This window comes from Ideonella sp. (assembly GCF_041914305.1).
GTDB lineage: Bacteria > Pseudomonadota > Gammaproteobacteria > Burkholderiales > Burkholderiaceae_C > Ideonella.
Window position 1 is genome coordinate 112,578 of the sequence record NZ_JAYSDQ010000016.1, and the last position, 57,671, is coordinate 170,248.

48 protein-coding genes (2 of these 48 cut by a window edge) are annotated in these 57,671 nt (G+C 68.6%); 31 read left to right on the plus strand and 17 right to left on the minus strand.

Translation table 11 applies throughout. The features are described from left to right. From ACE3SG_RS20545 to ACE3SG_RS20645, 21 genes are all read left to right on the plus strand, one after another. A protein-coding gene (locus tag ACE3SG_RS20545; RefSeq protein WP_374568061.1) for a phage tail sheath family protein crosses the window boundary here: on the plus strand, positions 1-1,369 show its 3' portion. It extends 533 nt beyond the left edge of the window; the window shows 1,369 of its 1,902 coding nt (coding positions 534-1,902); the start codon falls outside the window, past its left edge; it ends in the stop codon at positions 1,367-1,369. A gap of 98 nt (positions 1,370-1,467) precedes the next feature. Next, the gene (locus ACE3SG_RS20550) at positions 1,468-1,926 is read left to right on the plus strand and encodes a phage tail protein (RefSeq protein ID WP_374568062.1); all 459 of its coding nucleotides are present in this window, start codon (positions 1,468-1,470) and stop codon (positions 1,924-1,926) included. A gap of 10 nt (positions 1,927-1,936) precedes the next feature. Continuing rightward, entirely contained in the window at positions 1,937-2,446 is a 510-nt protein-coding gene (locus tag ACE3SG_RS20555) for a phage tail protein (protein ID WP_374568064.1), read from the plus strand. Beyond that, positions 2,443-2,667 (plus strand): DUF5908 family protein, encoded by a 225-nt coding sequence (locus ACE3SG_RS20560; RefSeq protein WP_374568065.1) that lies wholly within the window; start codon positions 2,443-2,445, stop codon positions 2,665-2,667. Before ACE3SG_RS20555 ends, ACE3SG_RS20560 begins: the two co-directional genes overlap by 4 nt. 27 nt (positions 2,668-2,694) lie before the next feature. Next, positions 2,695-3,348 carry a peptidoglycan-binding protein gene (locus ACE3SG_RS20565; protein ID WP_374568066.1) on the plus strand — a complete coding sequence of 218 codons (654 nt, stop codon included), beginning with the start codon at positions 2,695-2,697 and terminating at the stop codon, positions 3,346-3,348. A gap of 6 nt (positions 3,349-3,354) precedes the next feature. After that, the gene (gene vgrG, locus ACE3SG_RS20570) at positions 3,355-5,142 is read left to right on the plus strand and encodes a type VI secretion system tip protein VgrG (RefSeq protein ID WP_374568067.1); all 1,788 of its coding nucleotides are present in this window, start codon (positions 3,355-3,357) and stop codon (positions 5,140-5,142) included. 34 nt (positions 5,143-5,176) lie between these two features. Then, a complete protein-coding gene (locus tag ACE3SG_RS20575; protein WP_374568068.1) occupies positions 5,177-5,476 on the plus strand; it encodes a PAAR domain-containing protein in 300 nt (99 codons plus the stop codon). Between the two features lies 1 nt (position 5,477). Further along, positions 5,478-5,885 (plus strand): GPW/gp25 family protein, encoded by a 408-nt coding sequence (locus ACE3SG_RS20580; protein ID WP_374568069.1) that lies wholly within the window; start codon positions 5,478-5,480, stop codon positions 5,883-5,885. An 18-nt stretch (positions 5,886-5,903) separates the two neighbouring features. Further along, positions 5,904-9,830: a hypothetical protein gene (locus ACE3SG_RS20585; protein ID WP_374568070.1), complete on the plus strand. Its 3,927-nt coding sequence runs from the start codon at positions 5,904-5,906 to the stop codon at positions 9,828-9,830. A gap of 37 nt (positions 9,831-9,867) precedes the next feature. Continuing rightward, positions 9,868-10,680 carry a hypothetical protein gene (locus ACE3SG_RS20590; RefSeq protein ID WP_374568071.1) on the plus strand — a complete coding sequence of 271 codons (813 nt, stop codon included), beginning with the start codon at positions 9,868-9,870 and terminating at the stop codon, positions 10,678-10,680. Continuing rightward, positions 10,677-13,157 (plus strand): hypothetical protein, encoded by a 2,481-nt coding sequence (locus ACE3SG_RS20595; RefSeq protein WP_374568072.1) that lies wholly within the window; start codon positions 10,677-10,679, stop codon positions 13,155-13,157. The genes ACE3SG_RS20590 and ACE3SG_RS20595 overlap by 4 nt, the downstream gene beginning before the upstream one ends. Positions 13,158-13,206: 49 nt before the next feature. Beyond that, a complete protein-coding gene (locus ACE3SG_RS20600; RefSeq protein ID WP_374568073.1) occupies positions 13,207-15,699 on the plus strand; it encodes a contractile injection system tape measure protein in 2,493 nt (830 codons plus the stop codon). Next, on the plus strand, positions 15,683-17,023 hold the full coding sequence (locus ACE3SG_RS20605) for an ATP-binding protein (protein WP_374568074.1): 1,341 nt from the start codon (positions 15,683-15,685) through the stop codon (positions 17,021-17,023). The genes ACE3SG_RS20600 and ACE3SG_RS20605 overlap by 17 nt, the downstream gene beginning before the upstream one ends. Beyond that, entirely contained in the window at positions 17,020-19,713 is a 2,694-nt protein-coding gene (locus tag ACE3SG_RS20610; RefSeq protein ID WP_374568075.1) for a putative Ig domain-containing protein, read from the plus strand. Before ACE3SG_RS20605 ends, ACE3SG_RS20610 begins: the two co-directional genes overlap by 4 nt. 43 nt (positions 19,714-19,756) lie before the next feature. After that, entirely contained in the window at positions 19,757-20,692 is a 936-nt protein-coding gene (locus ACE3SG_RS20615) for a hypothetical protein (RefSeq protein WP_374568076.1), read from the plus strand. 36 nt (positions 20,693-20,728) lie between these two features. Further along, positions 20,729-21,940: a hypothetical protein gene (locus ACE3SG_RS20620; RefSeq protein WP_374568077.1), complete on the plus strand. Its 1,212-nt coding sequence runs from the start codon at positions 20,729-20,731 to the stop codon at positions 21,938-21,940. 39 nt (positions 21,941-21,979) lie between these two features. Then, positions 21,980-23,362 carry a hypothetical protein gene (locus ACE3SG_RS20625; RefSeq protein ID WP_374568078.1) on the plus strand — a complete coding sequence of 461 codons (1,383 nt, stop codon included), beginning with the start codon at positions 21,980-21,982 and terminating at the stop codon, positions 23,360-23,362. Positions 23,363-23,413: 51 nt separating this feature from the next. After that, positions 23,414-24,205, plus strand: a complete 792-nt coding sequence (locus tag ACE3SG_RS20630; RefSeq protein WP_374568079.1) for a DUF4157 domain-containing protein — start codon at positions 23,414-23,416, stop codon at positions 24,203-24,205. 43 nt (positions 24,206-24,248) lie between these two features. After that, positions 24,249-25,523: a class I SAM-dependent methyltransferase gene (locus ACE3SG_RS20635; RefSeq protein WP_374568080.1), complete on the plus strand. Its 1,275-nt coding sequence runs from the start codon at positions 24,249-24,251 to the stop codon at positions 25,521-25,523. A 19-nt stretch (positions 25,524-25,542) separates the two neighbouring features. Beyond that, the gene (locus ACE3SG_RS20640) at positions 25,543-26,142 is read left to right on the plus strand and encodes a hypothetical protein (RefSeq protein ID WP_374568082.1); all 600 of its coding nucleotides are present in this window, start codon (positions 25,543-25,545) and stop codon (positions 26,140-26,142) included. A 119-nt stretch (positions 26,143-26,261) separates the two neighbouring features. After that, positions 26,262-26,711 (plus strand): hypothetical protein, encoded by a 450-nt coding sequence (locus tag ACE3SG_RS20645; RefSeq protein ID WP_374568083.1) that lies wholly within the window; start codon positions 26,262-26,264, stop codon positions 26,709-26,711. A gap of 51 nt (positions 26,712-26,762) precedes the next feature. Here the strand turns inward: ACE3SG_RS20645 and ACE3SG_RS20650 are convergent, their stop codons facing one another. Beyond that, a complete protein-coding gene (locus ACE3SG_RS20650; protein WP_374568084.1) occupies positions 26,763-26,897 on the minus strand; it encodes a hypothetical protein in 135 nt (44 codons plus the stop codon). Positions 26,898-27,161: 264 nt separating this feature from the next. Between ACE3SG_RS20650 and ACE3SG_RS20655 the strand changes: the two genes are divergently transcribed. Both ACE3SG_RS20655 and ACE3SG_RS20660 read left to right on the plus strand, forming a co-directional pair. After that, positions 27,162-28,145 carry a hypothetical protein gene (locus ACE3SG_RS20655; RefSeq protein WP_374568085.1) on the plus strand — a complete coding sequence of 328 codons (984 nt, stop codon included), beginning with the start codon at positions 27,162-27,164 and terminating at the stop codon, positions 28,143-28,145. Between the two features lie 136 nt (positions 28,146-28,281). After that, positions 28,282-28,467, plus strand: coding sequence for a hypothetical protein (locus ACE3SG_RS20660; protein ID WP_374568086.1), 186 nt, complete (start codon positions 28,282-28,284; stop codon positions 28,465-28,467). A 50-nt stretch (positions 28,468-28,517) separates the two neighbouring features. Here ACE3SG_RS20660 and ACE3SG_RS20665 read toward each other — a convergent pair whose 3' ends face one another. Next, positions 28,518-28,892 carry a response regulator gene (locus ACE3SG_RS20665; RefSeq protein WP_374568088.1) on the minus strand — a complete coding sequence of 125 codons (375 nt, stop codon included), beginning with the start codon at positions 28,890-28,892 and terminating at the stop codon, positions 28,518-28,520. Between ACE3SG_RS20665 and ACE3SG_RS20670 the strand changes: the two genes are divergently transcribed. Further along, the gene (locus ACE3SG_RS20670) at positions 28,885-29,169 is read left to right on the plus strand and encodes a hypothetical protein (protein ID WP_374568090.1); all 285 of its coding nucleotides are present in this window, start codon (positions 28,885-28,887) and stop codon (positions 29,167-29,169) included. The two genes, ACE3SG_RS20665 and ACE3SG_RS20670, sit on opposite strands and share 8 nt — an antisense overlap. After that, positions 29,157-30,242, plus strand: coding sequence for an MBL fold metallo-hydrolase (locus tag ACE3SG_RS20675; RefSeq protein ID WP_374568091.1), 1,086 nt, complete (start codon positions 29,157-29,159; stop codon positions 30,240-30,242). Before ACE3SG_RS20670 ends, ACE3SG_RS20675 begins: the two co-directional genes overlap by 13 nt. Before the next feature lie 6 nt (positions 30,243-30,248). Here the strand turns inward: ACE3SG_RS20675 and ACE3SG_RS20680 are convergent, their stop codons facing one another. Then, entirely contained in the window at positions 30,249-30,830 is a 582-nt protein-coding gene (locus ACE3SG_RS20680) for a hypothetical protein (protein WP_374568092.1), read from the minus strand. Positions 30,831-31,038: 208 nt separating this feature from the next. Next, complete coding sequence (locus ACE3SG_RS20685) at positions 31,039-31,368, minus strand: hypothetical protein (protein WP_374568093.1); 330 nt, start codon at positions 31,366-31,368, stop codon at positions 31,039-31,041. Between the two features lie 134 nt (positions 31,369-31,502). Here ACE3SG_RS20685 and ACE3SG_RS20690 point away from each other — a divergent pair, with 134 nt between their 5' ends. Beyond that, positions 31,503-32,342: a PA4780 family RIO1-like protein kinase gene (locus tag ACE3SG_RS20690; RefSeq protein ID WP_374568094.1), complete on the plus strand. Its 840-nt coding sequence runs from the start codon at positions 31,503-31,505 to the stop codon at positions 32,340-32,342. 37 nt (positions 32,343-32,379) lie between these two features. Here ACE3SG_RS20690 and ACE3SG_RS20695 read toward each other — a convergent pair whose 3' ends face one another. Together ACE3SG_RS20695 and ACE3SG_RS20700 are read right to left on the minus strand one after the other, a co-directional pair. Next, entirely contained in the window at positions 32,380-33,480 is a 1,101-nt protein-coding gene (locus ACE3SG_RS20695) for a hypothetical protein (RefSeq protein ID WP_374568095.1), read from the minus strand. 182 nt (positions 33,481-33,662) lie between these two features. Then, entirely contained in the window at positions 33,663-34,571 is a 909-nt protein-coding gene (locus ACE3SG_RS20700) for a LysR substrate-binding domain-containing protein (RefSeq protein ID WP_374568096.1), read from the minus strand. A 138-nt stretch (positions 34,572-34,709) separates the two neighbouring features. Here ACE3SG_RS20700 and ACE3SG_RS20705 point away from each other — a divergent pair, with 138 nt between their 5' ends. Further along, positions 34,710-35,708: a zinc-dependent alcohol dehydrogenase family protein gene (locus ACE3SG_RS20705; RefSeq protein ID WP_374568097.1), complete on the plus strand. Its 999-nt coding sequence runs from the start codon at positions 34,710-34,712 to the stop codon at positions 35,706-35,708. 94 nt (positions 35,709-35,802) lie between these two features. Here ACE3SG_RS20705 and ACE3SG_RS20710 read toward each other — a convergent pair whose 3' ends face one another. The 3 genes from ACE3SG_RS20710 to ACE3SG_RS20720 form a co-directional block, all read right to left on the minus strand. Beyond that, positions 35,803-37,362: a M4 family metallopeptidase gene (locus tag ACE3SG_RS20710; RefSeq protein WP_374568098.1), complete on the minus strand. Its 1,560-nt coding sequence runs from the start codon at positions 37,360-37,362 to the stop codon at positions 35,803-35,805. A 289-nt stretch (positions 37,363-37,651) separates the two neighbouring features. Continuing rightward, on the minus strand, positions 37,652-38,866 hold the full coding sequence (locus ACE3SG_RS20715) for a choice-of-anchor tandem repeat GloVer-containing protein (RefSeq protein WP_374568099.1): 1,215 nt from the start codon (positions 38,864-38,866) through the stop codon (positions 37,652-37,654). A 119-nt stretch (positions 38,867-38,985) separates the two neighbouring features. Continuing rightward, positions 38,986-40,287, minus strand: a complete 1,302-nt coding sequence (locus ACE3SG_RS20720) for an aspartate aminotransferase family protein (protein ID WP_374568100.1) — start codon at positions 40,285-40,287, stop codon at positions 38,986-38,988. 112 nt (positions 40,288-40,399) lie between these two features. On the opposite strand from ACE3SG_RS20720, the gene ACE3SG_RS20725 reads away from it, so the two are divergent. Then, the gene (locus tag ACE3SG_RS20725; protein ID WP_374568101.1) at positions 40,400-41,251 is read left to right on the plus strand and encodes a LysR family transcriptional regulator; all 852 of its coding nucleotides are present in this window, start codon (positions 40,400-40,402) and stop codon (positions 41,249-41,251) included. Position 41,252: 1 nt separating this feature from the next. On the opposite strand, the gene ACE3SG_RS20730 is transcribed toward ACE3SG_RS20725, so the two are convergent. After that, positions 41,253-42,323, minus strand: coding sequence for a hypothetical protein (locus ACE3SG_RS20730; RefSeq protein WP_374568102.1), 1,071 nt, complete (start codon positions 42,321-42,323; stop codon positions 41,253-41,255). Between the two features lie 261 nt (positions 42,324-42,584). Here ACE3SG_RS20730 and ACE3SG_RS20735 point away from each other — a divergent pair, with 261 nt between their 5' ends. After that, entirely contained in the window at positions 42,585-44,180 is a 1,596-nt protein-coding gene (locus ACE3SG_RS20735; RefSeq protein ID WP_374568103.1) for a hypothetical protein, read from the plus strand. A gap of 86 nt (positions 44,181-44,266) precedes the next feature. On the opposite strand, the gene ACE3SG_RS20740 is transcribed toward ACE3SG_RS20735, so the two are convergent. Both ACE3SG_RS20740 and ACE3SG_RS20745 read right to left on the minus strand, forming a co-directional pair. Beyond that, positions 44,267-44,725 (minus strand): hypothetical protein, encoded by a 459-nt coding sequence (locus tag ACE3SG_RS20740; protein WP_374568104.1) that lies wholly within the window; start codon positions 44,723-44,725, stop codon positions 44,267-44,269. Positions 44,726-44,852: 127 nt separating this feature from the next. Continuing rightward, positions 44,853-45,602, minus strand: coding sequence for a hypothetical protein (locus tag ACE3SG_RS20745; protein WP_374568105.1), 750 nt, complete (start codon positions 45,600-45,602; stop codon positions 44,853-44,855). 471 nt (positions 45,603-46,073) lie between these two features. Between ACE3SG_RS20745 and ACE3SG_RS20750 the strand changes: the two genes are divergently transcribed. Continuing rightward, complete coding sequence (locus ACE3SG_RS20750) at positions 46,074-48,587, plus strand: protein kinase (RefSeq protein ID WP_374568106.1); 2,514 nt, start codon at positions 46,074-46,076, stop codon at positions 48,585-48,587. Positions 48,588-48,632: 45 nt separating this feature from the next. Beyond that, positions 48,633-49,262 carry a hypothetical protein gene (locus tag ACE3SG_RS20755; protein WP_374568107.1) on the plus strand — a complete coding sequence of 210 codons (630 nt, stop codon included), beginning with the start codon at positions 48,633-48,635 and terminating at the stop codon, positions 49,260-49,262. Positions 49,263-49,523: 261 nt separating this feature from the next. Here the strand turns inward: ACE3SG_RS20755 and ACE3SG_RS20760 are convergent, their stop codons facing one another. The 5 genes from ACE3SG_RS20760 to ACE3SG_RS20780 all read right to left on the minus strand — a co-directional run. Then, positions 49,524-51,437 carry an AAA family ATPase gene (locus tag ACE3SG_RS20760; RefSeq protein WP_374568108.1) on the minus strand — a complete coding sequence of 638 codons (1,914 nt, stop codon included), beginning with the start codon at positions 51,435-51,437 and terminating at the stop codon, positions 49,524-49,526. 269 nt (positions 51,438-51,706) lie between these two features. Next, positions 51,707-52,057, minus strand: a complete 351-nt coding sequence (locus ACE3SG_RS20765; RefSeq protein ID WP_374568109.1) for a hypothetical protein — start codon at positions 52,055-52,057, stop codon at positions 51,707-51,709. Beyond that, positions 52,054-52,530, minus strand: a complete 477-nt coding sequence (locus ACE3SG_RS20770; RefSeq protein WP_374568110.1) for a hypothetical protein — start codon at positions 52,528-52,530, stop codon at positions 52,054-52,056. Before ACE3SG_RS20770 ends, ACE3SG_RS20765 begins: the two co-directional genes overlap by 4 nt. Before the next feature lie 491 nt (positions 52,531-53,021). After that, positions 53,022-56,174, minus strand: coding sequence for a TIM-barrel domain-containing protein (locus ACE3SG_RS20775; RefSeq protein ID WP_374568111.1), 3,153 nt, complete (start codon positions 56,172-56,174; stop codon positions 53,022-53,024). Between the two features lie 95 nt (positions 56,175-56,269). Beyond that, positions 56,270-57,671: the 3' portion of a M12 family metallo-peptidase gene (locus ACE3SG_RS20780; RefSeq protein WP_374568112.1), read on the minus strand. It continues 137 nt past the right edge of the window; only the last 1,402 of its 1,539 coding nucleotides appear in the window; the start codon falls outside the window, past its right edge; its stop codon occupies positions 56,270-56,272.

Here is a 57,671-nt window from a genome sequence, read left to right on the forward strand (position 1 = left end):
CCAGCAAGGGATGCTCAACCACTGCGGCTACGAGATGAAGAACCGCGTCGCCATCCTCGACGTGTGGAACGGCGACAAGCCGCGCGAGTTCCCGCAGGGCGACCCGGTGGCCGCCTTCCGCGACAGCCTGGGCATCAACTTCCTCGACTTCGCCGCGGCCTACTACCCCTGGCTCAATACCTCGGTGGTTGGCGAGAAGGAGATCGACTACACGAACATCGACGCCGGTAGCCTGGACCTGCTGCAGCAATTGCTGCGGGCCGAATTGGACCTTCCGGACACGGTGGACGCGACCACCAAGGGCCACGTGCGGGCGATGTATGAAGAGGTCGCCAAGCTGAAGACCAACTTCACGCCGGTGGTCGTGGCCGAGGCGCGCAAGCAGCGCGACGACGCCGCCGCCAAGGTGGCGCGCGCCAAGGTCGTCAGCGATGGCAAGGCGGCAAAGAAGAGCGACGCCGACATCGAGACCGACCTGAAGACCTTCGACGACGCGCAGAAGACCGCCGCCGCTGACCGCGCCAAGGCCTATGACGACACCCGCAAGGCCTACGTCGCAGACTTCGTCACCAAGGCCAAGGCCGCCGACACGGCGCTCAGCGACGACGACGCGGCCGCGCAGGCCGAGGCCGCCGCCAACGAGATCTGGGAAGCCAGCTACGACAACCCGCTGAACAGCGACGCGCTGGCCGCAGGCGTGAAGGCCCGCCGCGACCTGCTGAACAAGACGCTGGCCGGTGCCAGCGGGGTCTACAAGGCCGTGCTCACCGAGGTGCGCCGGCAGCTGAACATCATGCCGCCCAGCAGCGCGATGGCCGGCGTCTACACGATGGTCGACAACACCCGCGGCGTCTGGAAGGCGCCAGCCAACGTGAGCCTGAACGGCGTCATCTCGCCGACGGTCAGCATCTCGGCCGAGCAGCAGGAAGACCTCAACGTCAGCGCGCAGGGCAAGTCGATCAACGCGATCCGCAGTTTCATCGGCGAAGGCGTGCTGGTGTGGGGGGCGCGCACCTTGGACGGCAACAGCCTGGACTGGCGCTATATCAACGTGCGCCGCACGATGATCATGCTGGAAGAGAGCTGCCGGCTGGCGGCCAAGGCGATGGTGTTCGAGCCGAACACGGCCAACACCTGGGTCACGATCAAAAGCATGATCGCCAACTTCCTGACCAGCGTCTGGAAGCGAGGCGGCCTGATGGGGGCGGTGCCGGAAGACGCGTTCAGCGTCCACGTGGGCCTGGGCGAGACCATGACGCCCAACGACGTGCTCGAAGGCATCCTGCGCGTGACGGTGCTGGTCGCCATGGTGCGGCCGGCCGAGTTCATCGAGATCACCTTCCAGCAGCAGATGCCCAAGTCGGGTTGAGCCGGCTGGCGCTGATCTCCCCTCTTTGACTCACCGCAGAGCGCGGGCCCGCCTGGGGCCCGCCCTGCACCGGTCTCATCACGCAATGGAGCACTGACATGGCCGACGACGGTTCCAAACAATCCACCACAGTGTGGCCCCTGCCCAAGTTCTACTTTCAAGTGAAGTGGGACTCTGCCGTGTTGTCGTTCGAGGAGGTCTCGGGCCTGGACGTCGAAGCCCAGCCCATCGAGTACCGCCACGGCGACAGCCCGGTGTTCTCCGCCATCAAGATGCCGGGGCTGAAGAAGTACGGCAACGTCACGATGAAGAAGGGTGTCTTCAAGTCGGACAACAAGTTCTGGGACTGGTTCAACCAGATCAAGATGAACACGATCAAGCGGGTGCCGGTGACCATCAGCCTGCTCGACGAGGAAGGCAAGCCCACGATGGTCTGGACACTGACCAACGCCTGGCCGACCAAGATCACCGGCACCGACCTGAAGGCCGAAGGCAACGAGGTGGCGGTCGAGACGATCGAGGTCGCCCACGAGGGGCTGGTCATCGCCAACGCCTGACGCCGCCGCCATGCCCGGCCAGCCTTCGTGGATGAAGGGCCCCTCCTTCGAGGCGGACACCCCGCCGGCCGAGATGCCGGTGGCCTTCGCCTTCAAGGTCGAGTTCCTCAACCTGCCCAATTCAAGCGGCGCGCTGCAGTGCAGCTTCAAGGAGGTCTCCGGCATGCAGCAAAGCCTGGAGACCGAAGACGTGACCGAAGGCGGCGAGAACCACTTCGTGCACCAGCTGCCCACCCGCGCCAAGCCGGGCCGACTGGTGCTCAAGCGTGGCCTGGTCGAGCGCGGCTCGGCCCTGATGAACTGGTGCAGCGACGTGCTCACGGGCGGCTTGGACCAGCGCATCCAGCTGGCCGACGTGAAGGTGCAGCTGTTCGACGCCGAGAACCTGCCGCTGATGGTCTGGACCTGCAACGCCGCCTACCCGGTGCGCTGGGCGCTGGACAGCTTCGAGTCGACCAAGAACGAGGCCGCGATCGAAGAGATCGAGCTGGCCTACCGCAACTGCGTGAGTGCGACATGAGCCTCGAAGTCCGACAACTGGTGCTGCGCGCCAGCGTGCAAGACGAGCCCGGCGAAGACGAGGACGACGACGAGGAAGCCGGCGCCGCGGCCAAGAAGGCCACGTCCTGCGGTGGCGGTGAACAAGACCCGTGCGAGGACAAGGAAACGCTGAAGGAAGAGATCCTCGCGGCGTGCCGCGCCCTGGTGCGCGAAGAGCTGCGCGCCCTGAGAGAGCGCTGAGCACCGGGCGCGAAGGCAGTACTGACCATGGCCAAGCAACCTCTTTCCATCACCTCGATCGAGGCGGGCTCCAACGGCTCGACCTACAAGCTGCTGATCAACCCGGCCGAGTTCAGCCACGAATACAGCATTTGCTACAACACCAAGCGAACGCTCGGGCAGACCAGCAACCCGGTGCGCTTCAGCGCGGTCAACCCCGACAAGATCAGCTTCGGCATCGTTTTCGACGGCACCGGCACCGTGCCGCCGCAGGCCGGCACGCCGGTGGAGGTGGCAGACCAGATCGAGGCGCTCAACGCCGTCGTCTACAACTACGACAGCGAATACCACGAGCCCAATCGGGTGCAGATCCTGTGGGGCACGCTGAGCTTCGACGGGCGGCTGCAGTCGATGTCGGTCAACTACACGCTGTTCCGCTCCAGCGGCGCGCCGATCCGGGCCCGGGCCGAGCTGTCGTTCCTGGGCTCGGTGAAGACAGACGAAGCCTTGCTGGCCGCCAACCGCTCGTCGCCCGACCTCAGCCACTCGGTGCTGGTGGTCGAGGGCGACACGCTGCCGCTGCTGTGCCAGCGCGTCTATGGCGACAGCCGCTACTACCCCGAGGTGGCGGCCTTCAACGGGCTGCGCGAGTTTCGCCGCCTGCAGCCCGGCGCGCGGCTGCACTTTCCGCCGCTGAGGTAACGCGCGATGCCCGCCTCACCCGAAACCGGCAGCGACGGTGCACTGCGCGTCACGCTCAGCTGCGATGGCGCCGACCAGACCGAGCTGCCGCTCGTGTCGGTCACCGTGCGCCACGCGCTCAACACCGTCTCGTGGGCCCGCTTCGTGATCGTCGATGGCGACATGCCCAAGGGCAAGGTGCCCTTGAGCGACGGCAACCTGTTCAAGCCCGGCGCGGTCATCGTCGTCAAGGCGGGCTACGGCGACGACGAGGCCGAGCTGTTCAGCGGCATCGTGGTGCGCCACGGTTTCAAGATCAGCGGCAACAACTACAGCCGGCTCGAAGTGGAGTGCCGCCACACCGCCTGCAAGATGACGCTGGGCCGGCGCAGCGCGCACTACGTCGACCAGAGCGACAGCGCGGTGATCGAATCACTGATCGGCCGCGCAGGCCTCTCGGCCGACGTGACGAGCACCTCGGTCACCCACAAGGAACTGGTGCAGCACGACAGCACCGACTGGGACTTCATGCTCGCCCGCGCTGACGCGATGGGCCTGGTGGCGCAGTGCGCCGACGGCAAGCTCAGCGTCAAGGCGCCCGATTTCAGCACCGCCGCGGCGCTGAGCGTGACCTGGGGCGCCGACCTGATCGACTTTGCCGCCGACATCGACGCCCGCCAGCAGTGGAAGGCGGTGCAGGCCAATTCATGGAGCCCGGCCCAGCAAGGCCTGCTGCAAAGCGCGAGCGCCGCGCCGCTGGCCGGCAACACGCAGGGCAACCTCGACGGCAGCACGCTGGCCGCCGTGGCCTCGCCGGACACCCGGGCGCTGCAAAGCTGCGCCCCGCAGACCAAGGACACGCTCGACGCCTGGGCCAAGGCGGCGCAGCTCAAGGCCACGCTGGCCCGCGTGCGCGGCCACCTCAGCTTCCAGGGCAGCGCCAAGGCCCTGCCCGGCACCTTGCTGACCGTGGCGGGCGTGGGCGAGCGCTTCAGCGGCGACGTCTACCTGAGCGCGGTGCAGCACGAGATCACCGATGGCAACTGGCTGTGCCACGCCGAATTCGGCCTGCCGCCCGATTGGCACATGGAGCGCCCCGACGTGCAGGCCCCGGCCAACGCCGGCCTGGTGCCGGGCATCCGCGGGCTGCACATCGGCGTCGTGATGAAGCTCGACGAAGACCCCGAGGGCGAGCAGCGCGTGCAGGTCAAGCTGCCCTACCTGCAGGTCGAAACGCCCGGCATCTGGGCCCGGCTGGCACAGGCCCATGCCTCCAGCGGCTTCGGCCATTTCTTCGTGCCCGAGGTCGGCGACGAGGTGGTGCTGGGTTTCTTCAACGACGACCCCGGCCACCCGGTGATCCTGGGCAGCCTGTACAGCAGCAGCCGCACCCCGCCCTACGCGCTGGAGGCCGAGAACAACACCAAGGCGATCGTGACCCGCTGCAAGCACCGCATCGAGTTCAACGAGAAAGACAAGATCATCACGATCGAGACCCCGTCCAAGAACACGCTGGTGCTCGACGACAAGGACAAGAGCGTGCTGCTGAAAGACCAGAACGGCAACAGCGTGAAGCTCTCCAGCGCCGGCATCGCACTGGACAGCCCGAAGGACATCAAGCTCACCGCCCAGGGCGGCATCACGCTCACCGCCACCACCGGCATGAAGCTCGACTGCCAGGCCGACATCCAGGCCCAGGGGCTCAACATCACCGCGCAGGCCCAGGTCGGCTTCACCGGCAAGGGCTCGGCCACGGCCGAGCTGTCGGCCGCCGGGCAGACCACTGTCAAGGGTGCGCTGGTGATGATCAATTGACCGCCCCCTTGCCACCCCCACCGAGGACGCCCCCATGCCCCCCGCCGCCCGCCTGACCGACATGCACGTCTGCCCGATGCAGACACCTGGCCTGCCACCGATCCCGCACGTCGGCGGGCCGGTGATCGGCCCCGGCGTGCCCACCGTGCTGATCGGCAAGATCCCGGCCGCGGTGGTGGGCGACAACGCGGTCTGCGTCGGCCCGCCCGACGTGATCGTCAAGGGCTCGGCCACGGTGCTGATCGGCAAGAAGCCGGCCGCGCGCATCGGCGACCCCACGGGCCACGGCGGCAACATCGTGCTCGGCCTGCCGACCGTCCTCATTGGAGGCTGAGATGAGCTTCCTCGGCCGAGGCTGGAGTTTTCCGCCGCGCTTCGACGCCAGCCAACGCGTGGTGATGGTCGAGCACGACGAAGACATCGAAGAAAGCCTGCGCATCCTGTTTCGCACCCGCGTGGGCGAGCGGGTGATGCAGCACGCCTACGGCACCCGGCTGCACCAGATGGTGTTCGAAGAGGCCACCGAGCAGACCTTCACCGAGATCACCGACATGATCAAGAAGGCGGTGATGTATTTCGAGCCGCGCATCGAGCTGGAGCAGCTGGACGTGCAACGCGCCGGCGACGACCTGGCCCGCCTGGACCTGCTGGTGCGCTACCGCATCCGCACCACCAACACCCGCCACAACATGGTCTACCCGCTCTACCTGGACCAGGCGAGCCACCCGGTGCAAGCCGGCTGAACACGCCCGAGAACCCGCATGCACCCTGGCTCGCAGCAAGACCAGCGGATCAGCCCCGCGCTCGTCCCGGGTTACTTCCGGCCCGACGAGCTGAGCCTGGCGCAACGCCTGCGCCAGGCCCTGCTGCTGGCGCGCCAGCTGCGCTTCGTCGATGCCCAGGGCTCCGATGCCGGCGACTGGGGGCAGACTCTCGAAGCCGACCTGAGCCTGCTGCTGGCCGAGCTGGCGGCGCTGCCGCTGGACGCATGGGAGGCGCAGGCCGAGCAGTTCGCCTGGCTGACGCCCGCGCGCGCGCTCGCCGCCTGCGTCGAGCTGGCGCGGCGCGTGGACCGCTGGCATGTTCTGCTCGAGACCGACAAGCCGGCCGAAGAACAAGCGCTGCGCGATGTGCTGCGCCGCCCCCTGTCGCGAGCGCTGGACGAATCGCTGGGCCCGCAGCTGCAGGCGGCGCTGACCGCGTGCGGCGCACCGGCCGCAGATTGGCGAGGCTGGCACCCGATCTGGGGGCTCGATCCCGCCCCGCTCCCGGCGCCACCCGGCAGCCAGCGTGAAGACGAGGCCCCGGCGGACCAGCTGCGCCGCCTGCGGCTGTTGTGGCTTGCGCTGTGCCGGCTGCTGAGCCTGATGCAGGCGCTCGCCGCGCAGCAGCTGGGTGCCAGCCTGCGCACCGGCCTGCACGACCCCGGCACAGGCCTGCTGCTGGCCTGGACGCAGCTGCAACAGCACACCCGCGACACGCTCAACCAGTTCGACGCGCGGCTCACGCTGCACTACTACGCCGAGCGCCTGGGCTTTCGCCCGCTGCCCGCGCAGCCCGACCGGGTGCACCTGGTGCTCGAGCGCGACCCGCGCCACCTCAAGCCGGTGCAGCTGCCGCCGGGCTGGCGCTTCGTCGCCAACCTCGACAGGGGCAGCTGCAGCTTCGCCGCCGAGCACGCGCTCTACGTGAGCCCGCTGCGCGTGGGCCAATTGCTGAGCCTGCGGCACGAATACGACCTGCAGATCTCGCCCGAACGCGAGTACGGCCTGGCCACCCAGGCCCGGGCCCGCCAGCTGGTGGTGCCGACCACCGAGCAGGCCGCCGACCCACGCGCGCCGTCGGTGCCGCTGCTGGGCGGCGGCGCGGGCAGCGTCACGGCCCGGCAAGGCCTGGCGATCGCCTCGCCGCTGCTCAACCTGCGCGAAGGCCGGCGCGAGATCGAGGTGCGGCTCGCGATCACCGTGCCCGAAGGTCTGAGCGTCGCGTTGCCCGAGTCGGATGCCGACGAGATGCTCGACGCCTGGTACCTGCAGCTGGCCGCGCACGAGCAGGCCGAGGGCCTGGCCGAGCCCGAGCCCGTGGGCGCGGCACTGCCGGCCTCGCACGCCGCGCTGATCCGCACGCTACTGGCCGATTGCCCCGGCCTGCGTGAGACCCCCTGGCTCGCCTACCTGCTGCTGCGCTGCCTCGAAAGCACCGAGCCGTCGACGCTGGCGCCGCGGCTGGGCCGCCTGCTGGCCGTGTGGCTGTGCGCCACCGGGCCCGAGCTGGCCCCGGCCGCCGTCGACCGGCTGCGCCAACACGCCCGCCAGGCCTGGCCCGAGACCAGCCACGTCGATGTCGACGACCCGCTCTCGCTGCTGTTCGGCAGCGCACCGCTGGAGCGCCGCCTGGTCTTCGACCGGGTGTTCCGCGGCGCTTGGGAGGTGCTGCTGTCGGTGGCCGACGGCTGGCTCGACCTGGGCGAAGCCTTCGCCAGCCGGGCCGACGCCGGCACTGCCGCCGATGGCCAGGCCAGCGGCATCACGATCAACCTGGCGCTGTCGGCCGATCTGCCGGCCATCGTGGCGGCCCACGAGGCGGTGCACGGCCCCGGCTGGCCCGCGCTGCCGGTGCTGCAGCTGCGGGTGCACAACCGCAGCCGCCTGTTCGTCAGCGGCCTGCTGCAGCAGCTGCGGCTCGAAGCCGCTGAACTGACGGTGCAGGTGCAGGGTGCGCGCTGCCTGCAGGTGCACAACCAGTTGGGCCGGCTCGACCCGAGCAAGCCCTTCATGCCGCTGGGCCCCTTGCCCGACAGCGGCTCCTACCTCGTCTTCACCCATGCCGAGCTGGCCAGCAAGCCGCTGGAGCGACTGAAGCTCAACCTGCACTGGAGCGGCCTGCCGCCACGCGGCCTGGCCGACCACTACGCCGACTACCCCGGCCACCACTGGGCCGAAGACGATTTCGTCGTGCAGCTGTCGCTGCTGTCCGATGGCCGCTGGGAAGAAGCCAACGGCCCCGCGCTGCCGCTGTTCGGCCGCCGCGGCGAGGCCGCGCAGCAGATCGACGTGAGCGGCGCCGAGCTGCTGCGCCTGCACCACCCGGTGTCGCTGCCGCCGGCGCCGGGCGGCATCGCGCAGGCGCCCGAGTTCGGCCTGGGCAGCCGCCAGGGGTTCTTCCGCCTGCAGCTGGCCGGCCCGCCCGATGCCTTCGGCCACGCGCTCTACCCCCGCCTGATGGCCGAGACGCTGACCCACAACAGCCGGCTCAAGCCCGCCAAGGGCCGGCCGCTGCCGCAGGCGCCCTACACGCCGCTGCTCGAATCGATGACGGTCGACTACCTCTCGCGCCAGCGCCTGACACCGCGGCTCGACGCCGCGCAGGCCCGCCAGGGCGAGCTGCTGCACATCACGCCCTTCGGCCTGCAGCCGCTGCGGCGCCTGCCGCAGACCTGCCCGGTCTACGTGGTGCAGCGCTGGCACGGCGCGGGCCAGCTCTACATCGGCCTGGACGGCCCGGCCGCCGAGGGCGCCTTGAGCCTGCTGTTCCGCCTGCGCAGCGAGGCCGCGCAAGAAGCGCTCGGCCGCCCCACCCCGCGCCTGCAGTGGCATGCCTGGCGCGGCGACGACTGGCGCGCGCTGGAGCCGCACCGCGTGTTGCTCGACACCACCGAAGGCCTGCTGCGCTCGGGCCTGGTGGTGCTCGACCTGCCCCTCGGCCTGACCCGCGGCTGCACCACCTTGCCGGGCGACTGTTTCTGGCTGCGCCTGTCCGGCCACGGCAATCTCGACCTGCTGGCCGGCCTGATCGGCGTGTGGACCAACGGCCTGAGCGCGCGCCGGCTCGGCGAATGCCCCGACGAAGCCCTGCCACCCGGGCGCATCCGCGCCGCGCTGGAGGCCACGCCGGGCCTGGCGGCCGTGCGCCAACCCTGGCCCTCGTTCGACCTGCAGCCGCAAGAGACCACGCCCGCCTGGGCCACCCGCGTGGCCGAGCGCCTGCGCCACCGCGCCCGGGCCCTCAGCCCGTGGGACTGCGAGCGCCTGGTGCTGCAGGCGTTTCCCGAGGTCTTCAAGCTCAAGTGCATCCCGCGCAGCGACACCGGCCCCGACGAGCCGGTGCTGGTCGTCGTGGTGCCCGCGCTGCCGGCCGGCTACGAGATCGACGGCACCGAGGCGCCGCGGCTGGACGCCTCGACGCTGCAGCGCATCGCCCAGTACCTCACCGACCGCATGCCGCCGCACCAGCCGCTGCTGGTGCGCAACGCCAGCTACGAGCGCATCCAGGTGCGCTGCACGCTGCGGCTGGCGCGCGGCGAGCCCGCGGGCGAGCGGCTGCGCGAGCTCAACCAGAGCCTGCGCGACTACCTCTCGCCGTGGCGCCCCGGCGGCATCACCACCCAGTTCGACTGGCAACTGCGCGCCGACGACGTCGAGGCATTCCTGCGGGCCCAGCCGGGGGTCGATGCGATCGGCCAGGCCTCGCTGCTGCACATCGTGATCAGCGACCAGGCGGTGTACCGCCTGTCGGACACCGCCCGCGGCGACCGCGTGGTGCGCCCGGCCCAGGCCTGGAGCCTGGCGCTGCCCACGCGCGGCCACCTGCTCGAGCTGGTCGACCCGCCTTCGCCGATGGCCCAGCCCAGCGGCCTGAGCAAGCTGACCGTCGGCAGCAGCTTCATCGTCGGGCAGGAGGCGGCATGAGCACCGCCCGCTCACCCATCGATTGCGGGGTGCAGCCATGACCTGGCGCAACCGCGAAACACTGAAGAACTATTTCGGCGACGGCCAGTTGCCGACGCAGGCGCATTTCGGCGACCTCATCGACTCGATGCTCAACATGGTCGACGAGGGCTTTCGCAAGACGGTGGCCAACGGCCATGAGCTGTATGCCCCGGTCGGGCACCACAACCTGCTGAGCTTCTACCGCGACCAGGCCCCGCAGCAGGCGCTGTGGCGGGTCAGCCTGGGCCCGCAGCAAGACCAGCTGCAGTTCCAGCCACAGAACAGCACCCAGCCGCTGCTGAGCCTGGACAAGGAACAGCGCGTGGGCATCGGCACCACCACGCCGCAGACCATGCTCGACGTGCGCGGCACCGTCAGCAGCCAGGGCCGGCGCGGCCTGCTGCCGCCGCCCAAGCCGGTGCTGGCCAACGGCGAGTGGCAAGACCTGACCGGCGACCTCGAAGGTTGCCAGGCCTTCGAGGTCGTCGCCGGCGCGGGCCAGCCGGGCACCGGCCATTTCGGCCTGGTGCACGCCACCGCCTTGTCGGCCTACAACCCGGGCGGTGGCCTGTGGCGCTGGTGGCATGCGCGGCGCGGCATCCGCCAGACGCAAAGCTGGTGGGGCCGGCGCTGCGACAAGCTGCACCTGCGCTGGGAAGGCAGCCACGGCCGCAAGGCCGTCTACCGGCTGCAGATCCGCACCGGCTGCAATTTCGGCGAGGGCGTGCGCATCCAGGCCCACGTCTGCCAGCTCTGGTTCGACCCGCACATGGCCCTGGGCCAACCGCCCAAGCCGGCCGGCGCGCAGGCACCGAAGGCATCGACATGAAGCCGATCGCCAGCATCGCCCGCCACCGCGCGCAAGACCCCGACCCGCTGGGCTTCGACGCGCTGCGGCTGCAGGCGGTCACCGCCGCGCAGCTGGCCAGCGGCGAGCTGTGGACCGACTACAACCTGCACGACCCCGGTGTCAGCCTGCTCGAAGCGCTGTGCTTCGCGCTGACCGAAGACCTGTTCGCCGCCCGCCAGCCGGTGGCTCAGCTGCTCGGCCTGGAACCACAGTCCAGCGCCGCCGCCTGGGCCCGCTTCGGGCTGCACACGCCGCAGGCACTGCTGCCCTGCCACCCGCTCACCAGCGACGACTGGCAAAGCTGGCTGCTGCAGCAACTGCCGCATGCTCGCCAGCTGCACATGCAGGCCCAGCGCGACGCGCGTGGCCGCGCCACCGGCCTGTGGCGCATGACGCTGCAAGGTCGGTCCGACGCGGCCGACGACCGGCAGGCGATGCGCCGCGCGGCGCTGCAGGCCTACTGGCCGCAGCGCAACCTCGGCGAAGACCTGGACGGCCCGCCCCAGGTGCTGCGGCCGCGCTGGGTCGAGCTCGAGATCTCGCTGCTGCTCGAAGGCCACCGCGACGTGTGCGAGCTGCTGGCCGAGCTGCTGCAGCGCTGCGACGACTGCATCTCGGCCCGCCTGCCCGAAGGCCTGCCCCCGCACGCCGGCGCGAGCCCCGATGTCGAAGGGCCGCTGGGCCGCGCCCTCACGCCGGCCGAGGCGCTGTGGCTGGCGCAGGATCCCGACTACCTGTTCGTCAGTGACCTGGCCCGTTACCTGCAGGACATGCCGGGCCTGGCGGCGATCGACACGCTGCGCCTGCACCTGGCGCCCGACGAGCCCGCCGACCCGCTGGACGACGTGCCCACCCCACCCGGCTCGGTGCGCCGCCGCGGGCGCGACTGGGCGCTGCGCCTGCGCTGGCCCGACCACGAAGACCAGCTGCGCCGCTGGCGGCTGGCGCGCGAAGGCGGCCCGGTGCAGGTGCCCGTGCAGGCGCTGCTGCAAACGCTGTCCGACCGGCGCCGGCTGCCGCTGCGGCTGCCCTCGTCGTCCACCATGCTGCAGCCGGCCGCGGCGCCGGCCGAGCCACTGCCCGCGCTGCCGGCGCTGCGCCGCGACCACCTGGCCGCCAGTGCCGCGCTGCCGCCGCTGTACCGGCAGGCCCTGCGCGACCACGCCCGCCATCAACCCGGGCTCGCCGCGCAGTGGCATGGCTACCTGGGCCTGCTGGAACAAGGGCTGAACCAGGTGCAGGTGCAGCGCGAGCAGTTGCCGCACCTGTACGCGCTCGACCAGGACAGCACGCGCAGCTGCTGGACCAGCCTGCCCGGCAACCGCCAGCTGCCCGGCATCGAGGCGCTGTACCACGCACCGCGCGAGCGGCTCGAAGAAGCCCCGTGGATCGACGAAGACCAGCTCTCGCGCCGCCACCGCGCGCTCGACTACCAACTGGCGCTGCACGGCGAGTCGCTCGACCATGCCGGCCTGCAGTCGCTGCCCTGCTACTACACGCCGCAGGCCTGGCCGGTGCACCTGCTGCGCCTGAAGCGCCAGTTCGCCCGCCGGCTGATACGCCTGGGCCGCCAGCGCGGCACCGGCGCCGATCTCAGCCAGCCGCTGCTGGGCCAGGCCGACAACACACCGCCGCTGCAAGAGCGCCTGGGCCTGATGCTGGGCCTGGCCCAAACCCACAGCCGCTGGCTGAGCGGCAGCTGGCAGGCGCAGAACCTGCCCACGCCTGCCGAGTGGCCGGCCCCCCAGGGCGACGCCGAAAGCGCGCGCTTCGTACTGCGAGCCCCGGCCGACGCGCAACCGATGCTCAACCCCGCCGCCCGGCGCCGCAGCACCGACTGGGCCCGGCTGCGCCGCGACATGCCGGTGCTGCGCGACGCCATGCCCGCCCCTTTGCTGCGCGCCGCGGTGCGGCCCGACCTGTTCCAGTGGTCGACCACGGCCGGCGGCCAGCTGTGGCTGGGCCCCGACGACCAGGGGCGCCACTGGCTGCTGGCCCACGGCGCCGCCGCCGCGCAGGCGCAGGACCTGGCGCGGGCGCTGCACGAAGCCGCCTGCCAATTGCAGGCCGCCGGCGAAGGGCTGCACCTGGTCGAGCACCTGCTGCTGCGCCCGTTGGCGGCCGAGGCATCCCACAACGACAGTGCGAGCACCGCGCAGATCAGCCTGGTGGCCAGCGGCTGGACCGCCCGCGGCGCCGACCCGCGCTTTCGCAGCCTCGCCGCGCAGGCCCTGGCGCGCGAAGCCCCGGCCCACCTGCGCTGCCGCCTGCTGTGGCTGGACGCCGGCCAGATGCAGGCCTTCGAGGTCGCCTGGAACGCCTGGCTCACGGCCCGGCAAGCCCACTGCGCCGCCTGGCTTGCCGGCCAAGATCCTGCGCAAGAGAACGCCTCGGCAACCGCCCTCGATCAGCGATCAGCCCGCCTGCGCGCGCTGCTGCAAGAGGTGAGCTCATGAGCCGCCAGGCCAGGCCGAATGCCGCAGCCCGCGGGGCGGAGGCTGCGCCATGACGCACCTCGTCGAAACCCTGCGCTGGGAGCTGCAGTACCGCTCGCCGCGCGCCGCCGTGCGCGGCAACCCGATGCAAGAGCGCCTGGCGCGTTTTCTGAAGACCGAGGGGCTGCGCCGCATCGAAGCCCGCTTCGACCGGCACGACCACGCCGGCCAGGTCTGGCGGATCGACCGGCTGGAGCTGGACCTCGGCCACCTGTCGCGCCACCAGGGCGAGCACCAGTGGGCCGCGCGGCTCGACGAGGCGCTGGACCTGGCGCTGCTGCGCGCCGACCAGCGCACGACCGCGCCGCGCCGGCCCTCGGCGCAGGGGCATGCAATCGACCAGTTCGTGTTCTACCTGCTCCATGGCCACCTGCCCTGGGGCCTGTCGCTGCCCGGCCGGCATGCGGTGGCCAACTGGCTGGCGCAACTGGCCCGCGCCCACGGCCCGCGGCTGTGGGCCACCTTGCAGAACCACCCCGAGCGCGAGCGCATGCTGGCGCGGCTGGCACGCATCAGCCCGCATCACGGCCTGCAGGCCCTGCTGGCCCAGCGCGACGCGCCGCTCGCACAGGCGTTGCAGGGCTTGGACGACAGCTGCCTGGCCCCGCTGCAGGCCCGCGGCCGGCTCAGCGCCTACCAGCGCGAGCAGCTGCAGCAGGCGCTGCACACCGCCGCCTTGCGCGCGCTGTGGGGCGCCCGCGGCAGCGCGCTGGGCACCGGCCGGCGGCTGCAGCTGCTGCAGGCGCTGCGCCAGGCCCTGGCCCAGCACATCGGCCCGGGCTGGGTGGCGCTGCTGGCCGGCGCGCCAACACCATCGACGACACCATCGACCACATCAACGCCGGCCAGCGCGCTGCTGCGCGAGCTGACCGCCAGCCCCTCGCTGCAAGCCCAGGCCGCGCCGGGCGCCGAAACGCTGAGCGCCGACCAGCCCACCCGCACCTGGGAGGCCGGGCTGCAACAGCTGCGCGAAGCGCTCTCGCGCCCGCGCCGGCACAGCGCCAGCCACAGCGCCCGCGTGGCCACGCTGCTCAGCCGCCTGGCCGCCGCGCACCCCTCGGCCTTGCGCAGCCGCCTGCTGCAATGGGCCGGCGAGCGCCGGCAGCGCCGGCAATGGTCGCAATGCCTGGCGCCCGACAACCTCGGCACCCTGCTGGCGGCCATGGGCCCCACCGGCCGGGCCGGCACCGGCGGCGCGGGCCCCGGCACCGCGCAATGGAACGATTCGCTGCGCCAGACCGCGCTGCGCCTGCAGCGCGAAGCCCCGGCCGACCGGCGGCCCGGCCTGGGCCGGCTGCAAGCCCTGCTGATGGAAGCCTGCCTGCAGCGCCTGACCGAGGGCCAACGCCTGCCCGACAGCCACAGCGCCTGGCAGGCCCTGTGGCAGCGGGCCTGGGCCCAGTGGCTGGGCGACGACGAAGACGCAGCCCAGGCGCAGCTCGCGCGGCCCGCGCGCCACGGCCCGGACCGTGAGCCCGCCGACCCGCCCCCGCCCCGCGAGCGTGCACGCCCACCCGAACCCCATCGTGACAGGGACCCTGACTTCGATCACGATCGCCCGCCGCCGGTGCGCCAAGCGACGCCGACGTCGGGCCTCGACCAGGCCTTGCGCGGCCTGGAGCGCCAGTGCCGCGAAGGCCGCTGGGCCTGGCCTCAGCGTCTGCGCCTGGCGCGGCTGCTCGAAACCGACAGCGCCTGCGAGCGCTGGCTGAAGCTGTTCGACGAATCGCGCCGCTGGCAGATGCTGCGGGCCCAGTTCGGCCCCGCCGCGCAAGCGCTGCAGCAACGCGCCGGCCGGCTGCAGCAATGGCTGGGCAGCATGCTGCGCGAGCCGGTGGCGCTGGTGCAGGAACACTGGCGCCGCCTGTGCCGCTACCTGTTCGTGCGTGGCCTGTCGCCCGACCAGGCCTCGCTGCGCAGCCACTACCAGGCGCAAGAACCGGTCGCATCGGTCAAGCCTGCGGCGCCCACCGCCCCGGCCCACGAGCCGATCTGGGTCGGCGATGCCGGGCAGGTGCTGCTGGCCGCCTATGCCGAGCGGCTGTTCAAGCAGCAGGGGCTGCTGCAGCAAGGCCAGTTCATCGACACCACAGCCCAGGCCCACGCGGTGCAATGCCTGCAGACGCTGTGCCACGGCGCCGGCCCGGTGGACGAGGCGCAGACCGTGTTGTCGCGGCTGCTGTGCGGCGTGCCGCCGGCCGAGCTGCTGCCCGAGGTGCCGCCCTTGCCGCCCGACACCGTGAGCCTGCTGGAGCAACTGCTGCAGGCCGTGATCGCCCACTGGAAAGCGCTGGGCCACACCTCGGTGGCCGGCCTGCGCGAGACCTTTCTGCAACGCGAAGGCCGCCTGCAGCGCGACAAGACGCCGGCCGGCGAGCCGATGCGCTGGCACCTGCGCGTGCAGACGCGCGGTTTCGACGTGCTGCTGGACCGCCTGCCCTGGAGCTTCCAGACGATTCGCCTGCCCTGGATGCAAGGAGTGCTTCATGTGGAATGGCGCTGACAGCCCGCACACGCACGCCCTGGACCTGGAGCTGGATTGGCTGGCGAAGGTCTTGAACGTGCGCCTGGAGCAGCACTTCCAGCAACTGCCCACCGGCCTGGAGGCCGCGCCGCCGCCACCCGACTTGCCGGCCGCGAGCGAGCTCGCGCACTGGGTCGGCGAGATGGCGCTCGGCGTGCCCGAGCGGCTGCTGCTCGCGCTGGCGCTGGTGCCCCACCTGCGCCCCTCGGCGCTCGACCTGCTGTTCATGCGCAACCAGAACCTCGACCGCGGCTTCACCGAATTCGGCGGCATCAAGTCGCAGGCCCATGGCGGCTTCCTGCCCACCGGCGAGACGGCGGCGTTCCTGGTCGCGGGCGAGAGCCTGGCCTGGCGCATCGGCCTGCTCGACTGCTTCGACCCCCAACACCCGCTGGCGCTGCGCGGGCTGCGGCTCGAAACCCCGCCGGCCAGCGAGCCCCGGCTGGCCGGCGCGCTGCTGCTGAGCAACGAGGCGCTGCAACGCCTGAGCACCGGCCACGCCGACAAGCCCGACTACAGCGCCCAGTTCCCGGCCAAGCTGATCCGCACCGAGCTGGGCTGGGACGACCTGGTGCTCGCGCCCGAGGTGATGGACGAGGTGCAGCAGATCTGCGCCTGGACCCAGCTCGGCCCGCAGCTGATGCACGACTGGGGCCTGTCGCGCAGCCTGAAGCCCGGCTACCGCGCGCTCTTCCACGGGCCGCCGGGCACCGGCAAGACGCTCACCGCCACCCTGATCGGCCAGGCCGCGAAGGCCGATGTCTACCGCATCGACCTGTCGATGGTGGTGTCCAAGTACATCGGCGAAACCGAGAAGAACCTGGCCCGCGTGTTCGACCAGGCCGAGACGCGGCGCTGGATCCTGTTCTTCGACGAGGCCGATGCGCTGTTCGGCAAACGCGGCGCGGCCACCACCGCCAACGATCACCACGCGAACCAGGAGATCGCCTACCTGCTGCAACGGGTGGAAGACTTTCCCGGCGTCGTCATCCTGGCCAGCAACCTGCGCAGCAACCTCGACGACGCGTTCTCGCGCCGCTTCCAGTCGATGGTCTACTTTCCGATGCCCGACGCCGAGCAGCGCACGCGCCTGTGGCGCAGCATGCTGCCGCCCGAGCACATGGCCGCCGAGGTCGAGATCGCGCTGCTCGCCCAGCGCTACGAGGTCTCGGGCGGCGCCATCGCCAACGTCATCCGCCATGCCGCGCTCACGGTGCTGCGCGACGGCCGCAGCCTGGTCGGTCTGGCCGAGCTGCGCGCCGGGCTGGCCAAAGAGCTGCGCAAAGAAGGGAGGACGCTGTGACGGCCCGCCTGTCCCGCCATGCTCCCCGGCGCTGGGCGTGGGGCCTGCTGGCCGCCGGCCTGGCGGTTGGCTGGGGCTTCTTGCTCGGGGCCGGCGAAGGCTGGGCGGCTGCGGCCTCGGCGCCTGCGCCCGCCGCGTCGGCCGCGGCCTCATCGTCGGCACCCGCCTCTGCGCCTGCGGCGACCGCACCCGCACCATCCGCCGCCGCATCGACGGTGGCCGCGGTGGCTTCGGCGCCCGCAGCCACGGCCGCCGCGCCGGCTTCGGCCGCCGCCAGCGCAACCACCGCGCAGACCTCGCCGGTCAAGCCCGCCGCCAGTTCACCCGCCGTGTGGTTGCCGTCGGGCGGGCTGTGCATCCCCGACATCAAAGACCCCGACCGCTGCGGCCCGCTGACACTGGAGCGCGACCCAGTCACGCTGCCTAACGCGAGTGTCGGACGGCCCTATGCGCGCCCCATCCGCGCCGAAGGTGGCCTGCCGCCCTACCGCTTCGACCTGCTGCAAGGCAACCTGCCCGGCGGCCTGGCGCTGACCGTTCAAGGCCAGTTGCTGGGCACGCCCGAGCAGGCCGGCGGCAGCCGCTTCCGCGTGCGGGTGGTCGACGCCGCCGGCGACGTGGCCAGCCAGACCTACAGCCTGCGCGTCACCGACCCCGCCAAGGCCACGGCCAAGCCCGCCGCCAAGCCCGCCTCGGCGGCATCGGCCGCACAACTCAGCCAGCTCGACCTGAGCCACGCCGGCCCGCCGGCCCACGCGGCGCCGACGGCCCACGTCTACCAGCTGGAGACGGCGCAGCTCGACGCCCTGAAGACCGCGATCAAGTCGGCCGAGCCCCCCATCGAGACGCTGCCCCCCGACCCCGCCGCCCCGCCCGAAGCGGCGCCCGAGCCCGCCGCGGCCGCGTCGGCCCCAACCCCGCCGCCGCCGGCCACGCTGGTCTGGAGCGATGCCCAGCAGACCCAGCTCGAAGCCCTGCTGAAACCGGTGTTCCTGGTCGAGTACCCGACACAGTCGCAGTTCGAAGCCGCGGTCGACGCGCAGGTCTGCGCGCAGGCCTGGCAATTGATCGTGCACGAGGCGCAGCGCCTGAAGCAACAGCCGCCGAGCCAGGCCGAGTTCGCGGCCGTGTGCCCGAGCCCTGAAGAGCCCAGCTCGGCCAAAGACACCGCCAAGGCCCTCGCACCACCCGCCCCACCCGCATCGGCAGCGTCCGGTGCCGCGGCGGCCGGCATGGCCCAGCCGGTGTCGTGGCGCAAGCTGCCCGCCTGGCTGATGCCGCCCGGCCTGCGCGCCTGGCTGGTCGAGGCGGCCGGCCGCGACCGCGCTCTGGAGCCGACCCAGGTCTTGCCGTGGAAAGCCACCGCATCGTGCAACTGCGCCACCCCGCGCCCGCAGCAACCGCTGTACGCCGTCTACCCCGCCTGGCTGGCCGGCGGCAAGCAGCCGCAGACGATCGACTTCAGCCTGGTCAACCGCATCAGCTACTTCGCGCTGCCGCTGGGTGATGATCAGGCGGTCGACAAGGTGGCGAACTGGAACGAGGACCAGACCAAATTCATCCGCACCGCGCTGGCCCACGAAACGCGCGTCGACTTCGGCATCTACAGCGCCGACTGGCGGTTTCTCGCGACCGAGCCCACCACCGCGCGCGACGCGCTGATCGAGCACTTCACCTCCGAGGTGCCGCGCCGCGCGCACGAGCTGGTGGACACGCCGCTGCCCGGCCTGGCCTCGAGGGCCAAGGCCTGGCTGCCGGGCTTCGGCCAGGTCCAGCGCATGGGCAACGGCTTCACCGTGTTCTTCGATCGCCTGCCCGACGCGAAGAGCGAGCCCGAGCTGGCGGCCCGCTTCGCCGACTTCTACCCCCGCTTCGTCAAGGGCCTGGCCCAGGCACTGGCCGAAAGCCCCGAGCGCCACTACGCGATCAACCTCGTGATGACCGACCAGCAGATCGCTGACAAGACCGGCCCGTTCGACGTGGGCCGGCTGTTCGAGCTGCTCAAGGCGGTCGAGGTCCCCGACATGGCCGAGGGCCGCATCGTCGAGACCAATGGCGACTACAAGCGCAACAGCAACGCCGAGCTGCGCTTTCTGGTGCTGCTGACCGAGCCCACGACGCAGAGCAAGAAAAGGCTGCGCGCCACCATCGAGGCCAGCCCCGGCCTGTTCGGCGGCGACCGCCGCATCTTCCTGCGCAGCGTGGTGCCGCTGCTGATGCTGCCGCAGGCGTCGCCCGAGCAGTACCGCGACGACCTGGTCTACGTGCAGGACAACTTCGGCGGCATCGGCTTCTGGCCCGCGCCCCTGATGGGCCAGCAGTTCGACACCGAGCAGCAAAAAGCGCTGCGCAACACCTTCGACCCGCCCACGGGCTCGGGCGTCAGCGAGGCGCTGTGCAGCGTGGTCTGCCCGAATCGCTGGCTCTTCCGGCTCGCGTTCGAGCTGTTCCTGCTGCTCGGCGCGGTGTGCTGGCTGCTGCTGCAGTGGAACTGCGAATGGCGAGCCCTCTACGGCCGCTATGCGCTGCTCGGCGCCCTGCCGCCCTTGTTCGTCGGCGCAGCGCTGCTGCAGTGCGACCCGGCGCTCGAGTCGCTGCGAAAAGGCAATGCGCAGCTGGTGGCCCTGATCGTGATCCCGCTGATCGCCGCGCTGTGGGCGCTGTTCAAACGCAAAGAGGACAAGCCATGAGGCGATGCACAGGCCCCGGACATGGCTGCGGGATCCGGCCGCCATGCTGAAGCAGCACCACAGCGAAACGGACGAGCGTGTCGTGCGCGGGCCCGCGGCCGACAACGCCAGCGCGGCCGTCGCCAACGGCGTCAGGCTGCAGGCCCAGGCGCGACACATGGCCGCGCTGCAATCGCCCGCCGACACCGCCGCCGGGCCGATCCAGCTGAAGCTCACGCGGGCGTTGTCGCCGAACCCCCAAGAGCCGGCGGCACCCGGCGAGGTCGCGCAGCTGAGCAGTGCAAAGGTCGTCATGCACGGCCTGGGCGGCGGGGGCGGACAGGAAGACGACGAGGATCCGCGCAAGCCCGACCGGTCGAAAGACAAGCACGAGAAGGAAGAAGACGAGGCCCCCCCGGAAGAGGAAGAGGCCGCCGAAGAGTACGAGCCCGAGCAGGACATCACCACCGGCAAGCTGACCACGTCCGCGACCCACATCAAGGGCAACAAGAAGGGGCGAACGAAGTCGCGAAAAGGCCGGCCAGGAAGGTTGCGGACGCAGAGTTCGGCGGCGGTGATCAAGCGTGCGCAATCCGCCATCGAAGGCGGATCGGCCACGCATCTGGGCACCACCGGCAACGACGAGGTCTACGAGGTGCCGCGGCAAGACCCCCGATCCACCAAGGCACCCCGGCGTTTTCATGTGCACCGCGGGGGCGGGGACGGCTCGACCCGTGGCGTGTTCGAGGTGGCCAACCCTGAGCGCGACGCCGACAGCCAGGGTGAATTCAGCGAGAGCGAGGTCGAGAGCCGCGCCTCGAGGTCGCGCTCCCGGTCACCCTCGCCGCGCCGCTCCCGCAGCCGCTCGCGGACCCCTCCGCGCTCGCGCCGGCACCACCGGTCCCGCAGCCGCTCGCCGTCGCCGCGCCGACACCATCGTTCTCGCAAGCGCTCGCGCTCACGCTCCCGGTCACGCCGTCGCTCGCGGTCACGCTCCTGAGGCCTTTCTGCCGCCCCAACGCAAAGAGGACAAGTCGTGAGGCAACGCCCCGTTCCGGACCAGGCCCGCAGCAGCGAGCCCCAATCGGCCAGCCTGTCGGCCAGCACGTCGGCGGTCGCGTCGGCATTCAGCGTCAGCCCGCGCCAGCTGCAGCAGGGGCGGCAACTGGCGCAGCTGCGGGCCCCGGGTGCCCCCGGCCCCGCCGCGGGCGTGGTGCAGCGCAAGGGCCGCGTGGCGCTCGACAAGATCGAGTCGCCCGAAAAGCGCAAGGCGCTGGAAGAAGAGATCGCCAAGGCGCGCGAGGCGCGCATCGCTGCCAAGCAGCAAGCGCGCCAGACCTGGCTCGGGCACCCCGACGGCGCCAAGGACGACGAGTACAACGCCGCGATGGAAAAAGCCCGCGGCGACTACGGCAAGACCCTGTGGTCCATCAAGACCCGCGAGAATCTGACGGCCGAGCAGTTCCCCACCGGGCGCGACTACTACGGCACCGAGAGCGGAGGCGTGTTCAAGCGCCCCGACAACGGCAAAGAGTATGTCGAAGATGCCAACGGCACCTTCATGCCGAGGCACGTGCGGCGCGAGCTGAACAAGTTCGATCTGCCGAAGATCGAGGGCGGCTTGGGGCTGACGCCCACCGGCCACGACGTTCACGGAAAGAAGGTGCGCGACGGGCGCAGCTATGGCGACAACGCCAAGAAGGGGCAACCGCTGAACGTGGCGGACCGTGAGTTCCTGCAGCAGAGCCTGGGCGGGGGCGCCAACCAGTTTGCCTTCAGCCACACGGCCACCCACTATCCCATCCTCAGCAACGATCACCTGAACTTCGGGGTGCCCGGCAAGAACGACACGCTGGCCGACCCGCACGGCCGCATCGTGAGCGACATGTCGAAGGTCGCCAAGGACGATCGGCGTGCACAGTGGAAGCTGGCGCCCGAGGCGGAAGGTGGCCACAAGATCCGCCGTACCGCCGGCAGCTTCCCCGACGCATGGATGGGCAAGCGCGCCGACAAGGTGATCACGAGCGGCTACCGCAACATGGAAGTCGTGACGAGCACGGTGCCGCAAGCTTCGGTGGCGGAAACCCAGATGGGCTGGGAAGCGGCCGACACTTCCGGCAAAGGCCTTTCGCCGGCCGGTGAATGGTTCAGGGACGTCCGCCGAAAGAAAGAGAAGAAGAAAGAGACCGAAGTGGCCCCGGAGGTGAAGAAAGAAGAGAAGCCGGGCACCGACGACCTGGGCGCGTGACAACGCCTGGCCTGCCCGCCCCAACACACGCACATGGTCATGAAGGCCTTGCCACTGCAGCGGCACCACGCCGCCGACCCGACGGTGTCACCCGCGCCGGCGTCGGCGGGCCAGCTGGCGGCGCCCGAGGGCAGCCCGCGCCAGCGGGGGCAGCGCGAACGCATCGCGCAGCTGATGGCCGGCCCGGCCACCGCGGCGCCGATCGAGAAAGCCAATGGCGCGCCGGTGCAACTGAACCGCACCGCCGAGAAGCGGCGCGAGCGCCAGAAGGCCAACCAGTCTCGCCGCGCCGAGCGGCGCGAGCGCATCCAGGCCGAGCGCGAGTCGGCCGCCGCCGCGCGCACGCCGCGCAAGCGCAGGCCACGCAAGCTCGAAGCTCAGCTGCCCGAGATCTCCCGCTCCAAGCGCGAGCTCTACGAGCGCCTTGCCGAAAAAGACGAAACCAGCTGGGGCGTGCGCGGCCGAGGCCTGGTGCTCGCCAAGGAAGGCACCAAGGGCCCGTTCGACGAAGACTTCGGCGAAGACGGCGCGCTGATGTGGCGCTCGGACACCCGCGCGCCCAGATCGGTGCTGAAGACCGGCTTCACCACCAAGGCCGAGCGCGACCTGGGCCCGGCCGACACGACCGACGACGGCCAGCCCACCGGCAACGAGATCGTCTACCGCACCGGCCCCGAAGACATCGTGCCCGCGACCGGCGTGTGCGTGGCGCGCGATGTCCGCGGCGCCTGCTTCTTCCCCTTCAAGGGCGCCGAGCACGACAGCGAAGCGCAAGAAGAGGCCGCCTACCTGTACGGCGTGCGTGTTCGCCAGGCCACCAACACCTACAAGGCGCAGCAGGTGGCCGAGCGCCACGCCACCGGCCGGCAAGATTGGAAAGACCCGTCGCGCTTCGCCTACGACCCCAACGACGAGCACACTGACGACGCCTCGGCCGTCTGGCCCTTCGCCGAATACGTCACCCACCGCATCGCGCCCGAAGACATCGTGGCGGCCTACCGCTTCAAGCGTGACCGGTTGGTCGCGCCGGACAAGCCCGGCGTCGAGCCCAAGGCCGGCATCGGCTTCAGCATCGCGCCGCGCAACCTCGTCAAGCCGAGCGGTGACGAGGCCCGGGTCGACCCGCTGCGCGAAACCGCCGACCTCACCGCCGCGGCCTACAGCGAGCGCTACCCCCGCCACCCCGACCACTACATCAGCTACCAGGGCACGGTACGCAAGACGAGCAAGGGCCACCCGACCACCGATGCAGAGGCCAGCACCGGCGCGCGCCAGATCGACGCCCTGCCCTCGGCGCGGCCACGGCCCGACCTGAAAAAGGCCGCGCGGCGCCGCAAGCTCGCCGAGAAGAAAGAACGCAAGCAGCGCGGCCAGGCCAAACCAAAACCCAGGCCCGGCACCAAGCAACCCACCGGACCGTGATCGAGCAGCCCGCCTTGCGCTTTGCCACGAGCCACACGAGGAGTGCGATCCATGCCCCCCACGCGCCAGTTCATCCGCCCGACCACGGCCGCGCAGCGCCGCGAGTTGCAGCCCGCCGCCGACCGCACCGGCCAGCGAAAGCCGGCACCCAACGCGGTGGCCGACGACAGCCCGCGCCAGACCGCGCAGCGGCAGCAGCTGACCCAGCTGAGCACCGGCGTCGAGCAGGCGCCGCCCCGCAACGCGCTGCCCGAGCCCTTGCGGCAGGGCATGCATGCGCTGTCCGGCGTCGACCTGGGCCAGGTCCAGGTGCACTACAACTCGGCCAAGCCCGCTCAGTTGCAGGCCATGGCCTATGCGCAGGGCAACGACATCCACCTCGCCCCGGGGCAGGAGCAGCACCTGGCCCACGAGGCCTGGCACCTGGTGCAGCAACGCCAGGGCCGCGTGAAACCCACGGCAGAAGCCGGTGGCGTGGCGATCAACGACAGCCCGGGCCTGGAGCGCGAGGCCGACCAGATGGGCGCACGTGCCACGCAGATGAAGACGGCCCAGCGCAAGCCCCTGCACGCCAAGGGCTGCGGCTGCGCCAGTTGCACCGGCGGCGGCACCAGCCTGCAGCTCAAGCAAGCCGGCGCGGCCGGCCAGCGCGTGCACCAACTGGCCAGGTGCCTGCACGGCCACGAGAACTGCGGCAACCCGAACCACTACCTCGGCGGCGCCCCCACCGGCCGCTACAAGAACACCACCGGCCACCACGACCCGACGATCGACAAGAGCCGCAAGAAGGCCGTGAAGAAGGGCTACACCGGCAAGCGTGGCAAGAAGCCGAAGACGCCATGAGCGGGGCCGCCGCACCACGCGACACGATCAGGGAGAGTCCTCGATGAAGACGCACGACACCCGCGCCAACGCTCGCGCCGACACGGCGCAGCACCAACCGGCATCCGCGCAGGCCGACCACGGCGAGCGCACGCACCCGCCCGCAGGCCTGGGCAATGGGCTGGCGCAGTCCGCGGTCGACCAGTCACCCCGCATCGTTGCGCAGCGCCGCGCGATCGAGGCCACCCTGGGCAACGGGCAGCCTGGCCAGGCACCGGCCGCCGCAACCGGCGTGCATGTGGCCAGCCTGGGAGACCGAGGGCTCGTGGCGCAGCTGAACGGCAAGAGGCGACGGGCCAAGCAGAAGAACAAGGAGAAAGCGCAAGAGGCGCGGCGAGAGGCCGCGATAGACCGGCTGAACCGAGGCAGCCCGCAGACCTACAGCCACCTCGACCCAGAGGTGGCTGCCAACCTCAACGCGCTCGACCGCATGCAGCCGCGAAAGACCGCGGCCCGCCGGAACATCGACTCGCGAGAGACCAGGCTCAGCGAGGCGAATCTTCCCTCGGCCGTCGAGGTGGGCGCCGGCGAGGGTCGCTTCTCGAGCGCCTTTTCGGGGAAATTCGGCGAAGACTACGAGGCCACCGACATTGCGTCAGAGAAAGGCCCGCACGGCTTTCTCGGCGTCGCGCGAAAGGCCGGCCTGCGGACCAAGTTCGGCGTCAACGCCAACGAGCTGGGCGAGCACTACCCCCAAGGTTCGCTGGACCATGTGGTGGGTGCCAATCCGTTCGGGGTCAAGGGCCTTGGCGGGGCCAGCTATGGCCTGAAGGTTCAGAACCCCGGCGGCACGGGCAAGAAGAAATACCTGCCCGACGATCGGTTCCTGAAGACCGCCAAGCCCTTGCTGAAGCCGGGTGGCTCGGTCGAGCTCTATGGCCGCAGCAACGTGATCAGAGACGCGAAGCTGGCCAAGCATCCGACCAAGGGGCTCAAGGGCGACGCGGCCCGGCAAGCCGAACAGACACGCGCCGCGATCAGCCACAAGTACCCGGGCGAAAACGCCAACCCCTATCTCGCGATCGACCCCGACGAGTTGCACACCCTGGCCAAGGAGACCGGCTACAAGGCCACGGTCAAGCGCGCGAAGCAGCCGCCCAACATCGGCAAGGGTGGCAACCCCGACACCAAGTCCGGCGACAAGGAGCGCGCCGACGAGGGCCTGAAGCCCTTCACCACCCGGTTCACATTCACCCCTGAAGAAGAGGGCTACGAGTCGGACGAGGACGACCCGCGGGTCACGTACCTGTCGGACGACGAGTCCGACTGGGAAGAGTGAGCACACGGAGCCCAACGCCATGAAGACCCCCCACATCGAGGCCAGCAAGGAACCCGGCATGGCCCCAAGCGCTGCCGCGGCGCCCGAGCATCACCGCGCGATCAGCGCGCAGCTTTTCGACAACAGCCCACGGCAGGCCACCCAGCGCCAGGCGATGGACCGGCTGCATGCGCCTGCCGGCGTCGCCCCGGTGCAGCTGAAGAACGGCAAGAAAGGTGATGGCAAGAAAGGTGGCGACAAGCCCAAGGTGTCGGATAAAGAGATGCGCAAGCGGCGCGAGCAAAGCCGAGCCGACCGCTCGGCCAACAACGCCGCCAGGTACTCGAAAGACGCCGTCAAGCACCAGGAGAAGCACCTCACCGTCAAGGAGGTGAAGGCGATCAACAAGAACATCAAAGGCCACGGCTCGGTGCACGGCGGCAACAAGCAGAACGCCGCCACGACCAAGTCGCAGGCCGAGGCCAAGGAAGCCACCGCGAAGAAGATCGCCGAGAAGAAGCAGCAAGAGAAGGCGCGCAAGGAAAAAGACGTGGACAAGTGGAAGAAAGACTTCAACCAGGACAAGGACGACGAAGGCGGTGCCGGCAGCGCCTTCGGCGTGCTGGTGAGCGCCACCTGAGCCCGACCCGCCGGTAGCGTCGTTCATGCCTGCCGGCACCCACCTTGGTCACTTTCACGGGCGCCCGGGCCGGCCTATGTTGTCGCAGCTCTTGCCGATCTTCACCCAGGGAGAAAACGATGCCTTACAACGCCGCGATCCGGATGGCCGGTGCAGGACCCCATGTCATTCCGATGGGCTCGCCACTGCGACACGTCATCGTCCACTACGACCCGCCCGTGGGGGGGCCGGGCATCGCGCGCGGCGTCACGCTCGATTGCGCGTCCGAGGCGGACCTGGCCAGGGTCTGGAACGCCGGCGTGGACCAGTGGGCCAAGCACATGACGCTGTTCAACACCGAGAAGGACGGCGTTCCCACCGGGTTCCACATGGTCATGCACACCGACATGACGCAGGTGCTGATGTGCAATTGGCAGAGCACGCTGACCGACCATCACCAGCACTGGGTCGACGCAGGAACGGAGTCGATCAACCCCGACCGCCTGGGAGGCCTGTTGGCCATACTGGTCAAGGCGAGGTTCTTGCACAGGCTCACCCAGCCGCATCTGTTCAACAACGTGCGCACGTGAGCGTGGCTGGGGCCGCGCGCGGGATCCACACACGGTGATTCCGGCGCTCCGTCACGACACCTGCGAGGCGTCGTGCAGCCAGCAGCTTGCTTCGGCGGCCCACTGCTGCACATCGGCGCCGTCTGGTTGGTGATCACTGAGACCGCCCTCGTTGTCGCGGGCGATGCTGACCAGGGCGCGGAACACGCTGGTGATGCCGGTGAATGCGTTGCAGCAAGGGCACCGGATTCACCGCTGCGCACGACGCCGCTTTGGCTGCACCGAGTTGTCGCTGGCAGGCGACACGAGATGACGCAGATCAAATCTCAGCGGCCACGCTGGCATGGAGCGGCCACCGAGCGGTGGCGGTCTTGCGGCTGATCAAGTCGAGCCCAGCGGGCAGGTGCGACCTTGCAAGCGTCAGGTTTGGTTCGAGACACACACGTACCGCCTGGCCTCAAGGAGCAGCACATGACCAGCAGACGAGCATTCCTGACTGCCACCGCAGCCGCACTGGCAACCCCCGCCATCTTGGCCAGCACGAACGGGGAAAGGGTGTCTGGCCTCGCGGAACACTTCGTGCCAGGCGGCACCCGCGGCATCCAGCGCGGCCAGTTCACGTTCACGCCAACAGGCAGGAACGAAGGCTACGGCACGATCGCCATTCCGGACACGCTGAACCCCTTCATGATTCCGTTGACGCAAGTCGTCTTCGATGAGTCCGACGGTGCCAAGTACCTGTTGCAGGGCGACGGCCTCGTGACCGTGATGAAGGACGATCTTTACGAACTGACCGCGAACATGGATTGGCCCGCGCAGTCCCGAGGCTCCGGACAAGACGGCTATGACACCAACTTGCGCAAGCTCATGATCAAGCGCGTGCCCGTGGGCGTGGCGCCGCCGGTCTACACCCCGGGGCACGTCACCAGAGTCCCCAGCAATTCGAAGCTCTACGACGGCCTGGCGATGCACGACATGCCGGGTTCAAGCGTTCCCAACGCAGTTCGCGCCGTGTTTCAGTGGGCGCCCGGCACGATCGCCCCAGGGGCGATGGCCTATGTCGACGTGGTGCTCCCCGTTGGAAGCTTCACGCCGACGATCGGCGATCTCGTCCGGGTCAGCCACGCCAGCCTGACGGACGCCATGCTAGGTGCCGCCAATGTGGGACTGCTCATCTCTGCCCGCATGGTCGCCTCTCGCGTCGCTCGTGTGACGATCGAGAACCGATACGGCACCGGGCCGGTGAACATCCCGGACGGCAGGATGAACCTGTTGGCGGAATCAGCCGTCACGAGCGCCGGCAACAACGAAGATGGATGGTCGTATCTGGGATCGGGGCCCGTCTATTTGCTGGCTGGCGAAAAGCTGATGATCGTGGTTCGCAGCCTCACGGCAGGCGATTTCTTGCAGATCGACAACACTGCCTTCCTGCGTATTTCCAACATCGTGCCTTGAGCGGCGGCGGGGTCACGAGCGCGGCGAGCGTGGGGTCAGGTATGCCGGCCGGCGCAGGAGGCGTCCGCTCGTTTACCATCGATCGAACCGGCCCGTGGCCGAATGAAGAGAGGCCCGAGTGCAGACACTGGACGAGATGCTGAGTCGCAGCCTGCTGACAACGGGCCAGCATGCCGAGATCAGCGCCTGGATTGCGCAGGCGAAGACACCCGAGGCGATCATGCAGATGCCCGAAGCGCTTTGGCGCAGCCTGGCCTTGGCCAGTGCGTTGATGAACATCGACGCGGACCTCACCCAGCCACCGCTGCTTTCTGCCGGTTGACCTGTCTCGTCGCCTACGCCCCGGTGGCCCCGGCGCGCAGGCAGTCGCGATCACGACTTCTTTCCCGCCTTGACCGCGAGGGCGCGTCCCAGGGCGCCCTCGAGCGCCTCGCGATTCACGGGCTTGACCAGGTACTCGAACGCGCCAAGGCTCATGGCCTTGAGCACGTCGATGTTGAGCTTGTCTCCCGTCAGGAGCAGCACGCGGAAAGCCTTGGCGGCGATGTCTTCGCTGAGTCGCCGGACCACTTCGATGCCGGACATGTCCGGCAGGTGCATGTCGAGCAGTATCGCGTCGGGGTGCTCGCTGCGGGCAAGGCTGACACCTTCACCGCCCGTCTGTGCGCGGATGAGGCGCACGTCGGGTTGGCCTGACAGAAGGGCCTGGACCACCGCAAAGCTGACGGGATCGTCTTCGATGTACAAGACCGAGCCATGCAATGTTGTCGAGGCGGGCTTCTCGGTGGAGGGCAATGTCGTCATCACGGGCTCCGCGAAGTCGAGGGACTGCAAGAACAGATTCTTGCTCGAACAGGCGCTCGACTCGACAACGAGTGTTGATCAGCGGGCAACGCCGCGTCGACAAGAGGGTTTCAACCTGCCCTGGGCCGTGAACCCCAAGGAAGGCCGCCTGCAGGATCAGCCCGCAGCGCATTCCTTGGCATCATCGCTCTTTCAGCCCACCGCCGGATGCTCACAGTGAGCCGCCCCAAGAACCGCTACTACGACCCGTCCAAGCCGCACCATCGCCCTGACGGGTTCCAGAACAACCACCACGAGTTCCAGCCCAAGAGCCTGGCCGAGGTGTTGCGCTGGCGCATGAACGCGTCCAGGCAAGGGCTGCCGCCGCCGCCGCGCGACCCGATCGCACGGACGCAGCCGGACCTCGGCTTCGTGCACGCCAATGCGCAGGCCGGCGCGGGCATGCGGCCAGCCGTCACCTGGATCGGCCACGCAACCGTGTTGGCGCAGCTGGGTGGGCTCAACGTGTTGACCGACCCCATCTTTTCCGAGCGGGCTTCGCCGGTGTCGTTTGCCGGGCCGAAGCGGCACCATCCACCGGGCATCGCACTGACAGACCTGCCGCGCATCGACCTGGTGATCGCCTCGCACAACCACTACGACCATCTCGACGAGGCGTCCTTGCGGCACCTGAACGCGCAGGCCGGCGGCCCGCCGCTTTTCGTCGTCCCGCTGGGCCTGGCCGACTGGCTGCGAGGCAAAGGGATTTCGCACGCCATGGAACTCGACTGGTGGGGTTCGCACACCATCGACGCCCCGATCGGCGCGGTCGAGGTAATGCTGCTGCCGTCGCGCCACTGGTCGTCGCGCAGCCTCGCCGACCGCATGCAGACCCTTTGGGGCGGCTTCGCCGTGATGGCCCCCGACTGCCACCTCTTCTACGCCGGCGACACCGGCTACTCGCGCGACTTCACCGACATCCGCGAGCGGCTGAGCCACCGACAGGCCGGCCACGGCTTCGACATCGCGCTGCTGCCGATCGGCGCCTACGAGCCCCGCTGGTTCATGGCCGATCAGCATGTGAACGTGCATGAGGCGGTGAAGATCCACCAAGACATCGGCGCCCAACGCTCGCTCGGCGTGCACTGGGGCACCTTCGAGCTGACCGACGAAGCGCTCGACGAGCCGCCGCGCCAGTTGACGCTGGAGCGCAGCGCAGCGGGCCTGGCCGAAGAAGATTTCTTCGTGCTGGCCGTTGGTGAAACGCGCCGAATCAGCCCGCGCCCCGTCGACCGGAGGCCCAGCGATACCTAGCGATGCCTAGGGGGCAACGTTGAGGTAGGTCGTGCCGCGCAGGCGCTTTTCTCGTTCGCCTTTGCAAGTGACGTTCAATTGCACAGGAAGAATCATCTTGCAGGGCTTGCCGCTGCACGATGCGGCATCGAACTCGAGGATGCTCACCGCATCGCCAATCATCTTGGACACCTTGGCATCCGAACCTTGTTTCGCACTGGCGGCGACCACCGTTCCCGTCGAGTCGACCTCGACGAAGACAGTTGCAGAGCCCGTGAAGGTTTCCCCGTGAAAGGCCGCCGCCCGTCCGACATGGTTGATGATTTCACCGATGCCATCCTTCGGGTAGGGCGGCCTGTCGCCGTCGGGGACCGACTCGTACCACTGAAGCAGCCAAGCCCGCTCATCCCGAGAAAGCCAGCGATAGCTGCCACGAAAGGGTAGCTTCGGCCACTGGACGTTGCACTCCCCCGTCAGTCGGTAGTCCTCGTCGATCACGAAGCCTGGGTAATCGTAGCGCCGCGTCTGCAAGCCCTCGTCAGCAGCCAGAGCACAAGTGCCGATGAAGTGCTGGGCAACCAGCAGGACCAGGAGTGAGCGAAGAGTCATGTCAATGCTTGAGGAACGGGGCCTGCGCAGGCGGTGGATCCACAGAGGGGCCGGGGCAATATTTTGCGCGCCCCTGCGAACCGAGCAGTCCGATCTGATGCGGCACACCGCACGAGTTCGGGCTCGGGTTGCCACCGCGGAGATCGATCTCCACGAAAGCCCTCCCCAGCACATCACGGCCTCCCGGCCGCAGCATGGCGCCTGGCCGTCAGGCCGCGAACGCGCGCTGGCGCCAGTCCGACAGCACCTGGGTCCACGATTCGCTCAGGCCGCCCTCTTCTTGCAGGTCGGCCTTGGCGGGGGCGTCGTCGTCGGTCCAGGCCCAGGTCCAGCGGGCGCGGCCGTCGGGTTGCACGGTGGCTTCGAAGAAGCCGGCCAGCAGGGTGGCTGATTGCGCGTCGCCCACCTCCGCCCGGAAGCTGTCGGCGTCGTAGGTGACGATGTTGCAGCCGCTTTCGAGGCAATAGCTGGCCAAGCTGAACCAGCGGGCCGCCAGGGGTTGTTGATGGTGAACTGCGAGCAAATCGGTTTCTGTCATCGCCCGATTGTCCGCTACGGGCCGAATGTCCTTGTGCACGCGAGTGTGGTAGGCGCTTCTCGGGCCGGCCCGAGAAGTGCCGCCGATGCCGATCAGGGCGAGCCCAGGGGCCCGGCGTCACGCAGAATGCGCCGATGAAATCCCCCAAACGCCTGCAGGCGCTGGTTGACGAAGGCCTGGTCGATACCGTGCTGCGGCAGCTCAAGAGCGGCAAGGAAGCCGATGTCTACGTGGTGATGTGCGGCGGCGAGGTGCGCGCCGCCAAGATCTACAAGGAGGCGACGAACCGCAGTTTTCGCCAGGCGGTGGACTACACCGAGAACCGCAAGGTCAAGAACAGCCGCCAGGCCCGCGCGATGGCCAAGGGCACGCGCTATGGCCGCGAGCAGCGCGAAGCGGCGTGGCAAAGCGCCGAGGTGGACGCGCTGTACCGCCTGGCCGCCGCCGGCGTGCGCGTGCCGCGCCCCTACAACTTTCTCGAAGGCGTGCTGATCATGGAGCTGGTGTCCGACGCCGACGGTCAGGCGGCCCCGCGGCTGAGCGAGCTGCCCTTCACCGCCGACGAGGCCCGCGCGCACCACGCCACGCTGATCGGCGAGGTGGTGCGCATGCTCTGCGCCGGGGTCGTGCACGGCGACCTGTCGGAGTTCAACATCCTGCTGGCGGCCGACGGGCCGGTGGTCATCGACCTGCCGCAGGCGGTGGACGCGGCCGGCAACAACCACGCGCTGCGCATGCTGCTGCGCGATGTCGACAACCTGCGCAGCTTCTTTGGCAGGTTCGCGCCCGAGCTGCTGGCCACGCACTACGGGCCCGAGATCTGGAGCCTGTATGCCGGTGGGCTGCTCGAGCCGACCACGCCGCTGACCGGCCGCTACGAGCACCAGCCCGGCGCGGTGGACCTCGAAGGCGTGCTGCGCGAGATCGAAGACGCGCGGCTGGAAGAAGAAGCCTTCCGCCTGCGCATGGCATGACCGAACGCGTGGCTGAGCCGGCCCACCGGCACCACGCTCAAGGCGTGGCGGCGAGCGGCGCCGCCACCGGCGTCAACAACACCGGCCAGGTTTCGCCGAGCGCGGTGTAGCCGTCGACGACGATCTGCCCGTGGGCGTTGAGCCTGGCGCTGTAGGCCGCCAGGCTTGCCAGCTGGCTCGTCAGCGGGTCGCTCGGGTCCAGCAGCGTCTTCAGGTCGCGCATGCCGGTGGCGGCATCCCAGTAGAACGGCGACTCAAAGGTATTGCCGCCACTGCCCACCCAGCTCATCACCCCCACCACCTGCCCGGCATCGTTCATGTCCTGCGCGTAGCTTTGGTCGGAGCGCAGCGGCCGCTCGTCGATGTTGACCACGCCCGTTTCCGGCGCCCAGACGAACGCCTGGTAGCCCTTCTTGGGTGTTCGCATGCCGCCGGCAGCGTGACCGAGTTCGTTCACGGCATAGGGGCTGCCCACCTGGCGCGGCGTCAGGATGTGCGTCACGCCCCCGTCGGGCTCGAAGCGCACGCCATAGCCATCGCCGGTGTCGAGGTTCTCGATCGTGCCGACGATCTGCCCGGCGTTGTTGATCGCGGTCGCCAGCGTGCGCCGGTGGGCCGAAGGTTTGAGAAAAACCATGCCGTCTGCTTCGGACCAGCGAAAGGCTTTCCAGACGAACAAGCCATCGTCCACCGCCCGGATGCCCGCCACCTGGTTCGAGTCGTTCAGGGCCCGCGCATCCACAAACGTGCCCACCTTGCCGCCGAAGTACCGAAAGCCGTTGACAGCGTCCCACATGAAGCCAGGGTTGCGGGTTTCGTGGTTCTCGTAGCGGCTGCCGATCACGACACCGGCGTTGTTGATCGCCGTCGGCCAGAAGACCGCACCCGGAAATTGCGGATCACCGTAGCTCTGGGCGCCCGTGGCCTGCGACCACACGAAGAACCCGCGCGTGTTGCAGGCCCCGATCGCCTGGCCCGCATCGTTGAGCCCCAGCACCTGGCAGTAGCCCTGGCCGGGTGGCGGCGTGATGCGCGTGATGCGGTACATCGGCGCGGCCTGCGCCCCGATCGAGCCAAGCATCAATGCCGTGGCGCCGAGCAGGCGCCATGCGCACAGCAAGCGATGAGATCTGACCATGGTGAGTCTCCCGTGGGGTTGAGATGGGCCACGCCGCCGGCGCGGCCCGCGTGGCGGCCCCCGCGATGGCGGCAGAGCCCAGTCAAGACGGGAGCGCTCTTGAATACAGACGCAAAGCGGCCGTCAACTCAGACATTTGCCGCGCCCGGATCATGCGCCGCGCTCGGGCCGCGCGGGGGGCGCTACGGCCCCGCCTCGCCCAGCCGCTCGATCAGAAACTCCACCGCCACCCTCACCTTCGGGATCCGGTAGCGGGTTTGCAGATACAGCAGGTAGATGCCCGATTCGCCACCGCGACCGACCGACACCGGTTGATCGAGCGTGACCTGCACCAGCTCACCGCTGCGCAGGTAGCCCTTCAAGCCCCACTCGGACAGCAGCACCAGGCCGCGGTGCCGGCAGGCCATGGCGATCAGGCTGGTGCCGTCGTTGCTGATGAAGGCCGGCGCAACGGGCAGCTCGCGCCAGCCGTCGTCGTCCAGCCCCTGCCACTTGATCACCGCATTGGGCCCGCGGTACATCAATGCGCGGTGGCCCGCCAGATCATCGAGCGTGCGCGGCGTGCCCATCTGCGCCAGGTACTGCGGCGAGGCGGCGAGGATGAATCGGTTGGGGTCGAGCTTGCGCGCCACCACGCGGTCTTGCGGCTGGCGGCCACCGCGAATGGCGATGTCGATCTGGTCGCGCCCCAGCTCGACCAAGGCGTCGCTCAGGTGCACGTCCAGCACGATGTCGGGGTAACGCTCGCAAAAGTCTTGCAGCGCGGGCATCAGCAGCAGCTGGCCATAGCTCGGCATCGCGCTGATGCGCAAGGTGCCACTGGGCGTGCTGCTGTGCTGCCCCACCAGTTCTTCGGCGTCGTTCAGCTGGGCGATGCCGGCGCGCACCTGCTCGAGGTACAGCGCGCCAACCTCGGTCAACCTCACCGTGCGGGTCGTGCGGTGCAGCAGCTCGACACCGAGTTCGGCCTCCAGATCGGTGATGCGGCGCGAGATCGACGACGCCGGCACGCCAAAGGCCTTGGCCGCCCGCGAGAAGCTGAGGGTATCTGCGACCTTGACCAGGTAGTGCAGTGCGCGCAGCTTGTCCATCGTTCGCCTCCGTCACGCCCACTTTTGCCAATTGGGCAAAAGATTTTGCCGAATGCACAGTATTCCATCGCGAACGACTCTTCCCTAGCATTCCGTCCATCGCAAGCCACACGCCGCCCCGGCGACAAGGAAACCGACATGACCACGATGCTCAAAGCCCAATACACCGAACGCGGCCCGGTGCCGCAAGCCGTGATCGCGGCGGTGCCTTTCGATCGCCCGGCGCTGGCCCAGGGCCAGGCCCTGGTGGCCGTGCTGGCCGCGCCGATCAACCCCAGCGACGTGCTGATGCTCACCGGCCAATACGGCATGCTGCCGCCGCTGCCCGCCGTGGGCGGCAGCGAGGGCGTGGGCCGCGTGGTCGAGCTGGGGCCAGATACGCAAGGCCCGGCCATCGGCCAGACCGTGCTGCTGCCGGCCGGCGCCGGCACCTGGGCCACGCACGTGGTGGTGCCCGCCGCGCGCCTGATCCCGCTGCCCAACGAGGCCGACCCGAAGCAGCTGGCCATGCTGACGGTGAACCCGCCCACCGCGTCGCTGCTGCTGAGCGACTTTGCCGATCTGCAGCCGGGCGACTGGGTGATCCAGAACGGCGCCAACTCGGGGGTCGGCAGCTATGTGGTGCAACTGGCCAAGCTGCGTGGCCTGAAGACCGTGAACATCGTGCGCCGCGAATCGGCCGTGGCCGGTGTGCAGGCGCAAGGCGGCGACGTGGTGCTGGTCGATGGCGACGACCTGGCCGAGCGCGTGAAGGCCGCCACCCACGGCGCCAACATCAAGCTGGGCATCGACGCGGTCGGCGGCAAGGCCACGATGCGCCTGGCGGCCACGCTGGCCGAGAGCGCCACGATCGTCAACTACGGTGCGCTCGGCGGCGAGGCGTGCACCGTGTCGCCGCGCGAGCTGGTGTTTCGCGACGTGACGCTCAAGGGCTTCTGGCTGGCGCGCTGGTTTCGCACCACGCCGCAGCCGCAGCAATACGCGCTGCTGACCGAGCTGGCCGGGCTGATCGCCGCGGGCAAGCTCAGCACGCCGATCCAGGCCACCTACGACGTCGCGCAGATCAAGGACGCCATCGCCGCGGCCGCCGCAGGCGAGCGCCAGGGCAAGATCCTGATCACGCCGGCCCACGGCTGAGCGACTGCGCCACGCGGCACGAGGAGGGCTCGGGTCACCGAGCCCTCACGTCACTCACGGCGTTCAGGCGCTCAAGGCCGGCGCCCGCGGCCGATCACGGGCGGTTCACCGCCGTCCAGGCCGAGGCCACGGCCTTCGACTCGGCCGAGCCGGCGCCATAGAGGTCGTCCGACGCCTTGATGGTGCTGGTGCGCGCCTTGGCAAAGGTCTCGCTCGAGGTCATGTAGACCGTCAGCGCCCGGTACCAGATCTTCTCGGCCTTGGCACGGCCGATGCCCTTGACCGTGCCGCTGCCGGTCGCCTTCTTGGTGTTGCCCGACGTGCAGGTCTTGGACGGCGAGCCGTTGGTCGTGCCCTCGGCCAGCAGGTAGAAGAAGTGGTTGGCAACGCCCGAAGACCCGTGCACGTCGAGGTTGCCGACGCCGCTGTAGTAACAGTCCGCCGAATAGCCGTCGCTGTTCGGGCTGATCATGTTGCGGGTGTAGGGCTTGTCGAAGTTTTCGCCCAGCAGATAGTCGGGTTTGTCGGTCGCATTGTTGGCGTAGAACTCGACCATCGTGCCGAAGATGTCGGACGTGCCTTCGTTCAGGCCACCCGATTCACCGCGGTAGACCAGCTTGGCGGTGCGCGACGTGACGCCGTGGGTCATCTCGTGGCCCGAGACATCCAGCGCCACGAGCGGGCTCATGCGGCTGCCGTCGCCAAACGTCATGCAGAAGCACCGGTCGTCCCAGAACGCGTTGTCGTAGTTCTTGCTGAAGTGAACACGCGAGCGGGCGCCATTGCCATCGTCGGCAATCCCCTTTCGGCCATGCACTTTGAGGAAGTAATCCCAGGTCATGTTCTGGCCGTAGGCGGCATCGGCGGCCACGGTTTCGTTGCTCGACTCCGAGCCATTGCCCCACACGTTGTCGGCGCCCGAGAACAGCGTTTCGGTCGAGGTGCCGTTCTTCATGTCCATGACCTTGTGCTGGCCGCGGGTCAGGTCTTGCAGCGTGTACTTGCCGTTCTTCTTGTTGTCGTGCAGCGGCACGGTGCCCGAATACAGCGTCTTGCCCGAGCCGATGTTGTCGGCCGTCATGACATCGTCCCACTGGTCCAGCAACTGGGCCGAGGTCGCGTCGACGATCATGTGCGCGAAGCTGGGGGTGCCATCGGCCTGCACGCCGGACACGGCCACATCCCACGCCAGGCGCGGCTGGCCCTCGCCCATGGCATACACCACCAGTTGCTGCTTCTCGACCCGCCCATCGGCATGCGGATAGGCCTGGAGCGCCAGCGCCCCCACGGCAGACGACGCCAGCTTCGGCAGCACGTCGACCGACAGCGCGCCCTGCAGCGTGCGCGAAAACTCCTTCAATCCGCCCGCGGCCGAGGTGTGCACCACCACGTCACCGCCCAGCACCGGCAGGCCCTTGAAGAAGCGATCGAAGCGGACGTGCTCGGTGCCGTCGGCGTCGACGATCAGGTCGCGCGCCACGTAGCGGTCGGCCAACGAACCGTCGGCCATCCGGTCGACCTGAAGGCCGAGATTCTTCAACGCCCGCACGACGGCGGGGTGATCGGCCGAGGGCTGGGCGGCCATGGCCGCGGGGGCGGCGACCATCGCCATGGCCGCGGCGGCGGCCGCGCAAATCACTGAACGCTTGAACATGTTTGTCTTCTCCTCAGAGGGGTTATGGCGGCCCGAGGGCCGGTGCCAACGGCACGGGCGCGACTGTGGGCCTTGGCCCGCTTTCAACCCATTCCGAGAACATGGGGGCTCCGCTCAAGTAAACGTTTACCCGGGCGGTCATTGACCTTTCCTTTCAATTCCCCTGGGGTGCACCACCGTGCGAATGTGAAGCGGCTGTATGCGAGCCATCTCCAAATGCGAACGGTGTTGCCAAACGGTGTTGCCAATTGGGTGGTGGCCAGCCGCCTCACCACGGCGGCCCGCGCGGCTACTTCAACCGCAAGCGGTAGATCGTGCCGCGCCCGAATTCGCCGCCTTGCCGGGTCGTGCCGTAGAAGACGCCGTCTTCGGCCTCCACCAAACCTGCAGTCGGCCACGCGCCCTCGGTCGTGTCTGGTTCGCCGAAGGAAAACAGCTGCGTGAACGCCCCGTCGGGCGTCAAGCGAAAGACCGAACCCTTGCCGTATCGGCCCCCATAGAGGGTGACACCGTAGAAGTTGCCATCCCGCGCCAGGAGCAGGTTAGGAACGGGGTTGCTCTCCTGGTCGTGGAAAGCGTGCAGCACCGTCATTCGGCCATCGAAGCCCATGCGAAAGAAGGTTCCCAGCCCGTGGGCGCCGCCGCCGTAGGTGGCCCCGTACAGGTAGCCGTCCGGCGCTTCGATCAGGCCCGTCGCGGGGCCCCACCCGCGATGGTCGTCGGTGCGAAACGAGTGGAACACCTCGAACGTGTCGTCAGGGGCCACACGGTAGATGGCCCCTGCGTCGTGCGCACCGCCCTTCTGCGTCACACCGTAGATGTTGCCGTCGCTGGCCTGAAGCAAAGACATCATGTCCGGCACGTACACATTGCCGCGCGTGCGGCTGAACTGGTGCACCACCTTGAAGGCCGCGCCGTCGGTAGACACCTTGAACAGGCCGCCTTCCCACTTGCCCGAGGCACAGCAGGTCGTGCCATACAGGCTGCCGTCACTCGCTTGCAGCAGCGGCGCATAGGGGTAGGCCCCCTCGGGCGCCGAATAGTCGAACGAGTGCAACACGGTGACCGCGCCCTGCGGCGTCATCCGGTACACCGTGCCGCTGTCGTGGAACTCACCGCCGCCGCCGCTGGCGCCGTAGTACTGGCCATCGGCGCCCTGGATCAAGCCCCAGGGCCGGCGCGCGCTGCGCTTCTTGTTGAACAGGTGCAAGACCGTGAGCTGGCCGTTGGGCAGCATCCGAAACCCCGTGCCGCCGCCGTCAGCGTCACCGCCGAAGCCAGTGACGCCGTGGATCTTGCCGTCGCCGCCGAAGACCAGCGCCGACGTCGGCTCCGCGCCTTCGGGGCCTTCGAAGCTGTGGACGAACTTGACGCTGGCGAGCGCAGCCTCCGGGTCAGGCTCGGCGGCTGCGGCGGCTGCGGCGCCGGGCAGGCACAACGCCGCGCACAGGGCGAGCGGCGCCAACCGGTGCCGCCAGTGGATGGGCAAGTGGGTATGGTTCACAGTGGCCTCCTGAAGCAGGCGTGTCGCCGATACCCGGCGGGTTCAGCAACGATCGCCTACCTGTACAGACGTGCTGCGACGACCAATCCCGACATTCCGCGTGACGGGACACCCCTCGGTCACACGACCTTTCCGATCGCCTGCTTCAGCAGGTCCAGCCCCAGGTCGATCTCGGCGTCGCTCACCGTCAATGGCGGCGCGATGCGGAAGACGCCGCCCATGCCGGGCAGGTTCACGATGTTCATGCTCAGGCCGAGCTTCATGCACTCGCGGGTGATCGCCGCGCCGAGCTCGGGGGCGGCCTGCTTGCCGGCCCGGCTCTGGACGATCTCGATGCCCAGCAGCAGCCCGCGGCCACGCACGTCGCCGATGCAGTCCACGCTGTCTTGCAGCGCGCGCAGGCCGCGCTCGAGCCGCTGGCCGGCCACGCGGGCGCGCTCGACCAGGCGGTCGCGTTGCACCACCTCCAGCACCTTCAGGCCCACAGCGGCCGGCAGCGGGTCGGACACGTGCGTCGTGTAGAAGAGAAAGCTGCGCGCGTGGCACGCTTCTTCGATCGCCTCCGAGGTCAGCACCGCCGCCAGCGGCAGGCCGGCGCCGAGTGTTTTAGACAAGGTCAGGATGTCTGGCACCACGCCGTCGCGCTCGCAGGCGAGCATCGTGCCGGTGCGGCCCACGCCCGTCTGCGCCTCGTCCAGGATCAGCAGCATGCCGCGTTCGCTGCACTTGGCCTTCAGCGCGGCCAGGTAGCCCAGCGGCAGGTCGATCAGGCCGCCCGAGCTCAGGATCGGCTCGGCGATGAAGGCGGCGAGGTTGCCGCTGGATTGCCGGTCGATCAGGTCGAAGGCGTAGTCGAGCTCGGCCTGCCAGTCGAACTGGCCGTTGCGCTCGAAGCGCGGCCGGTAGGGGTAAGGCGCGGGGATGGCGAACGAGCCCACTGCCGCCGGCCCATAGCCCTTGCGGCCCGCGCTGTAGGTGGCCGAGGCCGCACCGCCCGTCATGCCGTGCCACGACTGCGCGAAGCTCACGACCTCGAACTTGCCGGTGTACAGCTTGGCCATCTTGATGGCCGCCTCGTTGGACTCGGCGCCGGTGCTCAACAGCATCACGCGGTCCAGCCCCGGCGGTGTCACCTCGGCCAGTTGCGTGGCGAGGTCGACCACCGGGCGGCTCAGCATGCCGCTGAACAAGTGATCCAGGTTTCGAGCGTGCTCGGCCACGACGGCCGCCACCTCAGGGTGCCCGTGGCCCAGCAGCGAGCTCATCTGCCCCGACGTGAAATCGAGGATCGCGCGGCCGTCCGCGTCGTACACGAAACTGCCTTGGGCCCGCTCGATGATCATCGGCTCGAACGTGCCGCCGTAGCGGATCAGGTGGCGGCGGGCGTGGGTCCAGAAAGCGGGGTCGGCATTGCGGGACATCGGGGCGCTCCGGGGTCGTGCATTGGATCGGCGCAGATTAAGGGCCCGGCCCACACAAGGAAAGCTAATATTTCTGAACCCAGCTATCAGCCGCGCTTGACACCCAGACCGAATGACCCGCCACCTCGACATCGACCTGCTGCGCACCTTCGTGGCGATCGCCGAGACGCGCACGCTGGGCCGCGCCGCCGGCAAGGTCGGCCGCACGCAGGCCGCCGTGAGCATGCAGGTGAAGAAGCTCGAAGAGATGCTGAACCAGCCGCTGCTCAACCGAACGGGCCGCGGCGTGGCGCTCACGCTGCACGGCGAGCGGCTGCTCGGCCACGCGCGAACGATCCTGCGCCACCACGACGCGGCCGTGGCCGATGTCTCGGGCGCCGGCCTCAGCGGCACGCTGCGCTTCGGCTGCCCCGACGACTACGCCGCGGCCTTCTTGCCGCAGATCCTGCGCAGCTTCGCCGGCCTGCACCCGCAGGTCTTCGTCGAGGTGTATTGCGCGCCCACGCCGCGGCTGCTGGAGCAGCTGGCCAGGCATGCGCTCGACCTGGCGCTGATCTCCACCACCGACACCGGCGCCACGATCTTGCGCCGCGAGCCACTGGTGTGGGTGGGCAACCGGCATGACGATGCCGCCTCGCGCGAGCCGCTGCAGCTCGCGCTGTCAGACCCCGACACGCTGGACCACCGCTGGGCCTGCGAAAGGCTGGAGGCGACGGGCCGGCCCTACCGCGTGGCCTATGCGAGCGGTGCCATGTCGGGCCTGCTGGCCGTCGTCCGATCGGGCCAGGCGATCGCGGTGCTCACGCAATCTGCCGTGCCCGACGACCTGCAGGTGCTGCCGACCAGCCGGCAACTGCCCAAGCTGCCGACCGTCGGGCTGACCGTCAAGTTCGACCTGCCACGCCCGCCGGCGCTGGTGGTGGAGTTCGCCGAGCAGTTGCGCCGGGTCGTGCCGGCGCTGTAGATCAACGAACCGGCGTCAGCAGCAGGAGCTTGGGCCCCTCGGCGTTGCGGCCCATCGCCTCGACGGCGATCTGCCCCGACGCGTTGATGCCCAGGGCCCGGCGCATCTCGTAGCGAGTCGCGTTCGGGTCGGCAGGGTCGATCTGCGACTCCAGCATGTAGATGCCGTTGACGGCGTCCGCGGCGAAGGCGTGCTGGGCACTGAGCGGCGTGGGTTCGGCAAAGCAATCGCCAACCATGGTGCCTTGCGGACCGACCTTGCGGGGCCGGTACCAGACGCAATCCGCATGCTCGCCCAGCGACTGCACGCCCTTGTCTGCGCTCCACAGGTGGATCGTGTTCGGCCCGTTCTCCGGGCCATTGAACGTGAGGTCGAAGGGGCTGGTCATCAGCGCCACGTCGCCCTTGTCATTGATGGCAGCGGCTGAGACCCGTTTGTCCGGCAACGCGGGAATCTCGGTGACGCCCTTGCCACGCGCCCACAACACCGGCCTGCCCGCGCCGCGGACGCCCACGGCCTGCTGGAGATTGTTCAAGTCGTTCAGCAAGAAGTCGTCATCACCGCGGCCAATGTCGGTCAGCGCGCCATCGCGTTCGCGCAGCGCATACGACCGTTTGTCGCCTCTGACGATCAGGTCGCCGGCGGTGTTGCCGAAGAACGAGTACACGCCTCGCAGCTTCTTGGCTGGCGCGGCGCCCTTGCGCCAGACCTCGGTGCGCAGGAACTTGCCGGGAAAGATGATGCCTGGCCACTGCACCCAGTAGGAAATGGCACCGAGTTCGTCGATGGAGATCGCGTACTGCTCGTGGCGCGGGTCGTCCACCGGGGCGAAGTCGACCGGCCTTCCTTCATGCCAGCGGAACGCACGCCGCTCGCCTGTGTCGCCATACAAGGTGCCGACGATCACGCCCCGATCGTTGATGCCCTTGGCCACCGGGATGCCTCCTTCCGTCGGCGCCTCCGCGATCCGGTACAGGGGCGGTGCGGCGAAAGCGCCAGCCGCGGCACACAGGCCAATGAAAGACACCCCTTTGCGGGCCCACGTGGCCAAGCCACGGCGGAGGACGGACATGCTGATCCCTTTGCTTCGTTGTTGCGCCTGCGGCCGCGCGCGCCAAGATCGGCACGGCGCCCCGAAGGCAGCGGCGAGTGTACGGGGCACCCGACACGAGAGGCGCGTCGATCGAGGGCATCCGCATCGAGGCCGCCCACCGGCCGCATCGCGAAAACTCGTAGTTGCCTCGCAGGGGCTCGACTTCTGAAGATGCGTGGCGGTCGAATCCCCCACCACCAGCTCGCAAGCCAAAAGCACCGCGAAGCGCGAGGAGACTCCATGCTGTCTGCTGTCGATGGTTCAAGCGCGGCCTACCCGGCCCCAATGCCTTGGCATCCGCCCGAGCCTGTGAGCCCGCCGCAGGCCCGCCCCACGCTGCCGGCTGCGGGCAGTACCACGGTCGCCCGGCCGGCCAGTGCCCCCACGACGAGCGGCACGGCGGGCCCGTCCTTCGCCGACGGCCTGAAGGGCACGCAGCCGCGCAAGGACGACCTCATCTTTGCCGAGATGGCGAACGACGTCTACTGGCTGCCCAGTGGCTCGCCCCCCTCGACCGGCCTGCAGTCGGAAGCCGATCTGCAGACCCAGGGCTGGACCCGCATGCAGCCGAACGGCCATGCCTTGCGCGGCCCCGACGGCAAGGACCTGGCGATCGACCCCGCGTCGCTCGAAGACCAGCACAGCGGTCTGCGTGCCGCCATCTACACCGACGGCAAGGGCCACTACGTCGCGGCCTTCGCCGGCACCGTCACGGACAATTGGGGGGACATCCGCGCCGATGCGGGCCAGGGCATCGGCATGCGCACGCAGCAGTACGACCAGGCGATCGCGCTGGCGAAGAAGCTGAACCAGGTCGCCGGCCCCGGCAACGTGGCCTTCACCGGCCACTCGCTCGGCGGCGGCCTGGCCGCCACCGCATCGGCGGCCACCGGCGCGCCGGCGATCACCTTCAACGCCGCGGGCGTGAGCAACGAAACGCTGCGGCAGGTGGGCTTCGCCAACCCCAACGACGCGCGGGCGAACTTCCAGACCAATGGCCAGATCCGCAGCTATTCAGTCGACGGTGACCCGCTGACCACGGTGGACGAAGCAGGCGCGCCGGCCCAGCTGGGCGCGCAATGGCACTCGGCCTGGAAGGACCCGCAGGCCGACATCCGCAACCCGAAGAACATCCCGTGGATCCACGGCCAGCCGGGCGACGGTCAGTCCTATGTCGAGGTCATGCGCAACGGCGACATGAAGCCCGGCGTAGTGAAGAACCCCTATGCCGACACCGGCGTGGACGGGCTGTTTTCGCCGATGGGGCCGGCGGGCGAGCTGGTGCCGGTGCGAGGTGCCGTGCTCGACCAACTGGGCAACGCCGGCACCACGGCCCGAGATTCCCTGGGCGACCTCATCCAGATCGGCGGCGACACCGCGTCGGACATCCGCGCCGACGCGCGGCGTGGCGACCCCCTGGCCTTCTTGCGCGTTGGCGGCGAGCTGCAAGACGGCGGCCTCGACGCCACCGGCGCGCTGCTCGACAACGCCCACGATTTCGCCGGCCGCACGGTCACCGTGGTCACCGACCACACCGGCGAAGGCATTCGCGACATGGGGCAGGCGCTGCACCTGCCGCAGGGCGTGACGAACGCCGGTGCCCGCTCGGTCGAATACGCCGGCGACGCCACACGCATCGGCCTCGACCACGCCGGCGATCGCGTGGAGGTGATGTGGGACGCCGCCGGCTCGGCCGCCGACTGGACGACCAACCGCGTGGCCGACGCAGGCGACGCCGCGGTCGACTGGGGCCACGAGCAGTGGGACAAGGCCGGCGACACCGCGAAGAAACTGCTGCCGATCGGCCTGAAGGGGCTGGACCCGCGGTGGTGGTGAGGGGTGTGGCCAAGGCAACGCCGAACGAGCCCCGCGCGGGCTGCGCGCCCCTGCTGTGTGCGGCCGGCTGCGGCGCCCTGCCCCGATCAAGGCCCCGGCGACGGTCGCCCCTCGACCCGAAACCATCGGCGCCACCGCCACGGCCGCGAAACGCCCCGGGGCTCGGCCACGAAGGGCATCTGCCATCGCGGCTGGTCGAACACGCGAACCACCCAATCGGCATCGCCGATGAATCGAAACGCGGCCGCGTTGGGCTCTCGAAACGTCAGGCTCGAGAACGAGCCGGTCGAGTACATCGCGCCGATCCTCGCCGAGTCGAGCAGCCGGCCGTCGCGGTCGACCAGGTGGATCGACAACTGGTCTTCGGCCGGCACGTCGTCGGTCAAGAAGAGCAAGTAGCGCCCGTTGCACTCGACCGCCGCCTCCAGCACCGCGCCATCTACCCGCTGGCCGGTGGCCACCGCGTTCACGCAGACTTCGCTGAGCGGTGGCTGATCGTCATTCACCACCACCGGCCGCACCGAGATCTCGCTTGCCAAGCGCATGACACTCTTTCTGAAGGCCGCGAGCGCGTCGCCCGAGAAGGCACACGCCGACAGGCGGATGCGGCAGCGAGTATCGCCGAGCAGTTGGCAGTCATCGAGCGGCGCGGCAGCCGCTCGACCGGGTGATTCAGCTCACGTGGACCCAGTCGCCCTGGTCGGTGCCTACGGTCGGGCGCGGCGCCGCGCCGGTCGAGAAAAAGCGCGCGACACAAGGCCCGCCGTTGTGGCCGAACTTGGCGTCGAAGCTCTGGCGGTCCACCTCTTGCGACAGGTCGTAGACCCGGCTGTTCTGGCCGTCGATGACGTGGATCGAGCCGTCGTCGGCATGCACGCAGTTCATTGCGTGGCTGTAGGCCGGGGTGTCTCTCTGCGGCACGCTGATGATGCCGCGGCTGCCCGGGGCGATCTCGGCGGCGAGCATGTCGGTGAGCTTGTCGTCGGGCCTCAGGCCTCGATCGACACTGCCCTGCTGCGGCAGCGTGCCGGCAGAGGTCTTGTCGGCCACCCAGAAACCACTCGGGTTGCCCGACGCGAGCGCCTCGAGGTTCTGGTCGGCCGCCTTGCTGCAGTAGACGCAGTTCTGCTTCAGCGCCATCGGCCCCGCGCCGATCAGCGCCTTGCCGAAATTCAACGCGCTGCCGTAGGCGAGGTTCGGGTTGACGTTGTCGGCGATGAACCGCAGCGACGCGTCGTGCCCGCCCTGGGCCGCCTCTTGAAACGCCGCCGCCTTGCCTGGCTCGTCCTTGATGCCGAGAAGAAAGTTCGCAGACTGCCGAAGGTTTGCCGGGCCGCTGGCACCGGGGCCCGGCACGCGCGAGGCCATCGACGGCAGGCTGACGCGGCCCGCCGGCGGGCTTGTCGAACGAGAGACCCGCATCGGCAGGCCCGTCGCATCCAACGCGGCCCTGCCAGCATCGGCAGGGGCGCGCGGCTGGCTTTCGGCGGGCGCCGTCTGGCTCGGGCTCGTCGTTTGATGAACGTGGCCGCTTCCAGTCGAGATCGGCGTGACGGGTGGCATAGGGGCTCCAGTCTGGGGGGCGAGCAAGGGTGCCGGGCAGGCACAGGCACCGGCTCTTCGCCCCTCGGATTGTTGTGATGAACCGCCCAGCACCCGCCTCGACGCGCGAAGGCGTCTGCGCGGGCCCGAAATGCGCGCCCCGCAGCAGCGTGTTGCCGCACGCAGAACGCAGTGCGCGCCATGTCGCAGCGGGCTCGCTGAACCCGGGGCGGGCTAACATCTTTTCTCCCCTGCACCGTCAACTCTGCAAGGCCTCATGGCACCCCACTCCACCGCGACAAGCACCATCACCACCCACGGTCGAGCCACGATCGCCGCCGAGCATCTCGCATGACCCAAACGCTGGATCCGCAAGCCTGGCAGCGATTGAAAGGCCTGCTGGCCGATGGGCTGTCGCTCGCGGTCGAAGAGCGGCCGGGGTTCATCGACCGCGTGTGCGAGGGCGACGACGGCCTGCGCCGAGAGCTCGAATCCCTGCTCGCCGCCAGCGACCTGAGCGACACCCCGCTGGACTCGCACCCGAGCGAGCAACTGATGGACGACCTCGGCCAGCAGCCCGCGCCCGCATGGGTTGGGCGCCGGCTGGGGGCCTACCGCCTGGTGGCACTGATCGCGCGCGGCGGCATGGGCGAGGTCTACCGGGGCGAGCGGGCCGATGGCCAGTACGAGCAGCAAGTGGCCGTGAAGCTGGTGCGCGAAAGCCTGGACGGCGAGTTCTTGCGCCAGCGCTTCGATGCCGAGCGCCGCATCCTCGCCGCGCTGGACCACCCCAACCTCGCCAAGATGCTGGACGCCGGCGTGGCCGACGACGGCACGCCCTACTTCGTGATGGAGTTTGTCGATGGCCAGCCCATCGATGTGTACTGCGGCTCGCGCGAGCTCGGCATCGAAGGCCGGCTGCGCCTGTTCCGCACCGTGTGCCAGGTGGTGGACTACGCGCACCGCCAAGGCGTGGTGCACCGCGACCTGAAGCCCAGCAACATCCTCGTCACGGCCCAGGGCGTGGTAAAGCTGGTCGATTTCGGCATCGCCAAACGCATCGGGCCGACCCACGATGACACGGTCACGGCCACGGCGCAGCGGGCATTGACGCCCGAATACGCCAGCCCCGAGCAGGTGCGCGGCGAAGCCGCCACGCCAGCCAGCGACATCTACGCGCTGGGCGTGGTGCTGTACCGGCTGCTCACGCGCGTCAGCCCCTACGGCGACACCACCGGCAGCAGCTACGAACTCGCCCGCGCCATCTGCGACACCGAGCCGGTGCCGCCCAGCCGCGCGCTCGATGCCGCAGGCCAGACACTGCCGCGCCCGCTGCGGCGCCAACTGCAGGGCGACCTCGATGCGGTGGTGATGATGGCGCTGCGCAAGCAGGCCGATCGGCGCTACCCGTCGGCCGAAGCGCTGGGGGACGACATCTTCCGCCACCTCGACGGCCTGCCGGTGCAGGCGCGCCGCGGCGCGCTCAGCTACCGTGTCGGCCGGCTGCTGCTGCGCCACAAGGCCGTGGCGGGCGCGGTGCTGTTCGCCAACATCGCCCTCATCGCGGGCACCGGCGTGGCGAGCTACCAGGCGGTGCAGGCTCGGCAGCAGCGCGAGCGCGCCGAGCACCATGCGCAAAGCGTGCGCCGGCTGGCCAACAGCTTCATGTTCGAAGTGCACGATGCCATCGTCAAGCTGGCCGGTGCCACACCCGCGCGCCAGCTGCTGGTGCAGACCGCCCTGAAGTACCTCGAAGAGCTGAGCGCCGAATCGAGCGGCGACCCCGCCTTGCGGGTGGAACTGGCCACCGCCTACCGCAAGATCGGCGACATCCAGGGCCAGGCCTTCACGTCCAACCTGGGCGACCCCGACGGTGCCTTGAAAAGCTACGCCCGCGGGGTGGCGCTGCTCGAAGGCATGACAGACGAGCCGGCGCTGCGGCAGTTGGTGAGCCTGTACAAAAGCCAGGCCAGCCTGCTGGCGATGCGCGTTGAATCGGCCGCCGCGCTGGCCGCCGCCACCAACGCCGTCGCCATTGCGCAAAAACTCTCGGCCGCACACCCGGACGACGAAGCCGACCTGATGCTGCTCGCCACGACGCTCGGCCAGCGTGCACAAGCCATGCAAGGCGCCGACACGATGGACGGCTTCATGGTCGAGTCAGAGAAGGCCGCCGAGCTGCTGCGCCGCGTGCTCGCGCGCAACCCGAACCAGCGGCAGGCGCAGCTCTACCTCAGCAGCCACTACTCGCAGCTCGGCGACCGCTACCTCGAACGCGACACCACGCAAGAGACCGCCAAGCTCGCCCACGACGCCTTCAGCCAGGGTGTCGCGCTGCTCGAAAGCGCGCTGGCCGCCAAGCCCGAAGACGCGCTGCTCGCCGCCCGGGTGGCCGCGATGAGCGACGACGTGGGCCGCGCCCTCATCCGCCTGAACCAGCCCGCCGAGGCCCGCGCGCAGCACCTGAAAGCACTCGCCATCTGGGACAGGCTCAGCGAAGCCGACCCCACCAACGTTCGCTACCGGTTCGAGCGCGCCCACTGCCTGGGGCAACTCGGCGCCGCCCTGCTGGCCACCGGCGACGCAGCCCAAGCGCGCGATCGCCTGCAGACAGCCGTGACGGTCTTCGACAGCCAACCCGCCGGCGCCAAGCAAGACGCCTACCCCCTCTACACCCACGGCGCCAACCTCTACCACCTCGGCCAGGCCCTGGAAGCCCTGGGCGCCAAGCCCGAGGCCAGGCGGCGCTACGAACAAAGCTTTGAGGTGCTGGGGGACGTTGAAAAACGCTTCGGCACCGGGGCCGGCAATATCAGCACGCAGGAGGTGCGCACGGCGATCGAGCGCGTTGCGTCGGCGCGCTGAGGGCGTGGTAATGCTCACCCAGCGCGGTAAGCCCTCAAGGCCACGATGAGCGCACTCAAGGTCACTTGGCATCTCTTCACCAGCGCCCCCATCTGGCTCGCGGTATCCATCTGCGCTGCGGAAGCAGCCGACCAGCCCCGCGAGCCAGCATCAGCGGACACGCTGCGCATCCTCTCGAACATCGACCGTCAAGCGCCCGACCGCAGCGCAGCCGACAAACGTGCGGCCGACCGTCTCAATCGCGATGGCGAGCGCGCCTACCGAAAGCGAGACTACCGGGCGGCGCGCACGGCCTTTTCGAACTCGTACCCCAACTTCCCCACCGCGTTCGCCTACATCATGACGGGCGACTCGCATTGGCGCGCGGCGCTTCAGATTGCGAAGGCGCGCGTCGGGTCGTCGGCCACAGCGTCGAATGAATCACGCGCCTGCGCAATGTCGAACGAGCACTTTTCTCACGACCTCTTGATGGACCTCGATCAACATCATGATGTGGGCCTCGCGCTTGCGGCCAAGGTCAACGGAGGAACGCTCCCGAAAGAGCCGCTCATTCAGCGTGCGCATGCGGAAGCTGTGTGCCTTCGAAGTCTCGGCACGCGGTATGAGAGTCAACCGGCCACGGCCTGCGTTGACATGGACTCGCTTGCGGCGTGCCTGGGGGTGCCGCTGCTTTAGTAGCGTGCCGCGGATGGCCGCTACGCAGGCTGCCCGTGGTCGCCCGCAGCGGTACCCACGATGCCTTGCGACATCGGCCGGGCTTGGCGCGCTAAGCTGAGCGGCCGCCGGGCAAGCCGTTCGCGCCATGCCGGTGACCGCTTCGCTTCGCCTCGAACTTGCGGTCTAGACCAGAAGCGGACGGCCAGTTCACTTGAAAGGATGAGGCAAAGTCGCCATTCGATGTACTAGAGGCGGCGGCCACACTACTCGTCCTCTGATTCAATGAGGAGTTGCTGGCTCACTTTCAGACTGTCCGGCGGAAGTCTCGGTCGCTAGTTGCGTTGCCGAATCACTTGGAGGGGATACCAGTTGCCTGGCCTGTTTACCTTCACCTGCCGAGGTAGCAGGCCAAATCTGAGCGCTAATCTTCTGAAGGTCCGGGATGATGACGTATGGAGACGGGTCAATGACGTTGGCCGTCTTGCCTAGCTCTTGGTGGATCAACTGCTTCAGCAGGTTCAAGACGGGCTTGCCTCGTCTCCACTTGGAAGGGCTTGCCTCGTAGTCCCTTCTGGCTGTTTCAGCAATTTCAAAAACATCGGGTGCCTTGCCACCCTTGCGTTCACGCTGTGCGACTTCGAATCGAAGGTTGGTTAGTGTCTTGAGGCTCTTGCCCATCGACTGTTCAGTAGCTTCATCAATCAGTTCTTGAGCACGTGCCACCGAAAGTCCAGCGTTCAAGTGAGCGAGATGTTCAGCGTTGATGAAGTAGCCCTCAGCATCCGAATGCGCTGTCAGGAAAGGGAATGCCCCGATCGCTCTGATCTCACTCTCGAACTTCTGTGCTGCTTCCTCCGGCATGTAGTCCCGGTCTCGATGCAGAACGAACTGGACCTGGGAGGCCTTGTCAGCGAGAAAGCCGCGGAGAACCTTGGCAGAATCAATCTTGGTGCACCCTGAGTAGGCGCGTATATCAGTCTCCGGCAGCTTGAATCCGTTGACGCTCAGCAGCGAGTGGAGAGCCTTGATCGACTCGGCGGCACTGTCCTCTGTCGCAAAGAGGCATCTGACGGACCCGCCGGCGAAGTAATCCACGGAGTCGAGCGCTCCAATTTCCATAAGCAATGACGCCGTCGTCACGCTGTTGAAGTCCACTTTGCTTCCGTTACTCACCCACAGGACTGTCGAGCGCTCGCGCATCGCATCGAGCACGTGACGGGAGTGCGTACTGATGAGAGGCCTAAAGCCGTGCTCGGTGGCCAGGTCAAGTATCAGATTGCATAGAGCTCGCTGGTTATTCGGATGCAGGTGCGAATCCGGTTCGTCCAGGATCAGAACACTCGGCCGAAAGAGGGTGATGTATGCGAGGATTTGGCTGGCCTGCAGTATGGATGTACCTGCGGCGTCAATTGGCAATCGGGGCTTGCCAGGTCTCGTGAAGAAGACTTCTATGTGCTCATCGCGATCCCGATCGAACTTAATTTCGAAGTCGATACCGTCAAATAGCTTCTTCATGCCATCTTGGAATCGCTGCCAAGGGCCTTTCCAACTCTGCATTTCCTCGGGCTTGAGCTTGCCCTTTGTAAGCTGTTCGGCCCGGTCTTTTGCCTCTGTGTTTTCGGCATCCTTGAGCATCAGCAGAACGTTGCGCAGGACGAGGTTGGCATCGCCGCGTGCAACGATTCGCCGGACAACCCCAGGTGACTGGTAGCGCTCCTCTTTGGCAATCCCAGCCAGTCCCGGCGCGTAGATCGTGAACGGGTTGGTGAGGTCCATGAGACGCTCCCCCAACCTTCTTCCCTCAACCACCACAGCGATGTTTCGATTTCGACCGCGGCGGACCGAGACAACACAGCTAGTGCCGTCCACACAAGCGACGCTGATTTCTATCTGAGACTCCGGCGGCTCCTGTAGTTGCCCGCCGTGTGCCAACGACAGAACGTCGGCAACGGGCGAGTAGAGAAGCTGCGTCGGGTTGAATGAGACCTGAAATTTGTCCTTTGCCCAGTTGACCCCGTCGCCGACAAGCTTGGCGGTCTGGGCAACTGAGACAGCAAAGTGCAGGGCTTGCAGAGCGCTACTCTTGCCGGCGTTGTTGGCACCGATAAGGACGGTTGTGTCCTTCAGATCCAGTTCGAACTCTGCGAGTTGCTTGAAACGCTTGACGCTGATGCTCTCGATCTGCGCGGACATTTGTTCTCCCATGCGCTATCGCGGCGCGTCTAGGAACATTCTATTTCTAGAGTTGTGTCGGCCACTGGATCGCCAGGTTGGACGCTTGTCGCAATGAGCAATTTCGACGCGGCGGTGGCGCCTCAAATGTCTGCACGAAAGACTGCAAAGCATCCTCTCCTGAAGAGCAGAGGATGGCCGGGGGCGCCATCCGTATCTCGGAGTTCACCCCCAAAAGCGGTGAGCATGAGCAACCGACTCGATTGGTAACGGGCGCCCAAGACATGTCGCTACCGTGAGCCGGGGCCGGGGGACTCGACGGGAACTAGCTCGAACTTCTTCGAAGATTCGAGCGATTCAAGAGCCAGCCCTTCCAGATCCTTCTTGCCCTTGATCTTCGAAAAGTCGATAGCCGATTTGTCTGGTCGCGACGCGATCACCTTGAGGCCGACTGCGACGCCAGGGTCAAGCTGCTTGATTTTCGAGAAATCTGTACCCTTCAAGGATGTCAACTGCCCGACGCACTTGCCATAGCATGGTGGATTCGGTGTGAACGGATATATCGTGCAGTCGCATTGGTCCGCAGCGAAACCCTGACCAAGCGTAGCTGTAGCGATCAACAGGATAAGAACTCGATTCACGACTCACCTCCTTTTGCCGTCTCCTTGCCGAACACCCAGAAAAGAAGGAAGACGAGAAGCCAACAGCCGAAGAAGGCCAACGACCACAAGAGCCAACTCCACTGATTTGCATATGTGTCATTGATCTGGGAGGCAATGACTGCAGAGCTTTCTGGCTTTACCAGCAACGATGCCAAGTACTCGCCGGCCAAGCGGTTGCCCATGTACAACGATGCAGCCAGGCACATCCAACCCGGGACAAAAAGTAAATAGGGAAGTCTGGACGGCAGCGTGATTGGGCGTCGATAGGACGTGCTGACAATGGCCCCCACCGTTCCGCCGGCAACGGCTAGCGCCCATGCCGAAAGATGGCTAGAACTCTCCGCGATTTCCTTCAGAACGCTGACTGTCTCTGTCATGCGCAGGGCACCTCCTCCGGAATCTTGTTGACTTCGGGGAGCGGTGTCATCCACCACATTTACGATGTCAGGCAAGACTTTTGTATGTGGCCAATGAACCGCGTCCGTCCTCGGTGCGCTGTGCCTCTGACAATGGCTCATCCACCGCGACGGTTACTCGCCGCCGAGCTCGCCGGGGCGTGCACGGCAATGGCGCGTGCGGCCTGACCAGGGAAACGCCACCACGATGGCCCTCGCGGCGGGCGGTACCCGCTGGGGGCGATTTTGGGAGCGCCGAAGCGCGCAGCGTTCGTGGCAGCGAGCGCCAGCGAGCCTCGTGAACAAACTCGCGGCCGCTGTTCGAGCGCAGAGAGCGAAGCGAACGCAGCGAGTTCGGCCGCGGCCACGAAGGCGAGCACTGCAGGGAACCCTCGGCCGCAGGCCGAGGGCGCGGACTCATGAGCCCCCAGCGGGTACCGCCCGCCGCGACGCGCCGCGGCCCGCCCCGCCCCCCAAGCCCGGAACGTCCGCAACGGGCCGGCAATCCGTTCTGCCAGTTGACGACCGCGATAGCCGTCAACGGCAGATCAGCGATAAGCCACCGTGGTCTTCTTCACCACCGAGCGCTGGGCCACCTGCACGGTCAGGCGCCGGCTGCCGGCGTCGTAGTGCCAATTGCCCGGCGGCACAGCCACGTCGTCGAGGGTCACCGCGGTGGGGGCGCTGGCGTTCATGAACACGACGCTCCAGGCGCGTTGCATGACCTGGCCTGTGAAGCGGCCTTGGGCCGGGTGGATGCTCAGGGTGTGGCTGCCGCCGCTTTCGTCGTACACCATCGCCGTGGTGGCGCTCTGCGCGAGGTCGGGGTTCTTGCCGTCGTCTTCGAACAGCGTGAACTTGCCCTTGGCACCGGTTGCCAGTGTCACGGTCAGTGCAGTCATCGGGTTTTGCACGTCGTTGGGCGCGTTGTCACTGCGGGTCACCAGCAGCCCACCCTGCCTGATGAACACCGGCATCGAGCTCAGGTCAGTGGTGATGGTGGGCGTGCTGTTGCCGTTGTAGGTGGTGCCAGAAAAGTAGTCGGTCCACTGGCCGGGCGGCAGCCACACCGAGGTGCTGGCAGAGCTGCCGGGCGCCGCGACCGGCGCCACCAGGATGTCGGGCCCGTAGAAGTATTGCGACCATGCGGTGGCGTAGGCGGCCTCTTCGTTCGGATACTCCAGGTACATCGCCCGCACCAGGGGCACGCCCGTCTTGTTGGCCTTCCATGCCAACGAGTAGGTGGTGGGCACCAGTTGCTCGCGCAAGCGCAAGAACTTGGTAGCCGATGCCTTGCCCGCCGCGCCGTATTGCCAAGGCAGCCGGTCGCTGTGGTTGCTGTGCAGGCGCAAGATGGGCTGGAAGGCGCCGAATTGCACCCAGCGGGCGTACATGTCGTCGGACATGCGTGTGGTGCCAGGCTCGGCGCCCGGCGCCTGGTCACCCGGGTTGTTGTGCCCGCCAATGTCGTGGCTGACCGAGGCGATGCCGGTGGCGGCCGACTCGGCGGCGGTGTAGCCGCCCGCGGTGGCCAGCATGTCCCAGGTCGAATAGGTGTCGCCGGTGAAATGCAGCGTGCTGCGCTTGTCTGCCCACGGGCCGGTGGGTTCGTTGGGCAGGTTGTTGGCCGGGCCCGAGCCGTAGGCGCGCGAAAAGGCGAAACCACGGCCGACCTTCTTGCTCACGCGGGCCGCGTATTTCTGGTTGATGTAGGCGTCGGATGTCACCTCACGGCGCGAGTTGGTCGAGCCGTCGCAGCACCAGTCCAGCCACCAGATGTCCACGCCCTGGTCTTCCATCTGCTGGTGCAGACCGAAGTAGGCGGCCAGTTGATCGGCGTCGCCCCAGTCGAAGCCATAACAGCCGAAAGGGTTGGACCCGGCCGTGCCGCCGCAATAGGTGCGAGCCAGCTTGTTCTTGGCGGTGGCTTGCGCCTGCGCGAACTGCGGGTCGTTGCCGACCACGGACGGGTGGATGTTGAACGGCGCGAACAAGCCCTGACCGTGCACCCAATCGAGAAAGCCCTTCGGGTTGGGGAACTTGGCCGTGTCGATCTCCCAGCCGGACCAGGTGTCCACCGCCTTGAAATCGGTGTCGACCACCAGCACATCCAGCGGCACGCCTTCGGAGCGAAAGCGCGGCACGATGTTGTTCTGAAAGTCTGCCGCGGTGCGGTCGTAATACTCCGAGAACCACACCCCATAGGCCCAGCGGGGCAGCAGCATCGAGGGGCCGGTCAGCGTGGCCAGGTCGCCCAGCGCCTTCTTGTAGTTGCGGCCGTAGGCGAACACGTAGCCGTCTTGATAGCTCTCGGCGCCATGGGTCGGGCGCGGCTGCAGCACGTCGGTCTTGCTGTCGTACAGGCCAGACAGCGTGTCGTCCAGCCGGTACCAGCCATCGCGGTGCAGCAGGCCCGGCGTCAGCGGCGCCCCGCCGCCGTGGATCTGGTCGAGGCTGCGGCGGTAGCCGCCGAGCGGGATGTGCGCCGTCAACGCGGGCGCGCCGGTGGCCGTGATGGCGAGGGTGTCGGCATTCACATGGCAGCTGGCGATGTCTGGGCAGCTCAGCGTCAGGTCGTTGTCGCCGGCCTTCAGCGCCACGTCGACCGTGGCCGTCTTCCAGGTGTCCCAGTTGCCCGTTGGTGGCAGGCTGAGCGTGGTGTTGGCGCCGTTGGCGCTGACGCGCATCGTGCGGGTCTGGTTCAACCCATCGCCGCCGGTGCTGTTGGCGTAGCGCAGCTGCAGGGTGTAGGTGCCATCGGCCGGCACGCTGGCGATGCGGGTGGCCAGGCTGGCGCCCTGGTTGATCTCGGCCACGAAGCCACGGCCGGCGTAGCCCGCATGGTCTGTCATCGTGGTGGCAGAACCGGCGAGCCGGGTGGTCTCGGCTTCGCACACGGTGCCATAGGCGCAGTCCAGCGCCTGGCGAGACGATGGCGGTGGGTAGCCGGCGCCGAGGTTCACCACGGCCAGGCTGTCGATGTTGACGTTGCCCGAGTCACCCGCGGCGCGAAAGAGCCGCACGGTGTTGTGGCCGGCCTTCAACGGCAGCGCGCCGCTGGCCACGGCCCAGGTGTCCCAGTTGGCGGTGGTGGGCAGGGCCAGCGCCGGCGCGGCCACGCCGTCCACGGCCAGGCTCAGGCTGCGCTGGGTGTGCTGGCCGTCGCCGCCCACGCCGTTGGCGTAACGCGCCTGAAACGAATAGGTGCCGGCCTGGGGCACGTTGACGTCGATGGCCAGGGCATCGTTCACGTTGGTGAAGCCGGCCACGAAACCGTCGCCGGTGTAGCCGGTGTGGTCGGTGGCCAGCGAGGGCCCGGTCGAAGCCTGTTGCTCGGCCTCGCACAGGTTGCCCAGCTCGCACTCGATGCGCTGCCAGGGCACCACCGCCAGCGGCTCGTCGCCCGCCAAGTGCACCACCAGGTTGCGCGCATTGAAGGCGCCCGAGCCTTCTTTGTATTTCAGCACCATCGCCGAGGTGGTGATGGTCAGCCAGCCGTTCGCGCTCTCAGCCGTGAACTTCGGCTTGGTGAACTTGTTGCGGCCCACCACATTGAAGGTGCCGGCGTTCTGAAACTGCTTGTCCCCTGCAAACTCGGTGCGAATCAGGCGCGGCGACAACACCTCGAAACGGGCCGCGCCCGACACCACCGCCCAATCCTTGGGGCTCGATTCAGCCGCCTGCGCAGAAGCTTCAGACACGAATGCGCAGCCCAGGATCAAAACGGCCAACGCGATGGGAGTGCACCGGGCACGTGACGAACGAATGAACATATCTCTCTCCCCTGCCGCCCACATCAGCGGGCGATCTTGAACGATGAAGTCTTGTCGTTGAAATCCAGCGGCACCATCGAGGTGTCACCGGTCAGCACCACCGCACGCCCGCCGTAGTTGGCGTGCTCATACAGCGTCACGCGAGCCCCGGCAGGCACGCGCACCGACGAGATCAGGTCGTTCCAGTCCTGGCCGACCCACGCGCTGTCGCCCGTTGCGCAGAAGCCCCTGCCGGCGTAGTTGGCGTGCTCGTAGAAGCATGCCGGTGCGAGGCTGCCGATGCGGTAGTTGGCGACGATGTCTTTCGTGCCGTTGATCGCCCGCGCCGCGTCGGCCCAGCCCTCTTGGCCGCAGGCCTGGCCCGAGCAGCCGCCGATGCGCGGGTTCGAATACTTGTAGTAGTGCGTGCCGGCGTAAGACATCACGTCGCCGTAGTTCGTGCCCGGCACGATGTAGCCCCAGGCATAGGGGAACACCGGGTCGCCGCCGCCCTGCGCATGGTCGTGGTTCATGCCGAAGTTGTGCCCCACCTCGTGCGGCATCACCATCGTCGGGCAGTTGTCGTCGGTCACGCCATAGGCCCAGTCGGCATGGCCGGTGGGGCCTTGGGTGACGCTGAGGTAGGCGATGCCGCAAGAGCCCACGCCCACGGTCGGCTTGTGCAGCAGGTGCACCACGTCGGCCTTGGCCGCGTCGCGCGCGGGGCGCACGCCCGAGAAGGCACCCTGGCCGTTGGTGATCATCGTCAGCAGCGTGCCCTGGTTGACGTTGTCGTCCTGGTTCACATACAGCGTCTTGACCAGGCGCGCGGTCACCTCGACCGCGCTGTCGCGCAGGATCTGGTTGAAGATCGCCATCTGGCTGTCGATGCGCGCGCGGGCGCCGGCGTCGCCGCCGTAGCGGCTGACCATGTTGGGCGTGTAGACAACCATCATGTCGACCGTCGACTGCGCCAGCGGCTGGGCGATGCCCTCGGGTGCGGCCGCTTCATCGCGCTTGCGCTCGACCGCCGCGCTCAAGCCTTCGGGCAGGCGCGGCTCGGCCAGCGGCGCGTAGCCGATGCCGGCACGCTGCGGGTCGATCAGCCAGGTCTGGCCGGTGCGGCCCTCCACGCGCAACCCGCCTTCGGGCAAGGTGACGATGCCGTTGGCCAGGCCATCGGGCGCCTCCGTCAAGATCACGCGGTAGTCCATGCCCTGGTCACGCAGGTGGCCCACGAACGTGACGTTGCCCGATTCGCTGCGGCGCGTGTCGTCGTGCACCACGGCCACGCTGCGGCCGTCGGGCAGGTTCAGCTCGACCTCGGCGTTGAGCGGCAGCTTGCGCAGCTGGCGCATGTTCACGTTGACGGGGAACGTGCCCTTGGCCGGCAGATCGGCGGGGCGGGCCATCTCCAGCCGGGTCAGTGCCGCACCTTGCGGGTGG

Bases quoted from the DNA above. Each gene is read 5' to 3' on its own strand.
- ACE3SG_RS20760 (WP_374568108.1), bottom strand. From the start codon at position 51,437: ATGTCCGCGCAGATCGAGAGCATCAGCGTCAAGCGTTTCAAGCAACTC.
- ACE3SG_RS20685 (WP_374568093.1), bottom strand. From the start codon at position 31,368: ATGACAGAAACCGATTTGCTCGCAGTTCACCATCAACAACCCCTGGCG.
- ACE3SG_RS20655 (WP_374568085.1), top strand. From the start codon at position 27,162: ATGACCAGCAGACGAGCATTCCTGACTGCCACCGCAGCCGCACTGGCA.
- ACE3SG_RS20730 (WP_374568102.1), bottom strand. From the start codon at position 42,323: ATGTCCGTCCTCCGCCGTGGCTTGGCCACGTGGGCCCGCAAAGGGGTG.
- ACE3SG_RS20690 (WP_374568094.1), top strand. From the start codon at position 31,503: ATGAAATCCCCCAAACGCCTGCAGGCGCTGGTTGACGAAGGCCTGGTC.
- ACE3SG_RS20560 (WP_374568065.1), top strand. From the start codon at position 2,443: ATGAGCCTCGAAGTCCGACAACTGGTGCTGCGCGCCAGCGTGCAAGAC.
- ACE3SG_RS20615 (WP_374568076.1), top strand. From the start codon at position 19,757: ATGCTGAAGCAGCACCACAGCGAAACGGACGAGCGTGTCGTGCGCGGG.
- ACE3SG_RS20600 (WP_374568073.1), top strand. From the start codon at position 13,207: ATGACGCACCTCGTCGAAACCCTGCGCTGGGAGCTGCAGTACCGCTCG.
- ACE3SG_RS20645 (WP_374568083.1), top strand. From the start codon at position 26,262: ATGCCTTACAACGCCGCGATCCGGATGGCCGGTGCAGGACCCCATGTC.
- ACE3SG_RS20590 (WP_374568071.1), top strand. From the start codon at position 9,868: ATGACCTGGCGCAACCGCGAAACACTGAAGAACTATTTCGGCGACGGC.
- ACE3SG_RS20700 (WP_374568096.1), bottom strand. From the start codon at position 34,571: ATGGACAAGCTGCGCGCACTGCACTACCTGGTCAAGGTCGCAGATACC.
- ACE3SG_RS20755 (WP_374568107.1), top strand. From the start codon at position 48,633: ATGAGCGCACTCAAGGTCACTTGGCATCTCTTCACCAGCGCCCCCATC.
- ACE3SG_RS20735 (WP_374568103.1), top strand. From the start codon at position 42,585: ATGCTGTCTGCTGTCGATGGTTCAAGCGCGGCCTACCCGGCCCCAATG.
- ACE3SG_RS20745 (WP_374568105.1), bottom strand. From the start codon at position 45,602: ATGCGGGTCTCTCGTTCGACAAGCCCGCCGGCGGGCCGCGTCAGCCTG.
- ACE3SG_RS20695 (WP_374568095.1), bottom strand. From the start codon at position 33,480: ATGGTCAGATCTCATCGCTTGCTGTGCGCATGGCGCCTGCTCGGCGCC.
- ACE3SG_RS20565 (WP_374568066.1), top strand. From the start codon at position 2,695: ATGGCCAAGCAACCTCTTTCCATCACCTCGATCGAGGCGGGCTCCAAC.
- ACE3SG_RS20625 (WP_374568078.1), top strand. From the start codon at position 21,980: ATGAAGGCCTTGCCACTGCAGCGGCACCACGCCGCCGACCCGACGGTG.
- ACE3SG_RS20605 (WP_374568074.1), top strand. From the start codon at position 15,683: ATGTGGAATGGCGCTGACAGCCCGCACACGCACGCCCTGGACCTGGAG.
- ACE3SG_RS20580 (WP_374568069.1), top strand. From the start codon at position 5,478: ATGAGCTTCCTCGGCCGAGGCTGGAGTTTTCCGCCGCGCTTCGACGCC.
- ACE3SG_RS20670 (WP_374568090.1), top strand. From the start codon at position 28,885: ATGTACAAGACCGAGCCATGCAATGTTGTCGAGGCGGGCTTCTCGGTG.
- ACE3SG_RS20585 (WP_374568070.1), top strand. From the start codon at position 5,904: ATGCACCCTGGCTCGCAGCAAGACCAGCGGATCAGCCCCGCGCTCGTC.
- ACE3SG_RS20640 (WP_374568082.1), top strand. From the start codon at position 25,543: ATGAAGACCCCCCACATCGAGGCCAGCAAGGAACCCGGCATGGCCCCA.
- ACE3SG_RS20720 (WP_374568100.1), bottom strand. From the start codon at position 40,287: ATGTCCCGCAATGCCGACCCCGCTTTCTGGACCCACGCCCGCCGCCAC.
- ACE3SG_RS20660 (WP_374568086.1), top strand. From the start codon at position 28,282: ATGCTGAGTCGCAGCCTGCTGACAACGGGCCAGCATGCCGAGATCAGC.
- ACE3SG_RS20575 (WP_374568068.1), top strand. From the start codon at position 5,177: ATGCCCCCCGCCGCCCGCCTGACCGACATGCACGTCTGCCCGATGCAG.
- ACE3SG_RS20725 (WP_374568101.1), top strand. From the start codon at position 40,400: ATGACCCGCCACCTCGACATCGACCTGCTGCGCACCTTCGTGGCGATC.
- ACE3SG_RS20550 (WP_374568062.1), top strand. From the start codon at position 1,468: ATGGCCGACGACGGTTCCAAACAATCCACCACAGTGTGGCCCCTGCCC.
- ACE3SG_RS20705 (WP_374568097.1), top strand. From the start codon at position 34,710: ATGACCACGATGCTCAAAGCCCAATACACCGAACGCGGCCCGGTGCCG.
- ACE3SG_RS20595 (WP_374568072.1), top strand. From the start codon at position 10,677: ATGAAGCCGATCGCCAGCATCGCCCGCCACCGCGCGCAAGACCCCGAC.
- ACE3SG_RS20710 (WP_374568098.1), bottom strand. From the start codon at position 37,362: ATGTTCAAGCGTTCAGTGATTTGCGCGGCCGCCGCCGCGGCCATGGCG.
- ACE3SG_RS20635 (WP_374568080.1), top strand. From the start codon at position 24,249: ATGAAGACGCACGACACCCGCGCCAACGCTCGCGCCGACACGGCGCAG.
- ACE3SG_RS20675 (WP_374568091.1), top strand. From the start codon at position 29,157: ATGCTCACAGTGAGCCGCCCCAAGAACCGCTACTACGACCCGTCCAAG.
- vgrG (WP_374568067.1), top strand. From the start codon at position 3,355: ATGCCCGCCTCACCCGAAACCGGCAGCGACGGTGCACTGCGCGTCACG.
- ACE3SG_RS20555 (WP_374568064.1), top strand. From the start codon at position 1,937: ATGCCCGGCCAGCCTTCGTGGATGAAGGGCCCCTCCTTCGAGGCGGAC.
- ACE3SG_RS20680 (WP_374568092.1), bottom strand. From the start codon at position 30,830: ATGACTCTTCGCTCACTCCTGGTCCTGCTGGTTGCCCAGCACTTCATC.
- ACE3SG_RS20630 (WP_374568079.1), top strand. From the start codon at position 23,414: ATGCCCCCCACGCGCCAGTTCATCCGCCCGACCACGGCCGCGCAGCGC.
- ACE3SG_RS20750 (WP_374568106.1), top strand. From the start codon at position 46,074: ATGACCCAAACGCTGGATCCGCAAGCCTGGCAGCGATTGAAAGGCCTG.
- ACE3SG_RS20740 (WP_374568104.1), bottom strand. From the start codon at position 44,725: ATGCGCTTGGCAAGCGAGATCTCGGTGCGGCCGGTGGTGGTGAATGAC.